Consider the following 57,671-nt stretch of genomic DNA (forward strand, 5'->3'; position numbering starts at 1 on the left):
CGCCGACACGACGGCGCTCCGAGCGCTCGTGGACCGCGCGGCCGCCCTCGATCGCAGCATCTTCAGTGCCGCATCGCTCGCGACGCTGGACGACGGCGTCGAGATCGCGAAGGTCGTGATGGGCGCACTGTCGCCGACCGCCGACGCGGTCGCCGAGGCATCGGAGCTTCTCGACGCCGCGTTCGAGGGCCTGGTCCTCATCGGCGAGCCGCCCGCACCGGTCGTCGCGCCTACCGCGCTCACCGTCCTCGACGGCGAGCCGATCGAGCTCCCGGAGGTCGTCGCGGTGACCCGGTACGACGGGACCACGATCGAGGAAGCCGTTCTCTGGTCCGATGCGGCGCAATGGATTCCCGGCACCGGTGTCTACGACATCGTCGGTACGACCGCGAGCGGACTCCGCGCGACCGCGACGGTGACGGTCACCGAGCGCGACTGGCTCCGCAACGGCGGGTTCGAAGCCGCCGACGTCTCGATGTGGGTCCTGGGCGGCGCCGGCGCCCGCATCGCCGAGAGCGCGGATGCCGCTGAAGGCACCCGCGCCGTCGACTTCTGGTCGGACTCTGCGTACTCCTTCACGGTGTCGCAGGATGTCACGGGCCTTCCCGAGGGCGACTACGTCCTGTCGTCGACCACGCAGGGCGGCGGCTCCGGCGCCGACGACGCGCTCACGCTCTCGGCCCGCTCCGACGCCACCCACGCAGACGCCGCGCTCGAGCTCGCCGGATGGCGGGAGTTCCGCACCGCGCAGACTCCCGCGATCGCGGTCGGCGCGGACGGCGCGCTCACCGTCTCGGCATCGCTCGCGCTCACCGCCGGCGCGTGGGGCACGATCGACGACTTCCGCCTCGTGCGCCACGGCGGGAATGTCGACGGCGCACCGCTGGCCGCCGATCTCGCAGCGGCCGAGGGGATCGACCTCGCGGGGTACATGCCCGACACGGGAGCGGTCCTCCTCGCCGCGATCGAGCGGGCGCGCGTCGTGCTCGCCGCGGATGCTCCCCCGCAATCCGCGGTCGACGGGGCTCGCACCGCTCTGAGCGCGGCCGTCGAAGGGCTGCTCGTGCTCGACGCGGCGCGCACGGCGCCGGGACGCGGCATCCTCTCCCACGACAACGGCTGGGACACGGGCCTGAAGGACGGCGAGTACACCGTTCGGATGAACCTGTGGTGGGGCGAGAACGCAATCAAGCTGCGTGTGTTCGAGAACGATGTGCTCATCGCGACCGTGCCCCTCTCCTACGGGGGTGTCAGCGCGCAGAGCGCCACGATCGCGGTCGCCGGAAAGTCCAACGGCACCTACGTCTACACCGGCGAGCTCATCAACTCGCGAGGCACGACCGCCGTGCAGCCGATCACCGTGAAGGTGACCGACGCCAACCCGGCGATGCCGGTGCTCAGCCATGACAACCACGACGGGGATGGCCGGTACACCGTCACCGCGAACCTGTGGTGGGGCACGAACGCGACCTCGTACCGGTTCTACGAGGACGGCGTCCTCATCGGGGAGGGCGTACTCACCGCGGCGACACCGGCCGCGCAGCGCGCGACGCTCTCGGTGGCGGGTGCCGCCAAGGGCACGCACATCTACCGCGTCGAGTTCTCCAACTCGGCCGGCTCCACCTCGAGTGCGGACCTGCGTGTGGCGGTGCGCAAGTAGTCCGGCGTCCGTCCCGGCAGGACGCGTCCCGGCACGGTCGCTCGGACGAGTGCCGGACTCAGCTCCGAGCGGCGAGCGCGGCCTGGTACAGCTCGCGGCTGGGGTGACCGGTGAGTGCAGCGACCTCGGTCGAGGCGTCTTTCAGGCGGACGCCTGCGCGCACCAGCTCCCCCACCTGGGTCACCGCATCGGGGAAGGCCACCTCGCGGGCGGGAGCGCCCGCGACGACGATGACGAGCTCGCCCCGGACGCCGCCCTCGGCCCAGACCACGAGCTCGGCGAGCGTGCCGCGCGCGACCTCTTCGTGCAGCTTGGTGAGCTCTCGGCAGACTGCCGCGCGTCGGTCGGCGCCGAAGCCCGCGGCCATGTCGGCGAGCGTCGCGGCCACTCGGGACGGGGCGTCGAAGAACACCATCGTGCGCGGTTCGGCCGCCAGGGCGCGAAATGCGGCGGACCGCTCGCCGTGCTTGCGCGCGACGAACCCCTCGAACGTGAAGCGGTCGGTGGGAAGCCCCGACACCGCAAGAGCGGTGACGACCGCGCTCGGGCCGGGGATGGCGGTCACCGTCACGCCCGCTGCCGCCGCGGCGGCCACCACGCCGTACCCCGGGTCGCTGACGGTGGGCATGCCGGCGTCGCTGAGCAGCAGCACATCCTGGTCGCGGGCCAGCTCGACGAGCTCGGGCGCACGGTCCTTCTCGTTGTGGTCGTGAAGTGCGATCAGCCGGGGGCGATTGACGATGCCGAGCGCGCTGAGGAGGCGGATCGTGGTGCGGGTGTCCTCGGAGGCGACGACGGCGGTCTGCTCGAGCGCTTCGACGAGGCGACGGGACGCGTCCCCGAGGTTTCCGATCGGGGTCGCCGCGAGGATGATCACAGCCCCAGCCTAGATACCTCGACGAGCGCGGACACCATCGGCATGCAACCGGGCATCTGATTCGCGCCCAGTAGACTCTGCCGGGTGACGGACGCCCCCCGGCTGCAGGCCGACCCGCCCGCCGCACCGCTCCTCGCCCCCGCACGCCCGAGCCTGTACGACCGGTTCGCAGCGCGGCTGACGGTCGACGAACGGGCGCGGCGTCTGTACGCGTGGCTCGCCCCCACGATCGTCGTCCTCCTGGCCGCCGTGCTGCGGCTGTGGAATCTCGGCGCTGCGCACGACCTCATGAATCAGTTCGACGAGACGTACTACGTCAAGGACGCCTGGTCGATGTCGCGGCTGGGCTACGAGGGCGCGTGGCCCGAGGGGGCGAACGAGCTGTTCCTCTCCGGCGACGTGAACACCTTCCTCACGGATCCTGCCTTCGTCGTTCATCCCCCGCTGGGCAAGTGGATCATCGCGCTCGGGATGATGGTGCTCGGGCCGGAATCCGGCTGGGGGTGGCGCATCACGACAGCCCTGCTGGGCACGGCGGCGGTGCTCCTGCTCATGCTGATCGCGAAGCGCCTGACGCGCTCCACGACCTTCGCCGTCGTCGCGGGTCTACTCATGGCCGTGGACGGCCTGGCGATCTCGATGAGCCGGGTCGCGCTGCTGGACACGCCCCTGACGTTCTTCGTCCTGCTGGCGTTCCTCTTCGTCCTCCTCGACCGTGAACGCACGATGACCAGGATCGCCGAGACGGTCGCCGCCCGGTTCGAGGGCGACGTCCCGCCGTCGTGGGGACCGCTCCTGTGGAACCGTCCGTGGATCGTCGCGGCCGGAGCAGCGCTCGGCGCGGCATCCGCGGTCAAATGGTCGGGCGTGTGGGTGCTGGCAGGCCTCGGGATCTATCTCGTCGTCACCGACGCATTGGCCCGTCGACGGGCGGGCGTGGTGCTCTGGCCCCACGACGCCGTCCGGCAGGGCCTGGCGACATTCGTCCTGCTCGTGCCTGTCGCGTTCGTGGTGTACCTCGCGTCGTGGACGGGATGGCTCGTGACCGAAGGGGGCTACGACCGGCACTCGGCCGACGCGGCACCGGCGACGGGTCTGTGGGAGTGGGTGCCGCTCCCGTTGCAGAGCCTGTGGATCGATCACGTCACGATGTACAACGCTGCGGCGCAGATCACGTCGGGGCACACATACTCGAGCCCCGCGTGGCAGTGGCCACTGCTGCTGCGCCCGACCGGGATGTACTACCACCACGATGCGCTCGGTGTCGATGGCTGTGCCGCTGCGAACGGCTGCTCGCAGGTGGTCTCGAGCATCCCCAATCCGCTCGTCTGGTACGCCGGCGTCGCCGCCGTGCTGTATCTCGTCTACCGTTTCGTCGTGACCCGCGATTGGCGCTTCGCGCTGGTGCTCACCGGAATCGTCATCACCTACGTGCCCTGGCTCTTCTTCCCCGAGCGCACCGTCTTCCAGTTCTATACGGTGCTGATGCTCCCGTTCATGCTGATCGCGCTGACCTTCGCCCTGCAGGCGATCGCCGGGCCGCCGGGTGCGGACGTGTATCGCCGGCATACCGGTCAGCGGCTGGTGATCGTGTTCCTCGCCGTCGCGCTGGCGCTGGCGGCCTTCTGGTACCCGGTGATCTCGGCGATGAGCGTGCCCTTCGAGTTCTGGCAGCTGCACAACTGGATGCAGGGCTGGATCTAGCGACGCGGAGCCCCTCGGAGGTTCACTCCATCGAGGCGCTCAGGGTGAGAGGTCGGCCGGATCCGTCACCGGCAGCAGGCACGCGAAGTCGCGGCAGTCGTAGACGGTCGCCTCGCCGCCGCGCAGCGACTTCTCGGCGAGCAGCGTGAATCCCGCTTCGGTCCACCGCACGGCCTGCTCCGGCGAGGCGATGACGGTGACGTCGGAGCGGATGCCGCGGGCCGCGGCCGCGAGCGGCGTGCGCGTGTCGGTGGTCACGACGACGATCTGACGCGGCGGTCCTGCGAGCAACGCGGCGACCCGCAGCAGCGCCCCATGCGCGAGCGGCTGGGCCAGTGCCGTCGCGGCGTGCGCGGCCACCAGCCGCGCGGCGAGAGCACGGTAGCTCTCGCTCGCCCCGAGGAGCCACAGTGCGGCGGATGCGCCGGCCACGGCCGCGACTCCGGACGGCTCGTCGGCGTCGGAAGCGGCATCCGGTGCTCCGATGCCCTGCGCTGCCAGCACCGGGTCTCCGCCGCTCGGTGCGTCGAGCCCGCCCCCCGGCGAGACGCACGCGTCGACGAGCTCACGCGCACGCACGGCGTACGCCGGATCTCCCGTGGCCACCGCGAGCGAGACGAGTCCGGAGGCGAGCTGGCCGTAATCGGCGAGTCCGGCGACCGCGCGCGAGGGGATCTCGTCCAGCGAGGCGCGCACGAGCGTGCCGTCCGACGAGAGGTTCGTCTCGAGGACCGCGTCGGCGGCCCAGCGCGCCGCCTCGATCCAGCGCGGCTCGTCCCATCGGGCGCCGGCTCGGGCGAGTGCGCCGATCGCGAGGCCGTTCCAGCCGGTCACGACCTTGCCGTCTACGGCGGGAGGATCCAGCCGTGCGCGGGCGACGGCATCCCTCGCGTAGTACCCGCCCTCGCTGCGTGCGTCGTCGATCCAAGACTCGGAGTCCTGTGCGGCTCCGAAGCCGCCCGCGGGCTGCTGCAGCACGTCGAGCAGGAACCCGGCGACGCCGTCGGAGATCGCCCGGTGGTCCGGCCCGGTCTCGAGTGCGTCGTCGAGTGGGATCTCGAAGCTCGAATCGGTTGCGACATCGAGCAACTGCGCGTTGTCGGTCAGCATGCGCTCGTAATGCGGCACCGACCAGTCGGGCCGCGTCGCGTACCGGAAGAATCCGCCTTCGACGGGGTCGCGAAGCGGCGACGCGGCCATCGCGGCGAGCGCGCGGTCGGCGACGACGGATGCTTCCCCCGCCCCCTCGCGCACCCGTCGCGTCTGAAGGAACCGCAGTGCGGTCGCGACGGGAAACTTGGGGGCCCCGGCGCCCGGGTCACCGAACCCGCCGTAGCGCGGATCCTCGCGGGCGGCGAGTTCGCGCGCTGCCGCGAGGATCTGCTCGCCCGTCGGCGGCGTGTCGCCGTGCGTTGCCCGATCGGCGATCGAAGCACCCGAGCGGACCTCTGCGAGGGCGTCGGCGACGGCGTCCGCGGTGCCGTCGATCTGATCGCGGCGTTCGGTCCACGCCTCGCGCACCGCGGCGAGCACCTGGCGGAAAGCGGGAAGCCCTCCGCGCGGAGTCGGCGGAAAGTACGTGCCGGCGTAGAACGGCCTGCCGTCGGGCGTGGCGAAGACGGTGAGCGGCCAGCCGAGGCTCGGCGTGAACGCCGCCGCAGCGGCCATATAGGTCGCGTCGACCTCGGGATGCTCCTCGCGGTCGACCTTGATCGAGACGAAGCCCGCGGCGAGATCCGCCGCGGCCGCCGGATCTTCGAACGACTCCCGCGCCATCACATGACACCAGTGGCACGTCGAGTAGCCGATCGACACCATCACGGGAACGTCCCGCGCGCGGGCCTCGGCGAACGCCTCCTCGCCCCACGGGAACCACGCCACCGGATTGCCCGCGTGGGCTCTCAGGTAGGGGCTCGTCGCTGCCGCGAGGCGAGGATTCATGGCTTCGTCTCCGTCGCCCCGCCGGGCGTCAGTTGACCTCGTCCGGGTGCGCGCTCACGCGACCCGAGCCGTCGCCCGGGTCGATCGCGTCGATGGCCGCGATCTCTTCGGCGGTGAGGTCGAAGTCGAACACGTCGAGGTTCTCTTCGAGACGCTCGCGGCGCACGGACTTCGGGAAGACGACGTAGCCCTTCTGAAGGTGCCAGCGCAGCACCGTCTGCGCGGGGGTCTTGCCGTGCGCGGCTGCGGCGGCGGCGACGGGGGCCGCTCCGAACAGGTCGTACTTGCCCTGCCCGAGCGGACCCCACGACTCGATCTTCACGTCGTGCGATGCTGCCCACTCGGTGATCTCGCGCTGCTGGTACGCGGGGTGCAGCTCGATCTGGTTGACGGCGGGAACGACGCCGGTCGCCTCGACGATGCGCTCCAGGTGCGGCACGAGGTGGTTCGAGACGCCGATGCTGCGGGCAAGACCCGCCGCACGCAGTTCGATGACCTTCTCCCACGCGTGGACGTAGTCGTCCTTCGCGGGCGTCGGCCAGTGCACGAGGTACAGGTCGACCTGCTCGAGACCGAGCTTGCCGAGGCTCTCGCCGATCGCCGCGCGCGGTTCGTCGTCGTGGTGGCGGTCGTTCCAGAGCTTGGTCGTGATGAAGAGCTCATCGCGCGGGATGCCGCTGGCCGCGATCGCCGCGCCGACTCCCTCTTCGTTGCCGTAGATCGCCGCCGTGTCGATGTGGCGGTACCCGACCTCGAACGCTTCGGCGACGGCACGCTCGGTGTCGGTCGGGGGCACCTTGAAGACGCCGTAGCCGAGCTGCGGGATCAGGTGGCCGTCGTTGAGGGTGAGGGTGGGAATGCGTGGGGTGTTCGCCATGCCATCCAGCCTAAGCACGTCAGCGGTATCGGCGGCCCTCGTCTCGGCGGAACAGCACGAGCGAGGCCGCCAGCATCACGACGGTCCACACCACGATGCCGACCCACACCCACCACTCCAGCGTTCCGCCCTGCGTCGCCCAGATCACGAACTCGCGCGCCTGACGGGACGGGGTGAACGTGGAGATCGTGTCGAGCCAGTCCGCGAACAGGATCGGAGGCAGGAACAATCCGCCGAGGAACGCGAGGGCGAACATCACGATCTGGATGACCGCGATGGCGGCCTTGAACGGCAGCGCGTAGCCGATCGCGGTGCCGATGAGCATGAACGGCAGGGCCGAGACGCCGAGGGCGACGACGCCTGCCAGGATCCGCAGCGGCGGTGCTTCGGCAGCGGTGAACAGCCCGCCCACGACGATGACCGGGAGGATCGCGACCAGGCCGAGCATTCCGGTGGAAAGGATCTGGGCGAATACCCGCGAGATGCCCGGTGCCGGCAGGGTCCGCAGGTACGGGTCCCACGGCTTCTCACGACTCTCCGAGATGGTGAGCCCGAAGCTGAAGAGTGCGTTCGACATGACGGCGAACACCGACAGCGAGATCACCGCCTGCGTCGCGAACTCGGGGTTCTCGGCGACCGCGCGCTGCGGGACGACGAAGAACAGCAGCGCGAGCGCGGGAAAGACGATCGTGCCGATGACCGCGATGGGCACGCGCAAGGTCTCGATGAGGCCGTACTTCGCGTGCAGGAGCGTGATCCGCGCGACGGACGGCGCCGGGGTGCTCGACGGTGCGGCGTTCGAGATGGCGTTCACGACGCGGCCTCCTCTCGGACGGATGCGAGCGTCGCCCCCGCGAGCCCGGCGTCGGTCAGCGCGAGGAACGCCTCCTCGAGCGTCGCGCCGCGCACGGTGAGGTCACGGAAGTCCGTGCCCGTGTGCACGAGTTCGCGGACGAACGCGTCGGCGTCCTCGACCGTGAGAACTTCGATCTCGCCCACGCGGTCGTGATGCACGAGACCGGGAAGAGCTCCGAGCCTCACCGGATCGTCGGTCCTGAGGCGCACCTGGCTGACGCCCACCCGGGCGAGCACGCGCGCGACGGTGTCGTCGGCGAGCACGCGACCCCGACCGAGCACGACGACCCGCTCGGCGAGCGCCTCGATCTCTTCGAGATAGTGGCTGGTGACGACGACGGTGGCACCCGAGTCGTGCTGGCGGCGGATGGCGGCCCAGAGGGTCCTGCGCGCGTCGACGTCGAGGCCGGTCGTCGGTTCGTCCAGCAGCACCAGGCGGGGACGCCCGACGAAGGCGAGCGCCACGGCGAGGCGGCGCTTCTGGCCGCCGGAGAGCGATCCGCACTGGCGGCGGAGCATCTCGGTGAGCCCGAACTCGGCAGCGAGGTCGGCGGTGGGGATGCGATCGCCGAAATGCCCTCCGACGTAGTCGATGACTTCGCCGACGCGCAGGGTCTCGGGCAGGGCGGTCTCCTGCGGAGTGGTGCCGAGCGACTGGCGGCGGCGTGCATCGCCGGGGTCGCCCCCGAACAGCGTCACCGTGCCGCTCGTCGGGCGGCGAAGCCCCTGCAGCAGCGACAGCAGCGTGGTCTTGCCGGCCCCGTTGGGACCGAGCAGCCCCACGATGGCCCCTTCGTCGATGTGGAGGGTGACATCGTCGACGGCGACGAGGTCGCCGTAGCGGCGGGTCACGTGATCGAAGTGCGCGAGTGTCATGGACGTTCTCCTAGAACGGATCGCAAGGTCTCGGTGTAGTCCTCGAAGGCGCGTCGTCCCTGCCGAGTCAGGGCGAGGTAGGTCACCGGCGTGCGCCCCCGGTGGGTCTTCTCGACGGCGACGTAACCGGCATCCTCGAGCTTGCGGACATGTGTGGAGAGGTTGCCGGCCGTCATGTCGAGCAATTCCTGCAGCCGCGGGAACGCGATGCTCTCCCCCGTGTCGAGGGTCGCCAGCGCCGCGGTGATGCGCAGCCGCGCGGCGGCATGGATGATCGGGTCGAGTTCGGTCATCGGCGCACCCACAGCCACACGACCAGCGCCCCGACCAGGAACCCTCCGCCGCCGCCGATGGCGAACACCAGGTAGTGCGTGGGATAGCCGAAGTAGGGGGCGACGAGAGCCACCGCGACGATCCAGAGCCCCATCCACAGTGTCGGCCGTGCCTGCCAGATCGCTGCGGCGAGGATGTACATGATGCCGACGAACAGCACCGAACCGGTCGGGTAGAAGATGTTGGCGAGCTCGCGCGGCATGCCGTTGACGATGAGCGCCGTCCCGAACGCCACGAGCGCGAGGAAGCCGATCATCCACGTCAGCCCGAACACCGTTCCGGTGAACGCCGATTCGGGCGATGTCCGGATGCCGCGCTGGCTGCGGGCGCCGAGGACGGCCGACGCGAGGATGGCCGCGATCATGAGCGCGATGAACACGACCACCGCCACGGGCAGCGGGATCGATATCGCGGGCTTCGCTCCATCGATCAGCCACAGCATCCCGAACCCCACCGACCACGCGAGCCCCCACGCCAGCAGGATCCACGGCACGTAGCGCGCCAGACTCCGCGTGACGCGGTCCTGCTGGCTCTGGATCAGTTCGAGCATCTCGGCGGCATCCCGCGGCGCCTCCTCGTCGCCGACTCGGGTCTCAGGGGTCATGGTGCTCCGATCGGGAGGAAGGCCAGCGCGAGCGCCGGCAGTGAGGTGAAGAGGTCGATCGTGCCGTGGGCGGGGCTCCCCCGCCACCTCGCCTGCGCGATCAGTTCATCGGTCACGCGGACTTTGTATCGCAAAGTGCTTTGCATGTCAATGGAGTTTGCCGCGGAGCCGGTCGTCATCGTCGTCACCGGCCGCGCGGTGATCTCGGCCGTCATACGATGGAGGGCTATGTCCGCGCCCGCGCCCGTCCCCGTGATCTCCTACCCGCCCGAGCTGCCCGTCAGCGCCGCGCGGGAAGAGATCGCGCGCGCACTGCGTGATCACCAGGTCGTGATCGTCGCGGGGGCGACGGGTTCCGGCAAGACGACGCAGCTGCCGAAGATCGCGCTCGAGCTCGGCCGCACGCGCATCGCGCACACCCAGCCTCGACGCATCGCCGCCCGCACGATCGCGGAGCGCATCGCCGAAGAGCTCCAGGTTCCCCTCGGCGGGGCGGTCGGCTACAAGGTGCGCTTCACCGACAAGGTCTCGGACGACACCCGCATCGCCCTGATGACCGACGGCATCCTCCTCAACGAGATCCACCGCGATCGGCTGCTGCGCCGCTACGACACGATCATCGTCGACGAGGCGCACGAGCGCTCCCTGAACGTCGACTTCCTGATCGGCTATCTCCGGCGGATCCTCCCGCAGCGACCCGACCTCAAGGTCGTCGTGACCAGCGCGACCATCGACCCCGAGAGCTTCGCGAAGCACTTCGCCGATCAGCAGGGCAACCCCGCTCCGATCATCGAGGTGTCGGGGCGCACCTATCCCGTAGAGGTGCGCTATCGCCCGGCTGCGAGCTCGGGTACCGGTGCGACCGGCGACGAGGGCGCCGAGACCGACGACGTCGACGGCATCACCCGCGCGCTGCGGGAGCTGGACCGGGAGGCCTCCGGCGACGTGCTGGTGTTCCTTCCGGGTGAGGCCGAGATCCGCGATGCGACGGATGCCGTTCGCGGCATGTACGCGAAGGACGCCTCCCCGACCGAGGTCCTCCCGCTGTACGGCCGGCTGAGCGCCGCCGAGCAGCACCGGGTGTTCGAGCGGTCCGCGGTCCCGGGCGTGCGGCGACGCGTGATCCTGGCGACGAACGTCGCCGAGACGAGTCTCACCGTCCCCGGCATCCGCTATGTCGTCGATACGGGTACGGCGCGCATCTCGCGCTACAGCACCCGCAGCAAGATCCAGCGACTGCCCATCGAGCCCGTCTCGCAGGCGTCGGCGCAGCAGCGCTCGGGCCGCGCCGGGCGCACGAGCCCGGGCATCGCGATCAGGCTGTACTCCGAGGAGGACTTCCAGAGCCGGGACGAGTTCACCGAGCCCGAGATCCTCCGCACGAGCCTGGCCGCCGTCATCCTGCAGATGCTGTCGCTCGGGTTCGGCGACATCTCGTCCTTCCCCTTCCTCACCCCGCCCGACTCGCGCGGGGTCAAGGCCGCACTGGAGCTGTTGCTGGAGCTGGGCGCGGTCGTCGCCCCCTCGACGAGTTCGGCGACCGCCAAGGGCGACGGCCAGACGAAGCTCACCGACCTCGGCCGCGAGATCGCCCGGCTGCCGATCGATCCGCGGTTCGCGCGCATGCTCGTCGAGGCTCGCCGCACCGGAGTGCTCCCCGACATGCTGGCGATCGTGTCGGGACTGTCGATCCAGGATGTCCGCGAGCGCCCGTCCGTCGATGCGGGAGCCGGCCGCCGTGAAGAGGCCGAGCGCCTGCACGCCCGCTTCACCGACCCGACGAGCGACTTCCTCAGCCTTCTGAATTTGTGGAACCATCTGCAGGAGAAACAGGCAGAACTGGGCTCGAGCGCGTTCCGGCGCCTGTGCCGCACCGAGCATCTGAATTACGTGCGCGTGCGGGAGTGGTCCGACGTGCACCGGCAGCTGAGCGCGCTCTTGAAAGCGCCGCGCACGGCCGACTCCTCGACGTCGGACCCCGATGTACTGCACAAGGCGATCCTTTCGGGCCTGCTCTCGCACATCGGCATGCTCGATGAGAGAAGTGCCGCGAAAGCTCCGCAGCGGGGTCGGTCCGGGGCGGGTGCGGGCGACCGCGCCGACCAGCGCCGCGCCGCGGAGTACCTCGGTTCCCGCGGCACCCGTTTCGCGGTGTTCCCGGGGTCGGGACTGCGTAAGAAGCGCCCGCAGGCGCTGATGGCGGCCGAGATCGTCGAGACGAGTCGGCTGTTCGCGCGGACGGTGGCGGCGATCGACCCGGCGTGGGCCGAGCCCCTCGCGGGCGACCTCGCCAAGCGCCAGCTCAGCGAGCCGCACTGGTCCAAGGACGCCGGCGCGGCATCCGCATACGAGAAGGTGACCCTCTTCGGTGTCGAGATCGTGCCGCGCCGCCGCGTGCAGCTCTCGCGCTTCGACCGTCCCTTCGCACGCGAGCTGTTTCTGCGCCACGCGCTCGTGGAAGGCGAGTGGGATGCGTCGGTGCTCGACAAGCGCCTCACGGCGTTCGAGCGGCGCAACCTCGAACTGCGTCGCAGGCTGGAGAAGGTCGAGGAGCGTGAGCGGCGCCGCGACATCCTTGTCGGCGACGAGGCGGTATACCGCTTCTACGACGCCCGGATCCCCCGCGACGTCTTCGACGTGCGCTCCTTCGAAGCGTGGTGGCGGGATGCGTCGAACCGCACGCCCCGGCTGCTCGACATGACCGAGGCCGACCTCATCGACGAGGCCTCCCGCGGCGACGAGCGCGACTTCCCCGCGCGATGGACCCAGGGCGATCAGGTGCTCTCGCTCGCCTACCGATTCGAGCCGGGTACCGCGGACGACGGTGTGACGGTGGTCGTACCGCTCGCGCTCCTCGCACAGCTGCGCCCGGACGGCTTCGACTGGCAGGTGCCGGGCATGCGCGACGAACTCATCACCGCCCTCCTGCGCTCGCTTCCCAAGGCGATCCGCCGCCACGTCGTGCCCGCTGCGGACTGGGCGGCGACGTTCTCGGCCGAGATCGCCGGCCAGGGCCCGGAATCGCACGACGGCCTGCCCACGGTCGGCCTGCGCGAGGCCCTGGCCGCACGCATCCAGCGTGTCGCGGGCCAGCCGGTGTCCGCCGCCGATTTCGAGCTGGAGCGCGTACCCGAGCACCTGCGCATGTCCTTCCGCGCCGTCGACGAGCGCGGACGCGCGGTCGGGTCGGACCGCGACCTGACCGCACTGCAGGAGCGACTGGCGGGACGCGCCCGCGAATCCGTCGCCCGCGTCTCGTCTCGGGCCGCGACGGATGCTCCGCGCAGGCCCGGCGAGTCTCGAGGCGAGACGAGGCGGCCCGGCCCGACTCCACCGACGGGAGCCGCGTTCGCGGAGCGCACCGGACTCACCGACTGGACGTTCGGCGACCTCCCCGATGTCGTCGACACGAAGGTCGCGGGCGGCGTGGTGCGGGGATACCCGGCGATCATCGACGAGGGCTCGACGGTCGCCGTGCGCATCGAGGCGACACCCGAGTCCGCGGCGCGTGCGACGCACGCCGGCGTGCGGCGCCTCGTGCTGCTGGCGGTCGCCTCCCCCGCGCCGTACGTGCTCGAGCATCTGACCTCGGCCGAGAAGCTTGCGCTCGCGGCGTCACCGTATCCATCCGCGAAGGCGCTCATCGAGGACTGCCGGGTGGCGGTGGCGGATGCCGTCATCGCACGCACCGCTCCCGCCGATGCTGTGCGCACGCGCGCGCAGTTCGAGACCGTGCGCGACGCCCTGTCGGCGACCGTCGTGGACGAGCTGTTCCAGACGGTGTCGCTCGCCGCACGCATCCTGACGGCCGCACGGGAGGTGGAGCGCGCGATGCGCGATCAGAACTCCCTCACGCTCCTGGGCGCGCTCGCCGACGTCAAGGGCCAGTTGGCCGGACTCGTGTTCCCCGGATTCGCCGCTCGGATCGGCACCACCCGCCTCGCCCACCTGCCTCGCTACCTGCGGGGCGCCCTCGATCGGGTGCGCACCCTCTCCGACAACCCCGGGCGCGACCGCCAGCGCATGACCGAATTCGAGCGTGCCGCAGCGCTCTATGCCGACGCGGGCGGCGTCATCCCGCTCCCGGCCGGCGCGCCGGCGGCGCTGGAACGCACGCGGTGGCTGCTCGAGGAGTATCGCGTCAGCCTGTTCGCACAATCGCTCAGGACGGCGGAGCCGGTGTCGCTGCAGCGGATCCAGAAGTCCTTGCGGGAGTAGCGCGGCACGGTCTTCGTGCTCGACGTACACGGTCGCTGGGCGCGTTGCAGCCGCTCGACCCATGCCAGCCGCTCGACACATTGCGCGACGCGGGAATAGCCCCGCGCGCCTTGTCTGTTGCGCTGGTCATGAGCCTTGCCATCGCGTACACGCAGTTCGGCGGACCCGAGGTCCTCCACGAGATCGAGATCCCCGCACCGGCACCCCGCGCCGGTCAGGTGGCGATCCGGGTGGAGGCCGCCGGCGTCAATCCCATCGACTGGAAGATCCGCAAGGGCGTCCGCCCGTCGGGCGAGATCACCACGCCCCGCCGCGTCGGCTCGGACGGCGCCGGCATCGTGACCGCGCTCGGCGAAGGGGTCGACGGATTCCGCGTCGGCGAGCCCGTGGTCTTCTCGGGCGCGTCGGGGGCGTACGCCAGCGACATCGCCGTCGCCGCCGAGGGAGTCCACCCGCGTCCTGCCGCGGTGAGCGCTGTCGAGGGCGCCGCAATCGGCGTTCCGGTGGGCACGGCGTACCAGACGCTCCGCTCGTTGGCGGTCGGGCCGGGTGACACCCTGCTGGTGCACGGCGGCTCGGGATCGGTGGGCCAGGCTCTCATCCAGTACGCGGTGCTCTGGGGCGCGACGGTGATCGCCACCTCGTCGCCACGCCGATTCGAGCGAGTGCGCGCCCTCGGCGCGATCCCGATCGCCTACGGCGAGGGCCTCGCCAACCGGGTGCGCGACGCGGCACCGGACGGCGTGACCGTCGCGATCGACGCCGCCGGCACCGACGAGGCCTTGCAGACCTCGATCGACCTGGTGCCCGATCTCGCGCGCGTCGCCACTCTCGTGCGCGGACGGGATGCCGCGGCCCTCGGCATCCGCGCGTTCTCCGGCGGCTCGCCCGTGCCGTTGACCGCCCAGCAGCAGGCGTGGCGCGTCGAGGCCGTGCCCGTGACGCTCGCGCTGCTGGCCGCCGGTCGATTCTCCCTCGAACTCGGACCGTCCTTCACGCTGGACGACGCCGCCGACGCACACCGTGTCGTCGAGTCGGGCGTGGACGGCAAGGTCACGCTCGTCCCCTGACCAGGTGAGCCCGTGCCGGTGCGCTCGGTGGTCGCGGGAGTCGGCGGTCGCGGGAAAACTGCGGATGCCGGGGATACCGACTCTCGCCGCCGCGAGATCCGTCGCCGGTCGGGCGCGAGCGTGCCGCCGGAAGGCGGCGTCGTCAGATCATTGCGGTGACGTCGGAGAGCGCGGGCCCCGTCGCGACGGGACGGCCCGGGGTGTTGGACCACTGGCTCCACGATCCGGGGAAGATGCGCAGCTCGAGGCCCGCGAGCTCGGCGGCGAAGACCGCCTGCGCGGCGGTGACGCCCGAGCCGCAGTACGCCGCGGCCTCGGTCCCGGGCACGATCCCCACCCCGGCGAACAGCTCGCGCAGGGTCGCGGCATCCCGGAATCGCTCACCGTCCATGTAGTGCGTCGTGGGCAGGTTGACCGCACCCGGAATGTGTCCCGCCACCGGATCGACCGGGTCGACCTCGCCCCGGTAGCGCTCCGCCGCCCGCACGTCGACGAGCACACCCGATGCGGCCAGGGCATCGGCCTCATCGATTCCGAGGACGGTCTCGGCGAGCGGGTGCAGCGTCACATCGCCCGCGGTCGCGGCGACGTCGCCGCTCTCGAGCGGCAGGCCGGCCGCCACCCAGGCGGAGAGCCCGCCGTCGAGCACCCGCACGTCGGCGACGCCGCTGCGGGTGAGCAGCCACCACGCGCGCGAGGCGCCGAGCGAGCGCGCGTCGTCGTAGACCACGACGGTGTCGCCGTCATTCAGTCCCCAGCTGCGCGCGGCGGCCTGCAGCGCCTCGAGCGACGGGAGCGGATGCCGCCCCTCATCGGCGCGGCCATGACGCGACAGCTCGGACTCCAGGTCGACGTAGACCGCCCCCGGCACATGGCCGTCGAGGTGGTCGGGCCGCCCGTCGGGGCGATCGAGCCGGTACCGCACATCCAGCACGCGGACAGCGCCGGAGGTGGGCGTCGAGCCACCGGAGCGGTCGGCACGCAGCAGGACGTCGAGTTCTACGGGGGTGAGGAGAAGCGCCACCCGACCATTGTCTCGCGGTCGTCGCGCCTCGATCGCTGCAACACTTCGACACACGGGGAATGGCGTGGCGCCCCGCGCCACGACAATGGATCGCATGTCCGAAACTCCTCGTCCGACGGCCCCGCGCTCATTCGCGACGGCGCAGGTGCAGGCGGGTTACGACGCCGGCATCGCCGAGAACACCGCCGTTCCCACCATCCACCAGTCGAACGCCTTCGAGTTCCGCTCGCTGAGCGACGCCCGCGACCTGTTCGCGCTGCGCCGCGACGGCAACATCTACAGCCGTGCCGCCAACCCCACGGTCCTCGTCTTCGAGAAGCGGGTCGCCGAGCTCGAGGGCGGCATCGGCGCCGCAGGCGTCGCATCGGGGCAGGCCGCCGTGGCCGTCGCGCTGCTGGCGCTGGCCAAGCACGGCGAGCACATCGTGGCGGCCCGCCAGCTGTACGGCGGCACCGTCGATCTGCTGCAGGACACCTTCGCCGACTGGGGCATCGAGGTCACCTTCGTCGATCAGGACGATCCGCAGGCGTGGGCCGCCGCTGTCCGGCCCACCACGCGGGCGCTCTTCGCCGAGTCGATCTCGAACCCGATCGCACAGGTGCTCGACCTCGGCGCGGTCGCGGCCGTCGCCCGGCGCGCGGGTGTGCCGCTCGTGATCGACAACACCGTCGCGACGCCCTACCTGCAGCGCGCGAAGGACTTCGGCGCCGACATCGTGGTGCACTCCGCCACCAAGTTCCTCGGTGGCCACGGCACTTCTCTCGGCGGCGTCGTGGTCGACCTCGGCACCTTCGACTTCACGGCCGAGCCCGAGCGCTGGCCCCAGCTCACCCAGACCTACAAGCGCGTTCCCGACGGCAGCCTCGTCGAGCGGTTCGGAGCGAACGGCTCGCCGTACATCGCCCTGGTGAAGACCAAGTACGTGCACGACCTCGGCCCGTCGCTGTCGGCGTTCAACGCGTTCCAGCTGCTGCAGGGCATCGAGACGCTCGACCTGCGCGTGGCGCGTCACACGGCGAACGCCCTCGAGGTGGCCCGCTTCCTCGCCGAGCACCCCGCGGTCGCACGCGTGCACCACCCGGGCCTCGAGACGAGCCCGTGGCACGCCAACGCCCAGCAGTACCTGCCGCTCGGCGTCAGCGCCGTCTTCGCGTTCGACCTGTACCCGACGGGCGATGCCGCAGCGGACTTCGAGCTGGTGGAGTCGTTCATCGCGCGCCTGCAGGTGGTCAAGCTCGTCGCGAACATCGGCGACGCCCGCAGCCTCGTCGCACACCCGGCCTCGATGACGCACAGCCATCTGTCGCCCTCGCAGCTCGCCGAGGCGCACATCAGCTCGACGACGGTGCGTCTGTCGATCGGCCTCGAGGATCCGCGCGATGTGATCGACGACCTCGCACGTGCGCTCGAGCCGGTCCTCGCCCAGCAGTCGCCCGCGCCTGCGGCCGAGCAGGCGGATGAGCCTCAGCTGGCCGACAGCAGCTCGCGATAGAACCCGATCCCCCGCAGCCACACGTCGACGCGGATGCGCTCGTCGTGCGAGTGCAGCGCGTCGCGCTCGGCGCGCGTGAGGTGAAACGGCGTGAAGCGATACACGTGGTCGCTCACGGCGGTGAACCAGCGGCTGTCGCTCGCACCCAGCTGCAGGTAGGGCGTCGTCACGACCTCGTCGCCGAGGGACACCCGCACGGCGTTCGCGATGCGCCGCCACGCCTCGCCGCGCCAGGGCGACACCGGCGACGGGTCGGAGCCGTGCCGCACCTCGATCTCGACCACGGGGTCGGCGATGACGCGGCGCACGCGTTCGGTCGCGCCCTCTACCGTGTCGCCCGTCAGAAGCCGGATGTTGAGGGATGCCCGCGCGGAGGTGGCGAGGACGTTCTCGCCGGGTGCGCCGCTCAGCTGCGTCGCGACGGCGGTGGTGCGCACGATCGCGTTCATCTCGGGGCCGGATCGGGCGAAGACGGCGGCCACGAGCGGGCCGGTCGCGCCGAGGGTGCGCAGCAGCGTCCGCAGCGGCTGCGGCGCGTGGGGGGCGATCGTGGCGAGCATGGCGTGCACCGGCGGGACGAGACGAGTGGGGAACGGATGCCGGTGCACCCGGTCGATCGCCCGTGCCAGGCGCGCCGTGGCGGGGAACGCGGGCGGGGTCGACGCGTGGCCACCGGTCTCGCGCGCGGTGAGCAACAGCGTCATCACACCGCGCTCCGCCACGCCCACCATCGCGGTGCGCACCGTCACCCCGGGGATCACTCCTTCGACGACCGCGCCGCCTTCGTCCAGGACGAGAGCCGGGCGGATGCCGCGCGCCTGCAGTACCTCGACCATCGCACGCGCCCCGCCGCCGGCCGTCTCCTCGTTGTGGCCGAACGCCAGGTACACGTCATGGGCGGGCGTGAATCCGCCGGCGACGAGACCTTCCACCGCCTCGAGGATCGCGACGAGCGAGCCCTTGTCGTCGATGGCGCCGCGCGCGTGGATCGCGGCATCCGCGCCCTCTCCGACGATCTCGGCGCCGAACGGATCGGAGTGCCATTCCTCATCGACAACCGGGACCACATCGATGTGCGCCATGAGCAGGAGCGGGTCGGAGCCGTCGGCTCCCCGCCACCGGTACAGCAGCGAGTGGCCGTCCACGACTTCGCGCGCGAGGGCGCCGTGGAGGGCGGGATAGAGCCGCTGAACGGCCTCATGGAATGCGTCGAAGGCCGCCCAGTCGATCAGCGATTCCTCGGCGTGGGACACGGTCGGCAGGCGCAGCAGCTCGCGGAAGCGCTCGACGGGTGAGGTCACCCGTCGAGCTTACGCAGGCGCATGGGCAGTAACCTCGGTGTCATGACCACTCCGCCCGTCCCCGGTCTGCGCTGGGGCATCCTCGGTCCCGGCGGCATCGCCCGTGCCTTCACCAGCGACCTGCGTACCGCCGGCCTCGATGTCGCCGCCGTCGGATCCCGTCGCCAGGCCGCCGCCGCCGCATTCGCGGAAGACTTCGCCATCCCCCGTGCCCACGGCTCGTACGAGGAACTCGTGGCCGACCCCGGGGTCGACATCGTCTACATCGCCACTCCGCACCCGTTCCACGCCGCGCAGGCGATCCTCGCGCTCGAGCACGGCAAGCATGTGCTCATCGAGAAGCCGTTCACACTCAACGCCGTCGAGGCCGCAGCCGTCCGCGACGTCGCCGCCGAGAGGGGCCTGCTCGCCATGGAGGCGATGTGGACGCGCTACCTCCCGCACATGATCCGCATCCGGGAGATCGTCGCCGCCGGCGTGCTGGGCGACGTTCGCGCCGTGACGGCGGATCACACGCAGATGATCACGAGCGATCCGGCGCACCGTCTCAACGCTCTCGAGCTCGGCGGCGGCGCGCTGCTGGACCTCGGAATCTATCCCGTCTCGTTCGCATGGGACATGCTGGGTGAGCCCCTGTCGATCGCCGCATCGGCGCGCCTGGGCGACACCGGCGCCGACACCGAGGTGGCCACGATCATGGCGCACGCCTCGGGAGCCCTGTCGACCACGCTCTCGGCGTCGCGTTCCGCCGGCCCCAACACGGCGTCGGTGATCGGCACCGACGCCCGCATCGACATCGACCGGGTCTGGTACACGCCCACGTCGTTCCGCGTCGTGGGTCCCGACGGCACGGTCCACGAGGATTTCGTGTCGGATGTCGCGGGCCGCGGCATGCAGTACCAGGCGCTCGCAGCGGAGCGGTTCCTCGCCGAGGGCAGGACCGACTCCGACGTGCTGCCGATCGACGAGACGGTCGCGATCATGGCGACGCTCGACGAAGTGCGCGAACTCGTCGGCGTCATCTATCCCGGAGAGCACGGAGAGGCCTGACATGCCCGATCTGCAGGACTCCCGCGTCGCGGTCTACCTCGACTTCGACAACATCGTGATGAGCTGGTACGACCGTGTCCACGGCAAGAACTCGTATCAGCGCGACCGGCAGAAGATCTCGGCGAACGCAAGCGACCCCGAGATCGCGGAGCGTCTCACCGCGGCGACGATCGACGTCGGCGCGATCATCGACTTCGCGGCATCCTTCGGCACTCTGGTGCTGACCCGCGCGTACGCCGACTGGTCGTCTCCCGTCAACGCGATCTATCGTTCGCAGCTGGTCGCCCGCGCGGTGGATCTGGTGCAGCTCTTCCCCGCCGCGGCCTACGCGAAGAACGGCGCGGACATCCGCCTTGCGGTGGACGCCGTCGAGGACATGTTCCGGCTGCCCGACCTCACACACGTCGTGATCGTCGCCGGCGACTCGGACTACGTCCCGCTCGCTCAGCGCTGCAAACGGCTCGGCCGCTACGTGGTCGGTGTCGGCGTGGCCGGATCGACGGCCAAGTCGCTGGCCGCCGCGTGCGACGAGTTCGAGGCGTACGACTCGCTGCCGGGGGTTCCCCGCGTTTCCGGTGCGGCCAAGGCGCCCGACCGGGCACCGCAGAAGGCGGAAGAGAAGGCGCCCTCGAAGGCCGCCTCGTCGGCTCGTTCGACGAAGGCGACCGCAACCGCGGGCGGCGAGGGTGCCAGCGGCTCTGCTTCGCGATCGGGTAGCCGTCGCGGCTCAGCGAAGTCCGCGGCGACACCGGATGCTGCCGTCGGCGACGCAGCGGACGGCTCGGTCGAGATCGCTGAACCTCGTTCCACTGCCGAGGTCGAAGCCGCGCTCAACGACGCGCTCGAGACGACGGCGGCGCCGAAGCGCACGAATCGCCGCGCAACGTCGAAGACCGTGACGGCGGCCACCGATGCTCCCCCTCCCGAGGCGCTGCCGCCGGTCGAAGAGCCTGTCGAGGATCCACAGGACACCGCGAGCCGCCTCTTGGAGCGGGCGCTGCGACTCGGCCACGACAAGAACGACGACTCCGAATGGCTCCACAGCTCGGCGGTCAAGACGCACATGCGGCGCATGGACCCGTCGTTCAGCGAGAAGGCGCTGGGGTACCGCTCGTTCAATGATTTCGTGAAGGCCCGCGAGTCGATCGCCGAGCTCGAAGAGACCGGGCACGAGCGACTGGTGCGCCTGCGCGAGTAGTGGCGCGAACCCTCAGCCGATCTGGGAAAACGGCAGTCCGGTACAGTGTCACTGTGGCACGCCGAAATGCCCCGCCGGGCTCCCAGACCTCGCTGCGCGAGGCCAATCGCGCGCGCGTCGTCGAGACGCTGAAGCGGCACGGCCGGCTCACGCAGATCGAGCTCGCCGGCAGCACCGGCCTGTCGCCGGCCACGGTGTCGAACATCGTCAAAGAGCTGACGGCATCCGGCCTGCTGCATACGTCGTTCACCTCTCGGAGCGGCCGCCGCGCCACGCTCGTCTCGCTCGCTCGCCAGCTCGGCCTCGTGGCCGGTGTGCACTACAGCTCGCGCCATCTCCACATCGCGATCGCCGATACCGCGCGCACGATCGTGACCCAGACTTCGCTCCCGCTCCCCCTCGACCACCGGCTCGACGCCGAACTGGACCGCCTCTCGCTGCTGCTGGGCGACATGATGGAGACGCTCGGCGGATCCCTGTCCGACCTCGTCGCCGTGGGCATGGCGCTGCCGGCCCCCATCGACCCGCGCACCGGCATGGTCTCGACCCCGGGCCTCTTGCGCGGATGGGAGGGCGTCGACGTCGCCGAGAGCCTCTCGGCCCGTATCGGACGCCAGGTCCATGTCGACAGCGAGGCGAACCTCGGCGGCCTCGCCGAGGCGCGCGAGGGCAACGGCCGGACAGCCTCGTCGTCCGTGTTCATCCGCGTCGGGCACACCATCAGCGCAGGTCTCATCGTCGGCGGCGATCTGTTCCGCGGCGTCAACGGCAAGGCCGGCCAGATCGGTCATGTGACGCTCGACGAGAACGGCCCGATCTGCCGGTGCAGCAATCGCGGCTGCCTCGAGACCTACGCCGGCGGGCCGGCGCTGCTGTCGCTGTTCCCGCCGAGCGAGGGGATGCACCGACTCGGCGACCTGCTGCACGCCGCCGAAGCGGGTGACGGGAGCGCGCGCCGCGTCATCGCCGATGCCGGCCGCCACATCGGCATCGCCGCGGCGAGCCTGTGCAACCTCTTCGACCCCGAGCTCATCATCGTGGGCGGCGAGCTCGGCCAGGCGGGCGAGATCCTCATGGCACCGATGCGCCACTCGCTCGAGCGCACCGCGCTGCCGTCCGGGGCGGGCCTTCCCGAGATCGTGGGCGCCTCGTTCGGAGAATGGGCCGAGACCCGCGGGGCGATCGCGATCGCCCTCGATCATGTGACGGTCGACGCCCAGACCTTGCCCACCACCACGTCGATCGCCACGACACCGCCGCTCCCGTACTCGGCATAGGCTCCTCCGATGCCGACAACGGGAAGAGGGCTTCCGAGCCTCCGCCGCGCGGTGGCGGCTCTCGCTGTGCGGCGGCGCCCTTCGGCCATCCCTCCGGTGCGCCGTGCGGGAGCTGCGGTCTCGGTCATCGCGCTCGCCGCCCTGTCGCTCGCCGCGTGCACCGGTGCTCCCGACACCGGCTCCGCCACCGGCGCGGCGGGCAAGATCGCCCTGCTCCTGCCTGACGCCAAGACGGCGCGGTACGAGACGTTCGACCGACCCCTGTTCGAAGCGAAGGTGGCCGAGCTGGGCGAGTACGACGTGCTCTATTCCAACGCCGATCAAGATGCCGCCAAGCAGCAGCAGCAGGCCGAGTCCGCGCTCGCGGCCGGCACCGGAGTGCTCGTGCTCGATCCCGTCGACGCGAACGCGGCGGTCAGCATCGTCGCCTCGGCGAATGCGAAGGGCGTGCCCGTCATCTCGTACGACCGGCTCGTGGCCGGCGGCGACCTCGCGTACTACATCTCGTTCGACAATCAGAAGGTCGGCCAGCTGCAGGCGGCGGCGTTCGTCGATGGCGTCCTCGAAGACGGCGGCGCGTCGAGCGACGGCATCCTGATGGTGAACGGCTCGCCCACCGACAGCAATGCGGCGCTCTTCAAGCGCGGCGCGCACGACATCATCGACGAGAGCGGACTGCGCGTACTCGCCGAGTACGACACGCCCGGATGGAGCCCCGAGAAGGCGCAGGAGTGGGTGGCGGGTCAGATCGCCCAGCACGGCGACGCCATCGTCGGCGTCTACGCCGCGAACGATGCCACCGCCGGCGGCGCGATCGCCGCCCTGCGCGTCGCCAACATCGACCCCCTGCCGATCGTCACCGGCCAGGATGCCGAGCTCTCAGCCATCCAGCGCATCATCACGGGCGACCAGTACATGACGGTCTACAAGGCGATCAAGCCACAGGCGGAGCTCGCGGCGCAGGTCGCGGTCGCTCTGCTGAACGGCGAAGAGGTCACGGCCCCCATGGAGATCGATGGCACGCCGACGACACTTCTGGACCCCGTGGCGGTACGGATCGACGACATCATGGACACGGTCGTCGCAGACGGCTTCTGGAGCGTCGAAGACATCTGCACGCCCGTATACGCCGATGCATGCGAAGCCGCCGGCATCGGGTAGGGTCCTGAGCCTGATGGGCGATGGGGATCGCGTTCGGGAGGCTCCGATGAGGATCGACGATAGATATATCGCATGAAGGCAGGACGAAGATGTCGATGACGCACCCGCGGACGGCCCGTCCGCGCGAACGCGTGCTCACGATGCGCGGAATCGGCAAGCGGTTCGGGGCCGTCAAAGCCCTCACTGACGTGGATTTCTGGGTGAGCGAAGGCGAGGTGGTCGCCCTCGTCGGCGACAACGGCGCCGGCAAGTCGACACTGGTGAAGGTGCTGGCGGGGGTGCACGCTCCCGATGCGGGCACGATCGAATTCGACGGCGACGACGTCCACATCGACTCGCCCGCCGACGCGCAGGAACTCGGAATCGAGACGATCTTCCAGGACCTCGCGCTGTGCGACAACCTCGACGTGGTGGCCAACCTCTGGCTCGGCCGAGAGCTGGTCGACGGTGCGACTCTCGACGAGGTCGACATGGAGCAGCGCACGTGGGCGCTGCTGCGCGAGCTGTCGGCGAAGATCCCATCGGTGCGCGTGCCCGTCGCCTCCCTCTCGGGCGGCCAGCGACAGACCGTCGCGATCGCCCGGTCGCTCATCGGCGACCCTCGCATCGTGATCCTGGACGAGCCGACGGCGGCGCTCGGCGTCGCTCAGACCGCCGAAGTGCTGAATCTCATCGAGCGGCTGCGCGAACGCGGGCACGGCGTCATCCTGATCAGCCACAACATGGCCGATGTGATGGCGGTGGCCGACCGCGTCGTGGTGCTGCGGCTGGGCCGCAACAACGGCGTCTACAACGTCGCCGAAGTCACCAGCGAGACCCTGATCGCCGCCATCACCGGTGCGGCCGACAACTCGGTGACGCGCCGTGCCGTCGGTCGACCGGTCTTGCCCCCGCCCCGCGAAGAACCCGAGCCGCCGGGACCGTCCGCCGACCACGGCGCCGACCCCGACGACGAGCTGCCCGAGACCACGCAGGGCGGAACGGTGATCAGGATGCCTCCGGCCGGCTCACGACGCTCCCCCGACGCGCGCGGGGGCGGGCGCCGATGAGCGTGGGCGGCGAGGAACGCACCATCCGTGATGCCGGCGACGACAGCCTGCTGAGCCGGGCCGGCATCGGCGACAGGTTCTCGATGTTCCTCGCGCGCATCCGCGGCGGCGATCTGGGCGCCGTGCCGGTCGTGCTCGGCATCGTGGTGATCTGGACCGTCTTCCAGATCCTCAACCCCGTGTTCCTCTCGAGCGAGAATCTCGTGAACCTCACGATGCAGTGCGCGGCCATCGGCACAATCGCGCTCGGCGTGGTGCTGGTGCTGCTCCTCGGCGAGATCGATCTGTCGGTCGGCTCGGTCTCGGGGCTTGCCGCAGCGGTGCTCGCGGTCACGTTCGTGCAGATGCAGTGGCACCTCGCGATCGCCCTGGTGGCGGCCATCGCGATCGGATGCCTGGTGGGGCTGCTCTACGGATTCCTGTTCACGAGGTTCGGACTGCCGAGCTTCGTGATCACTCTCGCGGGGCTTCTCGGGTTCGCCGGGCTGCAGCTGTGGGTGCTGGGTGAGACCGGATCGATCGCGATCCCGTTCGACTCGTGGATCGTGGAGTTCGCCCAGCAGATGTTCCTGCCGGCATGGGCGTCGTACGTCGTCGCCGTGCTCTCCGTCGGCGCATATGCCTGGTCGCTCGTACGTCGCGCCCGCCGCCGCGCCGCCGCGGCCCTGGACAGTCAGAGCTACCTCCAGATCGCCCTGCGCAGCGCCGCGCTTCTCGCCTTCCTCCTCGTCGCGACCTGGTATCTCAACCTCTATCGCGGGGTGGGCGTGATGTTCCTGTTCTTCCTCGCGCTGGTCGTGATGATGAACACGGTCCTCACGCGCACGCGCTGGGGCCGCGCGGTGTACGCCGTGGGCGGGTCGGTAGAGGCCGCCCGCCGTGCGGGGATCCGGGTGAACCGGATCTACCTCTCGGTCTTCGCGCTGTGCTCGACCTTCGCGGCCGTCGGCGGGATCCTCGCCGCGGCCAGGCTCGCTTCTGCGAATCAGAGTTCGGGCACCGGCGACGTCAACCTGAACGCCATCGCGGCGGCCGTGATCGGCGGCACCAGCCTGTTCGGCGGTCGTGGATCGGCCTTCTCCGCGCTGATCGGGATCGTCGTCATCCAATCGATCTCGTCGGGGCTGACGCTTCTCAATCTGGACTCGTCGGTGCAGTTCATGGTGACCGGCGTCGTGCTCGTGCTCGCGGTGATCGTCGATTCGATCTCGCGGCGCACACGCGCGGCGTCCGGACGAGCGTGAGTCTCACTGACTTCACTTGACGAACGCTCCACCCGCGCTCGCCGAGAACGATCGATACCGGGGTGCGCACTTTGCGCCCTAGATGAACCATTTCAGGGCATTGTGCACGGAAAGCGCTTGCTCACTCCGTCACCGCCCGGACGATCACGTCGATGTGCCCGGCCGTTGCCAAAGCGTTACGTTCAAGTCTTGACGCCAAGAACGGTTGCCGAAAGGATCTCATCAGCGACGTGCACAGGAACGAATGATCCTGGCGCCCGCACCCTTCAACGACGAAAGGCAAGAGATGAAGAAGTCTTCCCTCGCCGCAGTGGTGGCCCTCACCGGCGCCGCAGCGGTAATGCTCGCCGGCTGTGCCGGCGGCTCCACGCCGAGCGACACCGGCGATGGCGGCGGCGACGCTGCCGGACGCGCGTGCGTGATCCTTCCCGACGCGGCGTCCTCGCCGCGCTGGGAGAACTTCGACCGCACGTACCTCCAGGAGGGTCTGGAGGCCGCAGGGTTCGAGGTCGACATCCAGAACGCACAGGGTGATGTCGCGAAGTTCGCGACGATCGCCGACCAGCAGCTCACCCAGGGCTGCGGCGTCATGCTGCTCGTGGACTACCAGGGCGCCGCCGAAGCCGTGGCCGCCAAGGCCAAGGCCGAGGGCATCCCGGTCATCGCGTACGACCGTCCCTTCACGGGCGCCGACTACTACGTGTCGTTCGACAACGTCGAGGTCGGTCGCCTGCAGGGCCAGACGGTGCTGAACGGTCTCGAGGCCGCCGGTGTCGCGCCGGCCGACGCGACGGTCGTCTACATCGGTGGAGACCCCACCGATGGCAACGCCGCGATGTTCCACGACGGTGCCGACGAGGTCCTCTCCGAAGCGGGCGTCGTTCCGGCGGCAGAGCCGCCGGGGGCCTGGGACCAGGCCAAGTCGCAGACCAACTTCGAGCAGGCCCTCACCAGCCTGAGCGGCGCGGTCGACGGCGTGTGGGCTGCCAACGACACCAACGCCGCGGGCGTCATCAAGGTGCTGCAGGACAACAACCTGCAGGGTGTCGCGGTCTCCGGTCAGGACGCCAACGTCGCCGGCCTGCAGAACATCCTGCTCGGATGGCAGACGGCCACCGTCTACAAGCCCGTCGCCGACGAGGCTGCCGCAGCCGTCGAGGTCGCCATCGCGCTCCTCAGCGGTGAGACCGTCGACGCCGACGCCGAGCTGGACGACGGCACGCCGTACATCCAGGTCACGCCGGTCCTCGTGGGCCCGAACGAGGTCAAGGACGTGATCGCCGCGGGCGACGCCTCGTTCGACGATGTCTGCACCCCGGACGTCGAAGCCGCCTGTGCCGAGTTCGGAGTCACCGAGTAGATCTCGGTCCACCGCCGCGAGGGCGTCGCGTCGTCGAAAGGCGCGGCGCCCTCACGGCGCCCTTGCATCCCGAACGGGGATGCATCCGGCACCGACATCGCAGGGAAGCGAGCATGTCAGACACGATCATTGCAACCGAGCCGATCATCCAGCTGATCGGCGTGAAGAAGTCCTTCGGCCCGGTCAGCGTCCTCAAGGGCGTCGACCTCAAAGTCCACCCCGGCAAGGTGACCGCCCTCGTCGGCGACAACGGCGCCGGAAAGTCCACACTCATCAAGGGCCTCGCGGGCGTTCAGCCCTACGACGAAGGCGAAGTCCTCATCGACGGCGTGCACCGCGACCTGCACGCGCCGCGGGACTCCTCGAGCCTGGGCATCGAAGTGGTGTACCAGGACCTCGCCCTGTGCGACAACCTCGACATCGTCCAGAACATGTTCCTCGGCCGCGAAGAGATCTCGTTCGGCACGTTCGACGAGGGTCGCATGGAGAAGGACGCGTCCGACACGCTGCGCTCGCTGTCGGTGCGCACCGTGAAGTCGGTGCGCCAGAAGGTCTCGAGCCTGTCGGGCGGACAGCGCCAGACCGTCGCGATCGCCCGCGCCGTGCTGAAGAAGGCACGCGTGGTGATCCTCGACGAGCCGACCGCCGCGCTGGGCGTCGCCCAGACCGAGCAGGTGCTCAATCTCGTCCAGCGGCTCTCCGAGCAGGGCGTCGCCGTCGTGCTCATCAGCCACAACCTGGTCGACGTCTTCCAGGTCGCCGACGACATCGCCGTGCTCTACCTCGGCCAGATGGTCGCGCAGATCCCGACCAGCGAGACCACCCGCGACGACGTCGTGGGCTACATCACCGGCACCAAGACCCTCGGCGGCGTCCAGATCGTCAACACCGAGACGATCCGCACTGAAGGAGGCACCGAATGAGCAGCAACGCGACCCGGACCCAAGCCGCGCCCGACCCCGTCGCCAGCGACCTCATCGGCAGTGGTGTCGAAGGCGGACTCGGCGACCAGGTGCGAGCCTGGTGGCAGCGTGTCCGTGGCGGCGACATGGGAGCCCTGCCGGCCGTCGGCGGCCTCGTCGTTCTCGGCATCCTGTTCTCGACCCTCAGCCCGTTCTTCCTCACCGAGCGCAACTTCGCCAATCTGCTCAATCAGGCCGCCACCCTCGTCGTTCTCGGGATGGCGCTGGTGTTCGTGCTGCTGCTCGGCGAGATCGACCTGTCCGCCGGCGTCACCGGCGGCGTCGGCATGGCGCTGTTCGTCGTGATGGCGTCGCAGGGCGTCCCATGGCCGCTCGCGCTGCTGATCGGCTTCGGGTTCGGATTCCTCATCGGCGCCCTCATAGGCTTCTTCGTCGCGAGGGTCGGCATCCCCTCGTTCGTCGTGACACTGGGTCTGTTCCTCGGCCTGCAGGGACTCGCCCTCGTGGTCATCGGACCCGGCGGCCTGTTCCGCATCGAGGTTCCTGAGCTCATCGCACTGCAGAACGGCAACCTGCCCGTGTGGGCCGGGTGGGCGATGCTCGTGATCATGCTCGCGATCTCGGCCGGAACGGCGTTCTTCGACCGCGCCCGGCGCACCCGTGCGGGCGTGCCCAACCGGGCGATCTCGCTGGTGTTCATCAAACTCGCCGCGATCGCCGTCATCGGGGGGATCGTCGTGTTCGTCCTCAACCAGAACCGCGGCCAGTCCGTGGTCGAGGTCGCGGGTGTCCCGAACGTCGTGCCGATCGTGCTGGTGATCCTCTGGATCGGCACGTTCGTGCTGGACCGCACCAAGTTCGGCCGCTACCTCTATGCGATCGGCGGCAACGCCGAGGCCGCGCGTCGCTCCGGCGTGAAGGTGCGCTGGATCAAGTGGTGGGCGTTCGTGATCTGCTCGAGCCTCGCGGTCTTCGCCGCGCTGCTCAGCGTCTCGCGTGTCGGCTCGGTCGACGCCACCGTGGGCCGTGACATCGTCCTGTCGGGCGTCGCGGCAGCCGTGGTCGGCGGTGTCAGCCTCTTCGGCGGACGCGGCCGGCTCGTCCACGCCGCGATCGGCGCCCTGGTGATCGCGGTGATCACCAACGGCCTCGGACTGCTCAACCTGCCGGCGGGCGTCAACCTGCTCGTGACCGGCGGCGTGCTGATCCTCGCCGCGACCGTCGACGCGCTCTCGCGTCTGCGCTCGGGTGGCGGCAGAACGTAACACGATCGATGAATGCGACAGCGCCGGGTGGACTTATCCACCCGGCGCTGTCGCGTTCGGTGGTGAGCACGCACGTGCTCAGCGCGTCGAGAGGCCTCGCAGGATCTCATCGACCCACGCGGGCACGAGGTCGCTCGCGCGTCCCGCGCGCGCGTCGTCGAACGGCACCACGGCGTCGCTCGGCTCGAGATTGAGTTCGACGGTGCGGGCGCCGAACGCGGCGGCGAGAGCGACGTACCCCGCCGCGGGGTACACCGCGCCGGATGTTCCGATCGAGACGAACACATCGCACGCCACGATCGCCTGCTCGATGCGGTCCAGCTCGTAGGGCATCTCGCCGAACCACACGACGTCGGGGCGCAGCATCCGCTCGCCGCACTCATGGCATGCCGGCCGGTCGAGGAGGTCTCGATCCTCGCGCGGTCGCGCACCGCACGAGGTGCACAGCGCCCGGCGCAGTTCGCCGTGCATGTGCGCGAGCCTGCGACTGCCTGCCCGCTCGTGCAGATCGTCGACGTTCTGGGTGACCACGAGCAGGTCGGATCCGATCGCCCCCTCCAGCCGGGCGAGCGCCCGGTGAGCAGGATTGGGGATGACCGAGGCCACCGCGCGACGTCGGGCGTCGTAGAACCGCAGCACCGTGTCGGGGTCGCGCTCGAAGCCCTCGGGGGTGGCGACGTCTTCGACACGGTGCCCCTCCCAGAGCCCGCCCGCATCGCGGAAGGTGGGCACTCCGCTCTCGGCCGAGATGCCGGCGCCGGTCAGCACGACGATGCGCATGCGACCAGTCTGTCGCATGCGCATCGCGGCGCTCCGGCCGGCGGGCGCCGGCGGGCCGTGCGGCTAGGCCATGAACGGGATGGCGCCCACCAGGACTCCGACGGCGAGCATCGAGAGCGAGACGACGCCGGCGCGCCAGAGCACCTTCTTGTGGTGATCGCCGAGGTTCACGCTCGCCAGCGACACGAGCAGCAGAATGGCGGGCACGAGCGGACTCTGCAGATGCACCGGCTGGCCGGTGATCGAGGCGCGAGCCATTTCGACCGGTTCGATCCCGAAGTGCGCTGCGCTCTGGGCGAGCACCGGCAGGATGCCGTAGTAGAACGCGTCGTTCGACATGAAGAACGTGAACGGGATCGACAGGATGCCGGTGATCACGGCCAGGAACGGCCCGAGCGACGCCGGGATCACGGTGGTGATCCAGCCGGCCATCGCATCGACCATGCCGGTGCCGTTGAGCACCCCCACGAGCACGCCGGCGGCGAGGACCATCGAGACCACGCCGACGATGCTGGGAGCGTGCGCGACGATCTCGTCGGCCTGGCCCTTCAGCTTCGGGAAGTTGACGAGCAGCGCGACGCCGGCTCCGACCATGAAGACGTAGGCGAGCGGGAACAGGTCCAGCACCAGGAGCACCATGACCGCGGCAGTGAGGACGAGGTTGAACCAGATGAGCTTGGGCCGCAGCGTCGCCCTGTTCGGGTCGAGGATCGTGTCGGCCATCGCGGTGTCTTCGCGGTCGATCAGGGCCGTGGCGGCCGGAGCACCGCCGTGGCCGCCGGCGACCGTCACGATGTTTCCGGTGCGCAGCGTCGCACGGGCGCCCGGCTTGGCGCCTGCGTCGCGGAAGATCTTCGCAGCGCCCGGCCCTCCCCCGCCGTCGAGGCGTGTCGAGTCGATCTGGCCGATGCGCTTGCGTTCGCCGAGTCCCAGGAACCATGCGAACGTCAGCGCGATCACGACGCCGGCGGCCAGCGACGGGAGCATCGGGACGAACACGTCGGTGGGCTGCAGTCCGAGCGCGGTCGCGGCGCGCACCGTCGGACCACCCCACGGCACGATGTTGAGCGTGCCGTTCATGAGCCCGGCGACGCAGGTGAGCACGACCGGGCTCATGCCCAGGCGCAGATAGATCGGCAGCATGGCCGACGTCGTGATGATGAACGTCGTCGAACCGTCGCCGTCGAGCGAGACTGCTCCGGCGAGGAGCGCCGTGCCGAGGACGACCTTGGCGGGGTCGTCGCCGAGCAGCCGCGTGATGAAGCGGATGAGCGGGTCGAACAGACCGACGTCGATCATGATTCCGAAGTACATGATCGCGAACATCAGCAGCGCGGCCGTAGGCGCCATCGTGCCGATCGCGTCGATGATCATCTCGCCGAGTCCGAGTCCGGCACCCGCGAAGAGCCCGAAGACGGTCGGCACCAGGATCAGCGCCACCATCGGCGTGAGGCGCCGCGTCATGATGAGTGCCATGAACACCAGCACCATGGTGAAGCCGAGCGCCACGAGCACCCCGTCGGGGGGAAGGAACGCCGTATCGTAGGCCTCGGCCTCGGCGGCCATGATCGTCAGGGGCGCTGCGATGTTCATTTCGACTCCTTCGTCGTGTGCGGCATCGGGTGCTGCGTCTCGTGCTGCGTCGCGCGTCGCACCGGAAGGTGCGCTCCCGCGACAGTAGGCGCCGATGCGCGCGCGGTGCGCGCTATCTCGCATTGCCGCGCGTTGTGCGCGTAGCGTGTGTTCTGCGCATTCTGCTCGGGTGCGCCCGATCGACGCGGGAGGTGACGTGCGCTTCGCGACCCGCCTGCTGCTCGTGCAGCTGGCGACGGTCACCGCCGTCGTCGTGGTCTGCACGGTCGTGTTCGGCTGGCTCGCGGTGCGCCAGCTGCGCGCCGAATCCGAGGCATCCGCCCTCAACATCGCCCGCACCGTCGCCGAGGATCCCGACGTGAAAACGCTGGTCTCCGCGTTCTCGGCCGACCCGGGCACTCCGGATGCCGCGGATCTGCGCGGTGGCACGCTGCAGCTCCTCGCGACCGACGTGGCCGAACGCACCGACGCACTGTTCGTCGTGATCACCGATGATCACGGCATCCGTCTCGCCCACCCGAACGAGGATCTTCTCGGGCAGGTCGTCTCGACGCCATTCGAAGAGGTGCTCGAGGGCAACGAGATCGTCGACTGGGAGGTGGGAACCCTCGGCGAGTCCGCGCGCGCGAAGGTCCCGGTCCTTCCGGACGACGGCGGCGCCCCGGTGGGCGAGGTGAGTGTGGGGTTCGAGCGTGCGAGCGTGTTCGACGACCTGCCGGCGCTCGCCCTGTCGATCGCCGTCGTCGCCGTCGGCGCCCTCGCTCTCGCGACCCTGACCACCCTGCTGCTGCGCCGCAGGTTCGAGCGCCTGACGCTCGGGGTGCAGCCCGAGGAACTCGTCGCGCTCGTGCAGAATCAAACGGCGGTGCTCGACGGCGTCGGCGACGGGGTGATAGCGCTCGACGTCGACGGCACGGTCCGCGTGTGCAACACCGCAGCCGAGCGGATGCTGGGCCTCGACGACCCGATCGGGCGCTCGTTCCATGATCTCGCGCTCGCGCCCGATGCCGTCGACGACATCCGTTCCGGGCGGGCGCGGGGCGGGGTCGTCATCGGCGACAGGGTGCTCTACGTGGACTCCCGCCCCGTCACGCGGGGTGCGCAGTCGCTCGGCGACGTCATCGTGGTGCGCGACCGCACCGATGTCGAGGCGCTCGCGACCCGGCTCGAGTCGGTGCGCGCCATGACCGAGGCGCTGCGCGTGCAGCGCCACGAGTTCGCCAATCGGCTGCATGTCGCGGCGGGGCTCCTCGACGCCGAGCGGGTTCCCGACGCCCGCGCGTTCCTCGGCGATCTGCTCGCCCGCGGATCCGTCGACTTCGCGGTGCCGGGCATCGAGCGGGTGCCCGACCCGTTCCTGCAGTCGCTGCTCGGCGCGAAGGCGCTCACCGCCCGGGAGCGCGGGGTGAGCGTGCGCGTGTCGGAGGACACCCTGCTGCTCGGAACGCTCGATGCGGTCGAGGACGTCGCCGCGATCCTCGGCAATCTGCTCGACAATGCCCTCGCGGCGTCGGTCCGCGCGGCCGTCGGCCGGGTGGACGGGACCCGTGCCGGGGTTCCCGCTCCCGCCGCCGGCGACTCATCCGCGTGGGTCGAGGTCGCACTGCTGGGCGACCGGGAAGAGCTCGTGCTCACCGTCGCGGACTCCGGCGACGGCATCCCGCCCGGCATCGACCCGTTCGTGCGCCGCACCGACGATCGTGCGCGTGCACAGGCGAGGCCCGCACCCGAGCACCGCGATCCGGATGCCGTCCACGGGCGCGGCTTCGGCCTTCCGCTGTCGCGCGACCTGGCCCGGCGGCTGGGCGGCGAGGTCTGGGTGATCGACCCGGGCGGCGAGGGGCGTGGAGCCGTCTTCGGCGCGCGCATTCCGGGCGTGCTGCGCCCCACCGACGAGGAGAGCTCATGACCGACCCCATCCGCGTGCTCGTGGTCGATGACGACTTCCGTGTCGCGGGCCTGCACCGCGACGTCGTGGCTGCGAGGCCGGGCTTCTCTGCCCTCGACCCCGTGCACTCTCTCGGCGCCGCGCGTCAGGCGGTGCGGGGTCAGAGGCCCGATCTGCTTCTCGTCGACGCGTTCCTCCCCGACGGCGACGGCATCGAGTTCGTGGCCGGCGCCGACGTCGACGCGTTCGTGCTGTCGGCCGCGACGGATGCCGCCACCGTCCGCCGAGCCCTGCGCGCCGGGGCGTTCGCCTACCTGGCGAAGCCGTTCGAGGCACGGGTGCTCGCGGACCGTCTCGACCGCTACGCGCGTATGCGCAATCTTCTGCAGTCCGATCGTCCGCTCGAACAGGACCAGCTCGACCGTGCGATGTCGATCCTGCACGGCGGCGCAGAGCCTGCGAGCGTCTCGCGTTCGGCCACCGAGCAGCTGATCCTCGAAGGCCTCGGCGACGAGGAGGCCTCGGCGGCCGAGATCGCCGACCGCGTCGGCATCTCGCGGGCGACCGCACAGCGCCACCTCGCCGCGCTCGCGACCCGCGGCCAGGTCGAGGTGCGATTGCGGTACGGCTCGACCGGGCGTCCGGAGCACCGGTACGGCGTCGCCCGACCGTGAGGAGCAGGATTCCCCCGCGCCCGCGCGGAGGAGATTCAGCCGCGAAGCAGTGCCCGCAGCGTCTGGATCGTGTCGGCCTCGTCGGGCCGTTTGTCGGGGCGATACCCCTTGACCCGCGCGAACCGCAGGGCGACGCCGCCCGGATAGCGCGTCGAGCGCTGCACACCGTCGATCGCGATCTCGACGACGGTCTCGGGCCGCACGTGCACGGCGTACGACGAGCGGTGCGTCTCGATGGTCGGAAAGTGCGCAGTCTGCCAGCGCAGCAGCTCATCGGTGAGGCCTTTGAAGGTCTTGCCGACCATGACGAAGCCGCCGGGTTCGCCGAACTCGCCCTCGGGATCGATCGCGCCCAGATGCAGATTCGACAGCAGCCCGGTGCGGCGGCCGGAGCCCCACTCCACGGCGAGCACCACCAGGTCGTACGTGAGTACGGGCTTCACCTTGACCCAGCTCTTGCCGCGGCGCCCCGCCGCGTAAGGCGAGTCGACGGCCTTGATCATGACGCCCTCGTGCCCGGCTTCGAGGGCCTCGCGCGAGAACTCCTCGGCTCGTGCGGAGTCGGCCGTCACGATTCCGGGGATTCGCGCAGGTCCCGCGATCCGCTCGAGCAGGTCCAGCCGCGTCGCCAGCGGCTCGTCGATGAGGTCGCGCCCGTCCAGATGCAGGATGTCGAAGAACCATGGCCGAAGCAGGGTCGCCGCGGCGCCGTCCGTTCCGAACCGCGCCATCGTGTCCTGGAACGGCCGCGGCCCGCCGTCCTCATCGAGTGAGAGGGTCTCGCCGTCGAGGATCACACGCCGGGCGGGCAGCGCCTGCACAGCCGCGACGATCTCGGGGACCCGGTGGGTGATGTCGGCGAGGTTGCGTGTGTAGACGCGGATGTCGTCGCCGTCGCGGTGCACCTGGATGCGCGCACCGTCGAGCTTGTACTCGACGGATGCCTCTCCTCCGACGACGTCGAGAGCCTCGCTCACCGTCGCCGCCGTCGAGGCCAGCATCGGCTGCACGGGGCGCCCGACCTCGAGGCCGACCGCGGCGAGGTCGTCGGCGCTGCCGGTGAGTGCCAGGCGCGCGGTCTCGCCGAGATCGCCCGAGAGCATCGCCGCGCGGCGCACGGTCGCCGCCTCCCGCCCTGCCGCCTTCGCGATCGCGTCCAGCAGCACGCCCTCCAGTGCGCCGGTGCGCAGCTCTCCGCGGATGACCCGCGAGACGAAGTCCCACTCGTCGGCGGTGGCCCTCCCGGCGAGGACGTCGAGCTCTCCCTTTCGCGCGGCGACGGATCCCGGTCCGTCCGAACGGGCGAGCCGCTCGAGGGCCGTGTCGACGTCGAGCACGGTCAGCGAGGGCTCGGCCGCGTGTGCGACGTCGAGGTTGGCGAGGCCCCGCCACCCGACTCCGATGCGCCCCTGTCGGGGTCGGGCGACGAGGAAGCCGATCGCCGGAGCGATCTCGTCGGCATCGAGGTCGCTCAGCGCTCCGGCGAGGGCGGCGATCTTGGCCCGTCGCGATGACGTCGAGGCCACGGCATCCGTCGCGCTCACCAGCTCGTGCAGCAGCATTCCCGCATTGTCGCACCGGGCGGCGACACTCGTCACGTCGCGGCGCGCAGGAGAAGGGTTACGAGATCAGGCAGACTCTGCCCGCGGGTGCACCACGGCGCGCAGAGCCCCGTCGAGGTCGGAGTGTGCGAAGCCGTATCCGGCAGAGGTCAGCACGCCGGGCAGCACCCAGCGACTCTTGACGATCAGCTCGGGCTCGGTGCGCAGCACCCACATCGCCGGCTCGAGCATGAACCGCCAGGCGGGAAGGCCGACCGGTGCGCCGACGATCCGGCGCAGCGTGGCCATCAGGGTGCGGTTGTCGCTCGCCATCGGGGCGGCGAGGTTCACGGGACCGGTGATCGCGGGTCGATCGCGGATGAAGCGAACGGCACCCACGACATCGTCGATGTGGATCCAGCTGAATCGCTGCCGGCCGCGAGAGCGATGCCACGGCGGCCGTTCTCCACCGGTCGGGTGCGCGCCGATGCCCCGGTACCGTCGATGCGGGAACCACCAGCCGTCGTACTGCGTGCCGCCGAGCCCCAGGCGTGCGAGGCGCACCAGGGTCTCGGTCGCCGGTCCGTCGCCGAGCACGATCGCCATCCGCAATGCGACCCGGCGCGTCTCTGGCAGCTCCCCCGCGAAGAGCTCGTCTTCCCAGGCGCGGGCGACGTCGACCGAGAAGCCCTCGCCGAACTCACCTTCGGCCTCGGTCTGCGGACGGTCCAGGGCGTAACGGTAGATCGTGGCGGTGCTGGCGTTGAGCCACAGCGCGGGCGGGGCCGCCGCATCCGCGATCGCATCCCGCAGCAGCCGCGTCGTCTCGACACGCGAGCGCAGGATCTCGTCTCGGTTCGGGTCGGTGTAACGGCAGTTCACCGATTTGCCCGCCAGGTTGACGACGAGATCGGCACCGTCCACGACACGACGGATGCCGTCGCCATCGTCCCAGCGGACGTCGGCCCGCGCGCGGCCGATCGTCCGCACCTCGTACCCGTCGTCGGCGAGGGCCCGCGTCAGCGCTGTGCCGACGAAGCCCGAGGCGCCGGCGATAACCGCGATCGGGGGACTCACCGCGCGGAGCCTCGGCCGCCGCGGCCTTCACGAGTGCTCCACAGCGCCCAGAGCACGAGGACCGGCTGCAGCAGCAGGCGCACGAAGCGGGCGCGATCGGTGCGCAGCATCGGAGCAGGACGTCCCGTGCGCCACTGATGGACGTTTCCGGGGAACACGGCTACGAAGAACGCCGCGACGATCCATCCGATGCGCGTGCGATCCGCGGGAAGCACGACGAGGGCGCCGGCGAGCGCGACCTCTACGGCACCCGAGGCGACCACGATCATGTCCTTGTCGGTGCGCAGCAGCCGTGTCGCCCAGTCGGGGACGACGATGCGATACCCGCGCCGTCCCCACGTGAGGTGCGAGAGGCCGGCGACGAGCAGCAGTACTCCGAGCACCCAGCGAGCGACATCTCGTGTGACCCGGACGGCGGAGGTCGACGCAGAGCGGCGGGCGGCGCGTGATCGGCTCATTGCGCCCCTTCCACGAGACGCGCGACCTCTCCCGTCGCAGCGTAGAACTCGATCAGGTCGACGCGCGAGGAAGGAAGCAGGACGACCTCATCGACGCCGGCGTCGAAGAACGCCCGCGCGCCCGCCGCGACCTGCGCCGGATCTCCCCAGAGCGCGCGTTCGGCCGGATCCGGGCGGTCGCCCACGTCTGCGATCGCTCGCGCCTCGGCATCCTTTCCGAAGGCCGTCACCACGTATGCCACGTGATCGTGCGCGCCGGAGCGACCCGCCGCAGACCGCCCCTCCGCGATCTGCGCCACCGCAGCGGCGTACTCGGCCGCCGTATGTCCGCTGTCGAGCACGGTGCCGTCGGCGACCTCGCCGCTGAGCACCAGGGTCTTGGGGCCTTCGGCGGCGGCGTACACGCGCGGCGGCGTCGCCGGCGGATAGTCGAGCCGTACGCCGTCGAGGGTGACGTAGCGGCCGGCGACGTCGAGCTGGTCGCCTGCCAGCAGACCGCGCAGCGCGGGGACGTATTCGCGCATCAGAGTGAGCGGCGACGCGACGCGCGCGCCGACCTGCGCCATCCACGGCAGCACGCCGTGCCCGACTCCGGGCAGCAGTCGTCCCGGGAACAGCCGCTCGATCGTCGCGATCTCCATCGCGGTGGCCGCGACGTTGCGCAACGGCATCGGCGAGATCCCGACCCCGATCCTCAGGCGCTCGGTCCACGCGAGCGCGGCGCCGACCGTGGCGAACGCCGACTGCCGGAAGCAGTCCTCCCACACCCACAGCTCCGGCACGCCGGCCTCTTCGGCAGCGAGCACGGCTGCGCGGAACTCATCAGGGGAATGGGTGTACGGATTGAAGATCGCGCCGATGCGGGTCATACGTCCACTGTGCCAGGGATGGTCCCCTCGACCGAACAGCGGCTCGGACCGTCCGTGACGGGGGCGGTCCGGGCGCGAACGGGTCCCGGCCATGGGCGCCGGAGCCTCGAGCCCGGCGGGCTCAGGCGGCGGGCAGGCGCGGCACCGCCGACAGCAGTCGCGTCGTATAGGGATGCTCGGGGTGCGCGAGCACGCGCGGGGTCGGCCCCTGCTCGACGATGCGTCCGCCCTCCAGCACCGCCATCCGCGCGCACAGCGCCGACACGATCGTGAGATCGTGCGAGACCAGCACCATCGCGATGCCGCGCTCGCGGGCGAGGCGCTGGAAGAGCTCGATCACCGTCATCCTCACCGAGGTGTCGAGGGCGCTCACCGGCTCGTCGGCCAGCAGCACGCGCGGTTCGGGGGCGAGGGCACGCGCGATCGCGATGCGCTGGCGCTGCCCGCCCGAGAAGGCATCGGGAAAGCGGGATGCCGCATCCGTCGGCAGATCGACCGACCGCAGCAGCTCGGCGACCCGCGCGGACCGCTCGTCGCGAGTGAGCCCCAGCCCGAGCGAGCGGATCGGCTCGGCGATCGAGTCGCCGACACGCACGCGCGGATCCAGCGACGAGAACGGGTCCTGGTACACCGGCTGCACCGCTCGGCGGAACGCACGCATCCCCGTGCGATCGCGTCGGTCCAGCGGCTCTGCGTCGAAGAGCACGCGACCGGCGGTCGGTGCGGCGAGGCCGAGCAGGATCCGCAGCAGGGTGGTCTTTCCCGCGCCGGACTCGCCCACCAGCCCCAGGCTCTCCCCCGGTGCCACCTCGAGCGAGACGCCGTGAAGCACGGGCGCGTCGTCCCGATAGCGGAATTCCACGCGGTCGGCGCGGAGCACCGCGGCGCGTGGCTGGGCCGGGGTCCAGGCATCCGTCATGATGCTCCTTCGATCGTCGGCAGGAACGCATCCAGCTGACGGGATGCCGCCACCAGCGTCTGCGTGTACGTCGCTGCCGGCGCAGTGAGCAGGGTCGTGGTGTCGGCCAGCTCGATCTGCCGCCCACCCCGCAGCACCAGTACGCGATCGGTGATCCCGGCGACCACGGGCAGGTCGTGGCTCACGAAGATCAGCGTCATGCCGCGCTCCTCGACCTCGCGCTGCAGCAGTTCGAGGACGCCGGCCTGCACGGTGACGTCGAGAGCGGTCGTGGGCTCGTCGGCGATGAGCAGGCGCGGCTCTGCCGCCAGCGCGAGCGCGATGGCCACGCGCTGGCGCTGGCCGCCCGAGATCTCGTGGATGTACGAGCGGGCGATGCGCTCGGGGTTCGTCAACTGCACGTCCACGAGCGCGTCGAGCACCGCGCGGCGCAGCGCGTCGCCGCGCAGCCCACGATGGTGCGAGAGCGGCCACGCCAGCTGCTTGCCGATCCGCATGAGCGGATCGAGTGAGGCCAGGGGCTCCTGGAAGACGGCGCTGACCACCGAACCGCGCACGCCGTCGAGGCGGCGCTGCGACGCGGTGACGACGTCGACCTCGCCGCTCGGAGTGGTCAGCAGAGCGTGTCCGTGCGCCACGAGCGGGTGCGCCAGCAGGCCGAGGATCGCAAGGGCGGTCAGCGACTTGCCCGATCCGGACTCGCCGATGATCCCCAGCCGCTCGCCCGGCTGCAGGGCGAATGAGACCGACTCGACGAGGTCGCTGTGCGCGGCGCCATCCGCGCTCTGGAAGCGCACACCGAGGTGGTCGAGTGTCAGCAGCGCGGTCATCGGATGCTCCTCGAAGCGGGGTCGGCGACATCGCGCAGGCCGTCGGCGAGCAGGTTCATGCCGATGATCGTCGCGACGAGCAGGATGCCGGGAAGGATCGCGGCGGTCGGCGCCACGAGCACCGTGCCCTGGGCTTCTTGGAGCATCCGTCCCCACGACGCGTTGGGTGGCGGCGAGCCGAGCCCCAGATACGACAGGGATGCCTCGGCCACGACCGCGCCGCCGAACTGCAGTGCGAGCGGCACCACGAGCGTCGGCCAGACGTTCGGGAGCACGTGGAGCCCGATCAGGCGCCAGGGTCCCGTGCCGGAGGTGCGGGAGGCGGTGATGAAGTCCTGCGCGAGCACGCGCGTCGTGGTGACGCGCGTGAGACGCGCGATGATCGCCGCTCCGGCGAACCCGATCGCGAGGATGGCCGACTCGGTCGACGCCCCGCGCCACGCGACGATCAGCATCGCGAGCAGGAGGGTCGGGAACGCGATCGCGATGTCGAGGAGGCTCGAGATGGCATCGTCCAGCCAGCGGTTGGCGACGGCCGCGACAAGACCCAGGGTGATCCCGACGACGGCCGCTATGAGGACCGAGCCGAAGCCGACGACCAGCGCGAGCCGGGCGCCGACCATCAGCTGCGAGAACAGATCGTGCCCGAGACGGTCGGTGCCCGCCCAGTACTCCGGCGACGGCGCGACGAGGCGTCCGCCGGTCGTGTCGTCGAGCGCGTAGGGGGTCCAGAACAGCGACACCACGGCGATCACGACGATCACGCCGAACAGGATGCCGCCCACGGCGAGGTTGACCGACCGGCGCGTGCGCGACCGGCCCCGCGGTGATGCGGGTGCCGCCGCCGGATCCGGCGGCGGACCCGCCACGGACTCGGTGGGGATGGTGACAGTCATGCGGACGCCCCCGTGGACGGCGCCGGCGCCGGGCTCGCCGGCACCGTCGCGGCGGGAGCCGGAGCCGTGCGACGGTTGCCGGATAGCGAGTCGCGCAGGCGCGGGTCGATGAGCCGCTGGATGATGTCGGCCGCGAACCCGAGGAGCAGCACGAGAGCGGTCGAGAACAGCAGCACGCCCTGCACGCTCGGGAAGTCCTGCTCCTTGATCCCGACCAGGAGCATGTCGCCGAGGCCGGGCAGGGCGTACACCCGTTCGATCACGACCGCGCCGACGAATGTCGTCGACAGCATGATCGCCAGGATCGAGATCACCGGGACGACGGCGTTGCGCACGCCGTGGCGGCGCAGCGCCGTGCCGAAGCTCTGTCCGGTGGCGCGCGCGGCACGCATGTACTGCTGCCCCAGGATGTCGAGCGTGGCGCTGCGGACATACCGTGCCAGGTCGCTGCCCGCGACCAGCGCGATGGTGACGACGGGGAGCACGAGCGAATACAGCGCGGCGCCCGGGTCCGCCCAGTCCGTGCGCGGGAATCCACCGGCCGGGAACACCCGCCAGCCCAGCGAGAGCACGGCCACGAGCAGGATGCCGACCCAGAAGACCGGCACCGCTCCCCCGACCTGCGACAGGGTGGAGAAGGTCGCGCCGTACCAGGTGCGCGACTTCCACGCCGCGAAGAATCCGACCGGCACGGCGATCAGCACGGCGAGCAGGAAGGACAGCAGAGTGAGTGGAAGGGTCACGTTCAGGCGACGCATGATCTCGTCGCCGACCGACAGGCGGTTGGTGAAGGACTGCCCGAGGTCGAGGGTGACGAGCTGGCGGAGATACTCGAAGTACTGCTCCCAGATCGGCCGGTCCACGCCCAGACGGGCCGCTGCGGCCGCGATGTCGGCATCCGTCGCCCCGACCGAGATGAGGGCGAACACCGGATTGCCGAGCACGCGCAGCACGACGAACAGGATCGTCGCCGCCAGCGCGAACGCCAGCAGCAGCAATCCTGTTCGTCGGAGCAGGTATCGGCCTATGATGCCGCCTTCTCGATGTCGTACACGTAGAACAGGGAGTTCAGGCCATTCTGCGGCACCCCGCTGATGCCCTCGGCCGCGATGCGCAGCTGCGGGTTGAGGTAGAGCCAGACGCTCGCGGCGTCATCCGAGATCTGCTGGTTCGCCTTCTTCACGAGCTCGGTCTGCTCGTCGGCGGATGCCGCGGCCTCCGAGTCCGCCAGCCACGTCTGCACGTCGGCGTTGTCGTAGCCCCAGTAGAAGTCGGGGTTGCCGTAGAAGTTGATGTCGCGGTCGTTGACGTGGCCCTGCAGGGTCGCCTCGAACGACTTATCGGTGTACACCTTCTGGTACCACTCGTCGTCGGTGATGACGTTGATCTCGACCGTGACGCCGATCTTCGCCAGCTCGGACTTCACGAACTCGGCCACCGTCGAGTGCACGCCCGAGTCGGGGGTGTCGAGCGTGAAGGTGAAGCCGTCGGCGTAGCCCGCGTCGGTGAGCAGCTCCTCGGCGAGGTCGACGTCGTACGGGTTGTTGTCGGCGAGGTCGATGTACCACGGCTCCGAGGGCGGGACCATCGAGCCGATGAGCTGGCCGCGGCCGTCCCAGATCGCGTCGAGCAGCTTCTCACGGTCGATCGCGGAGTAGATGGCCTTGCGCACCTCGACGTTGCTGAACGGCTCGACGCGGTCGTTGAACGCGAGGAGCTCCTTCGTGGTGGACGTGCCCTCGATGATCTCGAAGCCGGCCGACTCGAACTCGGCGAGGCTGTCGGGGTTCGACTGGCTCGTGACGAGGTCGACCGCTCCGGTGAGCAGCGCATTGTTCAGCGCGGTCGGGTCGGCGTAGTACTGGTAGACGACGGCGCCGTTGGCGGGCGCCTCGCCCCAGTAGCCCTCGGCCAGCTCGAGCGAGATCGAGTCGCCCTTGCGGTAGTCCGCGAGCTGGTACGGGCCGCTGCCGTCCTCGCTCGCGGTGAGGTCTCCGGCAACGGGGTTGACGATCCACACGTAGCCGAGGTTGTAGGTGAAGCTGATCGACGGCTGCTTCAGCGTCACCGCGACCGTCTGCTCGTCGACGACGTCGACATGGTCGATGACGCTCAGCTGGCGCTTGCGCGCCGCGATCGACTCTTCGCTCACGAAGCGCTCGAGGCTGTATTTCACAGCCTCGGCATCGACGGGGTCACCCGAGTGGAAGGTCGCGCCGTCCTGCAGCGTGAAGGTGTAGACGAGGCCGTCCTCCGACACCTCGGTCTCGGCCGCGAGGAGCGGCTCGACCGACGCGTCGTCGGTGATCTTGAACAGGCCTTCGTAGACGTTGCCGGTGAACACCTCGGTGACGCCCGAGCTGCCGCCGAAGATCTGGTCGAGGTTGGTCGGCTCGTTCTGCGAGCCCACCACGATCTCGGCGGTGGGGTCGGCGGCGGCGGAAGCCGACGACTCGGCAGTCGTGCCCGAGGCGCATCCGGCGAGGACGAGGAGTCCGGCGGCTGCGGCGGCGATGGCCACGGGAATGCGGCGGCGATGGCGTGCGATCACGTCAGGGTCCTTCACTGTGGGGAGAGAACGGGTGGTGCGTGCGGGTCGTGCGGGATGCTGGTGCGTGCGGGATGCTGGTGCGTGCGGGTCGTGCGGGATGCAAGTGCGTGCGGGCCGTCCAGGTCGTACTGGTTCGGGCGCCGTGCCCGCGACCTCAGAGACGGAAGCCGTCGGCGAACCGCACGCGCTTCTCACCGGCGCGAAGCGGGAACGGAAGTCGGTTCTGCAGCGGCGGCAGCGGGCAGTTCATCTGGTTCGAGAACCCGCACGGCGGCACCGTCGCACGGTTGAAGTCGATCGTGATCGGGATGCTGTCACCCGGCGCGAGCTCCCGGTCCGTGCCGGGGGCATCGAAAGCGGGGTGGTCCAGGAACAGGAAGCGCCCGGCCCCGTAGCTCTCCACGCCGTTGGTGCGGTCGCCGAAGACGAGCTGCAGCTTCGAGCTGCCGCCGTAGTTCGTGTCGAATGCGTTGAGCCGGTACTCGGTGCCCTCGACCTCGAACACCAGGTCGCCCGACACGGGCAAGCCGCGGGTGGCGCCGTCGTCCTTGATGTGCTCGAACGGCACGACGCGCTCATCGTCGACCAGCTCGAACCGACCGGGGAGAACCCAGGCCGGGTCGTGATCGTAGTACTCGATCTCGTGGAAGGCCTGCTGCGCGGGAGAGTCCTGCCGCCAGATGCGATACCCCTCCTGCGTGGCGCCCGTCTCGATATCGGCCCGCTGCAGGCGGGTGAGTACGGCGTCGGCCGGCTGGCCTTCTCGCGCGGTCACGTCGTCGACGGGCGGGTCGCCCGCGGGCGACCAGTGCGTCAGAACCAGCGAGAGGGCACCGTCGAGGGCGGTCACCTTCTTGCGGCGCGCGTCGATCCAGAGGTCGTGCTCGGCCAATGCTGTAGAACTCACCATCACAGGAGAACAAATCGCAAGCACTGTTCGGAAATTCCGTTTCAGAGTGTTTCGCTCCGCCCGGGCGTGTCGCCCAATCTGCGCATAGGCGGGAACGCGCAACGAGAGGCCGGGCCTTGATGGACCCGGCCTCTCGTTCTTGTTCCCGCTCGCCTCGACCCGTCCGGCGACGAGCCGGTGAAGCATCCCTCGACTGCCTTGCCGGCCGGCACGTGACTTACGAGCCCGCCCCGCCCGCCGAAGCGGATGAACGGCGCCGTGACCCCCGCTATGCGGCGACGGTGAGCGAGGACGCCGAGTGCACCGTCAGCGCGTCGCCCGCGGCATCCACCGTCACTGCACCGCCGCCGTCGAGCGCGCCCGTGACGAACGCGTCGGCGATGCGGTCATCGACCTCGCGCTGGATCAGCCGGCGAAGCGGCCGGGCGCCGTACTCGGGCTCGTACCCGTGCTCGGCGATCCAGTCGATCGCGGCATCCGTGACCACGAGCGAGACCTCGCGCTTGGCCAGCCGCGCCTTGGACGACCCGAGCAGCAGGCGCACGATGCTCCGCAGCTGGGGCTTCTCGAGCTTGCGGAAGAGCACGATCTCGTCGATGCGGTTGAGGAACTCGGGCCGCATCGCCTCGCGGAGCTTGCCGAAGACCCGATCGCGCAGGTCCTTCTCCGAGCCGAAGCCCGTCGTCCCGCCGCCATCGGCGAGGAACCCGATGCCGCCGCCGCGCGATGCCAGGAACTCCGAGCCGAGGTTGGAGGTCATCACGACCACGGTGTTGCGGAAGTCCACCGTGCGCCCTTGACCGTCGGTCAGGCGCCCGTCGTCGAGCACCTGCAGCAGCAGGTTGAACACATCGGGGTGGGCCTTCTCGATCTCGTCGAACAGCACGATCGAATAGGGGTTGCGCCGTACGCGCTCGGTCAGCTGCCCGGCTTCGTCGTATCCGACGTATCCCGGAGGGGCGCCGACCAGACGCGACACCGTGTGCCGCTCGCCGAACTCGCTCATATCGAAGCGGATCACCGCGGTGTCGTCGTCGAAGAGCGACCCCGCGAGCGCCTTGGCGAGTTCCGTCTTGCCGACACCCGTCGGCCCGAGGAACAGGAACGAGCCCACCGGCCGGTGCGCGTCGCCCATGCCCGTGCGGTTGCGACGCACGGCCTTGGCGACGGCGGCGACCGCGTCGTCCTGACCGATCACGCGGTCGTGCAGCTCGCTCTCGAGGGTCGCCAGACGCTCGCGCTCGGTCTCGGTGAGGCGGTTGACCGGGATGCCGGTGGCCCGGCTGATCACGGCGGCGATCTCGGGCTCGCCCACGACACGGGACTCGCCGAACATCGCGTCACCGTTCTCGCGCCGAGACCGGGGATCTGCGTCGAAACCTGGGGCGTCGCCCCCGGTCTGAACGGAATTCCCCTGGTTCGGGCGCATCGCCACGTCGATCTTCGCCTGGACCGCGGCGATCCGGTCGCGGATGCGAGACGCCTCTTCGTAGTGCTCGGCCGAGACGGCGGCGTTCTTGTCGGCCTCCAGCATCGCGAGCTGCTCGAGGAGCCCGCTCACGTCGATCTGCGCGCCGAGGCGCAGCCTCAGCCGCGCACCCGCCTGGTCGATCAGGTCGATCGCCTTGTCGGGCAGCACCCGCTCGGTCAGGTACCGGTCGCTCAGCTCGACGGCGGCGCGGATCGCGTCGTCGGTGTAGACGATGCCATGGTGCTCCTCGTACGCGGGCTTCAGGCCGTGCAGGATCAGCACGGCGTCCTCCACGGACGGCTCGCCGACCTTGACCGGCTGGAACCGGCGCTCGAGCGCGGGGTCCTTCTCGATGACGCGGTACTCCTTGAGCGTCGTCGCGCCCACCAGGTGCAGGTCACCGCGCGCGAGACGAGGCTTCAGGATGTTGCCCGCGTCCATACCGCCGTCTCCCGCGCCGCCGGCGCCGACCACGGTGTGCACCTCATCGATGAAGACGATCAGCTCGCCCTTGTGGGCTGAGATCTCGTCCATCGTCTTGGTGAGGCGCTCCTCGAAGTCGCCGCGATAACGCGTTCCCGCGAGCATCGCCGGAAGATCGAGAGCGACCACCCGCCTGCCGAGCAGCTGCTCGGGCACCGCCCCATCGACGATCGCCTGGGCGAGCCCCTCCACGATCGCGGTCTTGCCGACACCGGCTTCGCCGACGAGCACCGGGTTGTTCTTGGTGCGCCGGCTGAGGATCTCGATCGTCTGCTCGATCTCGTCCTCGCGACCGATGACCGGATCCAGCTCTCCGGCCGCTGCGCGGTCCGTCAGGTCGGTGCCGAAGGTGTCGAGCATCGGGGTGTCGGATGCCGCGGCATCCGACTGCGAGTCCGTCGCGGTGACGCCCGCACCGCCGGGACCGCCTGTCTCGCGCAAGGCCTCCGTCAACGCCTCGGCGGTGACGCCGGCACGGGCCAGCACCTGGCCGGCCGGGGTGTCCTGCGCGAGCACGAGGGCGAAGAAGAGGTGCTCGGGGTCGACGTAGGTCGAGCCCGACGAACGCGCCACTTGGAACGCGTGGAACAGCGCGCGCTGCACGGACGGCGTGATGACGGCGCCGTCGATGTCGGCGGCCGACGAGGCGGCGGGCAGGCGCTCCTCGGTGGCGCGGACGATCGCGCGCGGGTCGGCGCCGACGCGCTCGATCGCTTCTGAGGCCGGAGCCTCGTCGGCGAGCACGCGCAGGACGTGCAGTGCGTCGAGCTCGCGCTGACCACGCCCGAGGGCGTACGCCCCGGCTCGCTGCAGCAGCTCCTGCGTGCGCGCTCCGAGGAAGCGGCTCAGGTCGATCGACCGCTCCGCGCGGGCGCGCTCGCCGGCCAGATAACGCGCGAGGAACTCGTCGAACGAGCTGCCGGCGTCGTCGGATCCGGTCGAGGAAGTGAAGTCTTCGGGCATTCCGTCTCTCCTGATACGTGAGGGAAAGAGTGTCAAGTTCGCAAACTTGAGCACAGTCGTATCAAGTTAAACGGGGAGGTATCGTCGGTATTCCCGGATCGCGTGAAACGGTCTCCGTCAGTCGCGGCCACCGGGCGGACCTGCGATCAGCAGTACCGCGAACAGCACGATCACTGCGAGCGCGATCAGCAGACCCAGCACCCACGGCCGCCCGAGGAACCATCTCATCAGCCGGTCGTGCCAGGCCGCGTCGCGCGGATCGTCGGTCGGGTGCAGACGCCACCCTCCGGCGAGACGGCCGGTGCGGTGCAGCCACACCTCGGTCGGGATCGTCGCATACGGGACGATCGCGCTGCCGATGGCGACGATCGTCGGCCATGCGCCCCATCGTTGGTTCTTCGCGACGAGGATCGCCGTGGCGCCGTAGGCGAGGAACACGAAACCATGGATGCCGCCGCCGATCGTCACCGCGATCGCGAGGTCTGCCGTAGCCCGCAGGAGCAGTCCCCCGATCAGCAGCGTCCATGAGATCGCCTCCGCGATCGCCAGGGTGCGGAACAGATTCAATGGCGCGCGGAACACAGATCTCCTCGGGTGAGCGGTTCTTCGAGCCTAGGTTCGATCCACCGCCGGTCCGAGCCGGCATGCGCCGATCCGGGTCGAGCGCGGAGGCGAGGGCGACTAGCGTGGAGCAGTGACGTTCGACCTCGAGGTGCTGCGCCGCTGGCCCGATGTCGAGGGTCCGGGTCTGGTGGCGATGGATGCCGCGGACCGGCTGATCCTCGACGAGTCGGATGCCGCGCGACGCGGCGCCGCCGACGGTGAAGTCGCGGTGATCGGCGACACGCACGGTGCACTGGCCCTGGGCGCAGCGGCGGACGGTGCACGCCGCATCCGCGTGCATCAGGATGCCCTCACCGGCGAGCGAGCACTCGCGGCGAACGCACGCCGATTCGATGACGAAGAGCTCGCGACCGCCTTCACCTCGTTGCCGCTCACGGCCGACGTGGTGCGCGGGGCGCGTGTGGTGCTGCTGCGGCTCCCCCGGGCACTCGACGCACTCCGCGATGTCGCCGGGCTCATCGCTGCGCACGCGGCCGCCGACGTGGTGGTGTTCGCCGGTGGACGCATCAAACACATGTCGCTGACGATGACGGACGTGCTGCGCACGCACTTCGACCGGGTGGACGTCACTCATGCGCGGCAGAAATCGCGGGTGCTCGTGGCACGCGGCCCGCACGACGGCCGGAATCTCGAACCGCGCCGCGAGATGCACGACGGTCTCATCGTCTGCGCTTTCGGCGGCGCCTTCGCCGGGACGTCCATCGACATCGGCACCCGGCTGCTGCTGCAGCATCTTCCGGACGTGATCCCCGGCGTCGGAACCGATGCCGCGATCGACCTCGCGTGCGGCACCGGTGTCGTCGCGGCGACGCTGGCGCTGCGGCATCCCGTCCTGCGCGTGTACGCGTGCGACGAGTCGGCCGCCGCGGTCGCATCGGCGCGCGCGACGGCCCAGGCGAACGGCGTTGCGACGCGCGTCGAGGTCGTCCAGGACGACATGCTGTCGATGCGGACCGACGCGAGCGCCTCATTCATCGCGTTGAATCCGCCGTTTCATTCGGGCAGCGCCGTGAACGAGGGTCTCGCACCGCGCATGTTCGCCGACGCTGCGCGCGTGCTCCGCCCCGGCGGCGAGCTGTGGACGGTGTGGAATTCCGCCGCTCAGTACCGGCCGGCCCTCGAACGGCTGGTCGGGCCGACACGGCAGGTCGCCCGCAACGCCAAGTTCACCGTCGCCGCGTCGACGAGGCGCTGAAGCTCCGAGGCGCTCCGGCGCGCAAGCCCAGGTGCTCAAGCCCTGAGGCCCTGAGCCGCCCCGGCTCCTCAGCCCCCGGCACCTTCAGCCGCCCCACACCGTCAGCCTCGAGGCGGCCGCGTCGCCCAGAGGGCCCACGCCACGAGCAGCGGCTGGAAGAACAGCCGCGTCAGCCGCTTCGCGTCGGTGTCGAGCCCGAAGCCGTCGCGTCGTTTGACGTACTGCTCGATGTTGCCGGGGAAGACCGCGACGAAGAAGGCCGCCAGGACGGCTCCGAGGGTTCGGCGGGATCCGGGCAGAACGACCAGCGATGCCCCCAACATGATCTCCGCGACCCCCGACGCCACGACCACCGCGTCCTTGTCCATGACCTTCGCCGCGACATCCGGAACCTGCGCCTGGAACTCCCTGCGCGCCCAGAATAGGTGGCTGAGACCGGCGAACACCATGGCGCCGGAGAGCAGCCACCGCGCCGCCGCCCTCACGCCGCACTCCGTGCCGACGCGTGCGATTCGTCGTGCATCCGCGATACCGGCAACCGCGCGCCGGACTCGTTCATCGTCGTCTGGGTCATTGCTCCTCGTCGGGGTCTGGGAACCCTCCACGGTGGCACAGGGGTGCCTGCGCGTCCAAGGGTTGACAGTCGGCGCATCGTGGATGCGAGGACTGCCGATCCCGCCACCCGTCACGCCCGCGCGACTCCCGGAGCCCTCTCATACCGGTCGGGGACGATTTCGAGCGCAGCCTGTCCGCCGGTGAGGGAGCGCAGATCGAGCACATAGCGGGCGAGTTCCGCATCGGGCACGACGGCGCTGATGCGCGCGCTCCCGTCATCGCCGGTCTCGGTCGCCCCCACTCGTCCGCGCCGACCCGAGAGGTCGGTGAGCACCGGACCCTGCATCGCGGCAGGCACGGTGACGGTGACGTTCGACACCGGTTCGAGAAGGACCGTGCCCGCCTGCGCGAGCGCGGCCTTGACACCGAGGGACGCTGCCGTGCGGAACGCCATCTCCGACGAGTCGACCGAGTGCGCCTTGCCGTCGTATAGCTCCACCCGCACGTCGACGACAGGATGCCCCTGCGGCCCGCCCGTGGCGAGAGCGTCGCGGGCGCCCTTCTCGACGGCGGCGATGTACGAGCGCGGCACGGCGCCGCCCACCACCGAATCGACGAACTCGAACCCGCCGCCGGCCCCCAGTGGCGACACGCGCAGCTGGACGACCGCGAACTGCCCGTGACCGCCGGACTGCTTCTTGAGCTTGCCTTCGGCCGCGGCGCGGCCGGCGATCGTCTCCCGGTACGCCACCGGGGCGGGCGACGTCTCGACGTGCACGCCCAGGACTCGGGCGAGCCGTTCCACGGCCACGGCGATGTGCGCGTCACCGAGCCCGCGAAGAACCGTGTGGCCGCCCGCGCGGTCCACCACGAGCGTCTCGTCGTCGGCGACGAGCCGTGCGAGCGCCGTCGACAGCTTGACGTCGTCGGACTGCGACACGGGTGCGAGGCTCACGGCATAGACGGCGTGCCGCTCCGGGAGGGCGACCGGGCGCGCACCGGTGGCGGGTCTCGTCCACAGCAGCGATCCCGATGGCGTTCCGACGAGCTTCGCGACGGCGCCGATGTCGCCTGCGCGCAGAGCGTCGGCGGGCAGATGCTCCGATCCGCGCAGCCGGAACAGGGCAGGCATCCGCTCTTCGACGCCGGTCGTGGCGTTGCGCAGGCGGTCGCCCGGGCGGAGGACTCCCGACAGCACCTTGAGCATGGCGATCTGACCGACGAACGGATCGGCGAGAGTGCGGAAGACGTGAACGAGCGTCTCTCCGGTGGGGTCGATGGAGACGGAGTGCTCGGTGCCGCCGCTCCCGCTGTGCGCGCGGTCTGCGCCGTCGTCCACGTGTACGCCGATCCGGATGATGCCGTCACGGCTTCCCGGCGCCGGCGCCAGTTCGCAGACGAGGTCTGCCACCCGGTCCACCCCGGTGCCCGTCGCCGCGGAGCACAGCAGCACCGGGATCGCCTCGCCCTCGGCGACCTCCTTCGCGAGGGTGCGCTCCAGCTCTCGCGGAGTCGGCTCGACCCCGTCGAGGTAGGCCTCCAGCTGGGCGTCGTCGTGCGAGACGATCTCCTCCGTCGCATCCTGGTGGAGGCGGTGCTCCTCGTCCGCGAGGTCCGCGGGCACGGGCTCCTCGTGGTGCCGGCCGTCGGCGTCGTAGATGAGTGCGTGCTCGCCGATCACGTCCGCGATTCCGCGGAAGTCGTGCTCCTCCCCCATGGGCAGCTCGAGGGGCAGGAGCTTCGGGCCGAACGCCGCGCGCAGATCCGCCAGCACACGGCGAAAATCGGCCCGTGCGCGATCTTCCTGTGTCACCACGATGAGGCACGGCACCCCGGCGGCGGCTGTGGCGGCCCAGGCGGCCTTCGTGCCCGCGGTCACGCCGTCGACCGCGCTCACCACGAGGAGAGCGACATCTGCGACGGAGAGCGCCGTGTCGAGCGACCCGATGAAGTCCGGGTGGCCCGGGGTGTCGACCAGGGTCACTGCGCTCGTCGTGCCGTCGCTCTGGTTCCACGTGAGGTAGGCGAGTGACAGCCCTAGCGAGATGCCTCGCGCGATCTCCTCCGGCTCGTCGTCGCACACCGTGGTGCCCTGCTCGACGCTGCCCATCCGGGGGATCGCGCCGGCTCGATGCAGCAGCGCCTCGACGAGGGTGGTCTTTCCCGCGCCACTGCTTCCGACGAGCGCGACGGTGCGATGTGTGACGGGCGTTGAAGCATCCACGCAGACCTCCCGCGACGGTGCGGATTCCTAGCTCCATCGTGTCGGGGATGCCGCGATTGCACCAGTGCGAACATCCGGCGGAGTGAATGCCCGCCGGGGTGAATGCCCGACGGGGTGAATGCCCGACGGGGTGAATGCCCGACGGGGTGAATGCCCGGCCGGGCGGCTGCGCGCGCCTGCGCTCAGCCCTCGGCGGTCGGCTCCGGCTCCGGCTCCGGCTCCACCGGGCCGAAGAGCACCCAGGCACCGGCATCGCACTCGAAGAACGCGAGCTGATCGGTGTCGATGTACACGTCGCCGTCGGTCGTGCAGGTGTCGTCAACGGGCGCGCCGATACCGAGCGACAACTGAGTGCCGGGGGCACCGGGAGCGCCGCTCGGCCCTTGCGCGCCCTCGCCGCCCTGTGCTCCCTGCTCGCCCTGGGCGCCGGTCTCGCCGCTCGCGCCCGTCTCGCCCGTGAGATTCTCAGCGGCCGACTCGCGGATGTTGCCCACGAGCGTCCAGTCGTCCTGGAAGAGGTACACGTCGGCCGTGAGGATGTCGATGTAGACGTCGCCTTCGTATCCCTTGCCGGATTCGGGAACGCCGGATCCTGCACGAACGGCGGATCCTGCCGGCAGGATCTCCTCGATCGCCGCGGCGTAGTCCGGGCTGATCGATGCGACCGGTGTGGGAGAAGACGCCGGCGGCGCGGCGGTGTCGACGGAGCGCGCGAGCCACGACCCGAGGAACGCCGCGAAGAACGACAGCAGCACGAAGCCGAGTCCGAACCAGACGAGGGTCGATCGTGTGACCGCCGCAGCGGCGGGGGCTGCGGCTGCCGGCGACGGGGAGGGGGGTGCGGGCACCCCGTTCTCGGTGGAGCGATCGGCCACGGCCCGTCCCCTTTCTAGCGCGTGCGTCATCGCGCACGACCCCCACAGCCGTGCCACGTGTGACAACTGTAGGGAGCCGGCGCCTCCGTGTCACCATCGGCGGCCGAATTCGTAGGCGGAAGCGCACGGGACTTCGCTTCCGTCACCCGACTCCGCTCGAGACGTCACTCGATGCCCGCTCGGTATGGGGATTCCGCCAATTAGATGAGAGGGCTCTCATTCTGCTAGCTTGTCCCCCAATTGGGGGACGCTGGGGGCGCGAGGTAGCGCAACGTCCCTCCCGCCTGGGGGCGACATGACCGACCTTGCGTCGACCGATATCGGTCTGCCGAGCCTTGCGCCGAGCATCGATGGCCAGAGCCCGATCTGTGAGGAGTGCGAACATCCCTCGATCATCCAACCCCGCCGCCCCTCACGCCTGCGGGCGGCGCTTGGCATCAAGCCTCGTCCCGCTGAATGCCAGGTTCGGGTCGAGGATGTCTCGGGGCTGGGCACACTGCCATGCGGATGCCGCGCCGCGTCGCACGGATCGTAGCGGCGGTCCCCGTCGAGTCGCTGGCGGCTGTTCACGTTGGCGGAGCCGGTGACCAATGGTTTCGAGGCAGTTACGTTGAAGAAACCTGTTCGCTCTAGCCTGGGGTGATGCCTGCCGGTCCAGTGAAGAGTGTCCATGGCACGTTCTCGATCCCGTCTCTGGACGGAATACGCTGCCTCGCGGTGCTGGCTGTTTTCGTCGGTCACTCTCAGTTCGGAGTCGGTCTGCCGTACTGGCCGGGGTTCGTGGGCGTGACCGTGTTCTTCTTCCTCAGCGGGTATCTCATCACGACTCTGCTGCGCAGGGAGCACGAGACGACCGGTCAGATCTCACTCGGCCGGTTCTACCTGCGCCGTGCGCTGCGCATCCTGCCGCCTGCGTGGCTGGCTATCGCAGCGGCGGTCATCGTCGGCGCATTGGGGTGGGTCGCCTCCGACACGACGGTCTGGGGTGTGCTCGCCGAAACGCTGAACTATACGAACTACTACATCGTCTTCCACGGTCGCGAAGGATTGCCCCCGGATACGACACAGTTCTGGTCGCTCGCCGTCGAGGAGCACTACTACCTCGTGATTCCGGTCGCGCTGCTGATTCTCTGGAAGCTCCGGGCGAGCCGCAAAGCAATCGGCTGGACGATGTTCGCGATCGCGATGCTCGTCCCGCTGTGGCGGATCTACCTCGGCATGAACGGCGCGAGTTTCGACCGGCTGTACGTGTCGACCGATACTCGATTCGACGCGATGCTGCTCGGCACCGCCCTCGCGCTGCTGGCCAATCCGGCGCTGGGCGACGCACTCCCGCGGTGGGTGTCCAAACATCTCGGTCTCATCGCGTCGATCGGTCTCGTCGTGTTCGTCGCGTGCGCAGCGACGCCGGTACTCGCGTTCCGATTGAGCATCGCCGACACGATCGAGTGCCTCGCTCTCGTCCCCATCTTCTGGTTCATAACCACGCGGCCGAGCGGCGCCGTCGGCCGGTTCCTGAATTCGAGAGTGGTGGTGCGCCTGGGCGTGCTGTCGTTCTCGATCTATCTCTTCCATCGACTGGCGCTTTCCCTCGGCGCGAATCTTTTCGGGGATTCGATTCTCGCCGATGTGATCGGCCTGGTCCTGACTCTCGCCGTCGCCGAAGCGGTGTACCTGCTCGTTGAAAAGCCCTGTGGGCGGCTCCGACGACGGCTCGAGACCGCAGCGAAGAACCGTGAGAGCGTGAAGATCGGAGCGTGAAGATCGGAGCGTGATGACCGCCGATCGAGCGATTCCGTTGCGGGCGACGTCGCGTCCGTGACGACGTGGAGCTCGGCGCGGGGGTTCCTGGCACTGCTGGCGACTCCGCGGTGCCGATGACATGCCGAAGGGCGCCGACCTTGAGAAGAGGGTCGCGGTTGTCCCGTACGCCCGCGGGAGCGCGCCGTGAGCCACGCGGAGATCAGCGTAGCCTTGCGAGCATGGAGCGTGCGGACATCTACACCGCCCAGTTCGACGACGTGAGCGTCGGCGGCCGCCAACGGGTCACCGTCGGCGTGGAGGGACGCGACCGGGAATCCGACGGCTCGATCCCTCCGCGCGCGTGGTTTCGGAGCGAGGAGTACACGCTCGACGTGGAAAACGACGGAGGGATCGCGATCTACGTGAGGCGGCGGTGATGGATCTGGCTCACGGGCTTGCGGACGCCCGGCCTTCCGCCGGCCAAGTCGACGACGAGCTCGGCAAGACCGCCGTCGCGAAGGCGATGCATCGCCAGCCGCCCCGTCCCGAGGAAGCGCAGGCAAGTACACATCGGCAAGGCCCCCGGGTCGAGCACCCGTGAGGGTGATCGGCCGGGGGCCTTGTCCTTGCGTCGACCCCACGAAAACCGCGGAATCACGTGGGATTCAGAAGTCCCAGTTCTCACCGGCTGACCATTCCAGGCCTGAAACTCGCGGGTTCTGGGCCACTGCCGTTGACTCGTGCCCTCTGCGTGCCACTCGGCGCGGCAACTGCTTCAAGCCCTTCCGCCGCCGCGGTTCGAGTGGCAAGTGCAACAAGGTTAATCGACGCGAGCTCTGGATCCTAGGTGCTCGGTGAGACCAGACTCGAACTAAGAGATGACGTCCCACCGGTTGGTGAAGTTTGTCGACACACCGGGCGGGTCAGCTGTTCTGATTATGCCGCGGTCAGTTCGGGGCTGCTCACCTCCTCCGCCTTAGCGAGCCGCAGCGCCATGGAGTGCTCGCTGAAGTAGCGGCGGTCAGCGCCGTCTCACTCGTCGTGTTGTCCGATGCGGACGTGCCCTGCCAGGCGCAGCAGCGCAGCCGGGTTCGGGAAGGTGCCCACGTAGGTGCGGCGCTCGATCTCCTTGTTCACTCGCTCCAGCGGGTGCGTGGACCAGATCTGACGCCAATGCTGGAACGGGAACTGACAGAACGCGAGAAGGTCGTCTTTGGCGTCTTCGAGCATGTCAGCGACCTCCGGGTGCGACCGGCCGAGCATCCGGGTGACCTCGTGGAACTGGGTGAACACGTGCTCCGTGTCGGGTTGGACGAAGATCGTGCGGATGATCGACGCGACCATCGGGCCAGCCCCCTTGGGGACGGTGGTGAGCACGTTGCGCATGAAATGCACCCGACTCCGTTGACAAAGCCGGCCGGCGATCAAGGTCCTATCCAGTTGGTGTGTCCGGCCATGCACATGGCTCTTGGGTGAACTCGCCGTCACCGGTGACCCATGTTCCCTCCGGGAGTGACTGAAGGTCGACGTCATTGAAGGCGGATCGGAAATTTGGGCCCGGACCATCGTTTGACAGTGTCCCGACGTAGATGCTCGATCCGTCCGCAATCGGAATCGTTCCCCGAGCCGAGTATTCTGGCCCATCCGGAGGCGATTCGGCGGTGAACGTCTGACCGCGTGATAGCCGATACTCACCAACCCCCTCCGTCGTCACGGAGGAAAAGTCGCGATCTTGCCGGTTCTCGATCCAGAATGAGTCGAACTGTGCATCATCTCCGCACCACATGAAGGTCACGGTGCTGTCCTGGACGGTGAGAACCATCACCTTCGGATCAGGGCGCTGCCCCTGGAGTACGTCGCAGCCCGTCGTGCTGGCAATTGCGGCCAAGCCGATCGCGACAGCCGCGATCACTCGACGTCTAGTTGAGGCAGCCACCATAGCCTCCACCCACCAATCCCGCGTCCCACTCATAAAAGTTCGCGCATCCGTAGGTGCCGGTGACAAGTTGAGAGTAGCCCGAACTCATTCCGTACCCGGCGGCCATCGGAATCGCTCCCTGGGCAGCCCATTGTCTTGAGTGCGCCGTTTCATGCTTCATCAATTGCTCGTCCTCGATAGTCTTCCTCAGGTCTCCCGCAGTGATGAAGGTGCTCCCGTACGTTGTGCCCCCGCCGTAGTTCCATTGCTTGACTTGACACACGAGCATCATGCTTGGCCCCACTCCGCAACGGCCGCCGTTAGCCAGCGCGTATGCACCAGCTACAGCGCTGACCGGCGCATTTGCAATCGTTCGGTACCAGTCCAGTTTCGCGAGTTCGTCAGTGATAACGGTGTACGGCAGGATAGCGTTCGTGAGCTTTCGCCCGATCGCCACCACCCATGACTGGTCGGTGTCCGGCTTGGCAGGGGAACTCTTCGGCTTTGCCGCCGGAGTTGTGGGGCTCGACGCCGCCGCTACAGGATTCTTCGCTTGGTTGGCTGCGCGCCACCTCTTGGTTTCGGAGTCGTCCTTCGCCACGCCCTTCCCGCCCGCACAATTTGTTGACAATGTCAACGAGTCCGTCTTGTAGTTGTAGCAATCGCCGCTGGGGTCCGAGAAGGTCGTCGGATTGTTGCCAGAGTACCCGTAGCCGATGTTCTGCTGCGGATTATCGGAGGCCACCACGGCATCGACACTGGTGAACTTGCCGAGGATGGGGTCGTAGGTACGAGCGCCGATTGACGTGAGCCCGGTGCTGGTCGTGACAGGCTTGCTCAGGAACCCGGACCCATCGGGCCACGCGCCGGTGGCACCACCGATTGGCACGCCGAAGGGATCGCGATACTGCCGGGTCGTCACCCCAGAGGATGCGACGGTGCGGGTATCGACAGTGCCGTGCAGATCCGTGAACAACCAAGACACTGTGCTCCCGGAGGTCCCGGTCTTCGCGGTGCGCTGGGCGACCGGAATACCCTCAGCCCCGGCGTATGTCCGCGCTCCCGACACCGTACTCGAGCCAGCCGCCTGGGTGAGCACCGTGTCGCCGAGGAACAATGACGCCCCCTCAATCGAGTTCACGCGTAGCAACAGCATCGCCGAGGCGTCGTACACGTTTGACTGCGTCGCCGCGCCCGCCGTGATGGTCGCTACCTTGCCGATCTCGTTGTACGTCACTGTCTGACCTGGGCGGGACGTCATGTTTCCTGCCGAGT

The 57,671-nt window shown here is 69.8% G+C and carries 46 protein-coding genes and 1 pseudogene (2 of these 47 cut by a window edge); 19 read left to right on the forward strand and 28 right to left on the reverse strand.

Annotated elements, in window-relative coordinates:
• Positions 1–1,660: the 3' end of a glycosyl hydrolase 53 family protein gene (locus tag KEC57_RS01095; RefSeq protein ID WP_229382672.1), read on the forward strand. The gene continues 1,937 nt to the left of window position 1, outside the view; the window shows 1,660 of its 3,597 coding nt (coding positions 1,938–3,597); its start codon lies off the left edge, out of view; the stop codon is at positions 1,658–1,660.
• Between the two features lie 58 nt (positions 1,661–1,718).
• On the opposite strand, the gene rsmI is transcribed toward KEC57_RS01095, so the two are convergent.
• Positions 1,719–2,537, reverse strand: coding sequence for a 16S rRNA (cytidine(1402)-2'-O)-methyltransferase (gene rsmI / locus KEC57_RS01100; protein WP_229382673.1), 819 nt, complete (start codon positions 2,535–2,537; stop codon positions 1,719–1,721).
• 84 nt (positions 2,538–2,621) lie between these two features.
• Here rsmI and KEC57_RS01105 point away from each other — a divergent pair, with 84 nt between their 5' ends.
• On the forward strand, positions 2,622–4,241 hold the full coding sequence (locus tag KEC57_RS01105) for a dolichyl-phosphate-mannose--protein mannosyltransferase (RefSeq protein ID WP_229382674.1): 1,620 nt from the start codon (positions 2,622–2,624) through the stop codon (positions 4,239–4,241).
• A 39-nt stretch (positions 4,242–4,280) separates the two neighbouring features.
• On the opposite strand, the gene KEC57_RS01110 is transcribed toward KEC57_RS01105, so the two are convergent.
• The 6 genes from KEC57_RS01110 to KEC57_RS01135 are packed head-to-tail and all read right to left on the reverse strand — an operon-like array spanning position 4,281 to position 9,727.
• Positions 4,281–6,182 carry a thioredoxin domain-containing protein gene (locus tag KEC57_RS01110; protein WP_229382675.1) on the reverse strand — a complete coding sequence of 634 codons (1,902 nt, stop codon included), beginning with the start codon at positions 6,180–6,182 and terminating at the stop codon, positions 4,281–4,283.
• A 28-nt stretch (positions 6,183–6,210) separates the two neighbouring features.
• On the reverse strand, positions 6,211–7,059 hold the full coding sequence (locus KEC57_RS01115; RefSeq protein ID WP_229382676.1) for an aldo/keto reductase: 849 nt from the start codon (positions 7,057–7,059) through the stop codon (positions 6,211–6,213).
• A 19-nt stretch (positions 7,060–7,078) separates the two neighbouring features.
• Entirely contained in the window at positions 7,079–7,873 is a 795-nt protein-coding gene (locus KEC57_RS01120; protein ID WP_229382677.1) for an ABC transporter permease, read from the reverse strand.
• Positions 7,870–8,790: an ABC transporter ATP-binding protein gene (locus tag KEC57_RS01125; RefSeq protein WP_229382678.1), complete on the reverse strand. Its 921-nt coding sequence runs from the start codon at positions 8,788–8,790 to the stop codon at positions 7,870–7,872. Before KEC57_RS01125 ends, KEC57_RS01120 begins: the two co-directional genes overlap by 4 nt.
• Complete coding sequence (locus KEC57_RS01130; RefSeq protein ID WP_229382679.1) at positions 8,787–9,083, reverse strand: transcriptional regulator; 297 nt, start codon at positions 9,081–9,083, stop codon at positions 8,787–8,789. Before KEC57_RS01130 ends, KEC57_RS01125 begins: the two co-directional genes overlap by 4 nt.
• Positions 9,080–9,727, reverse strand: a complete 648-nt coding sequence (locus tag KEC57_RS01135; RefSeq protein ID WP_229382680.1) for a hypothetical protein — start codon at positions 9,725–9,727, stop codon at positions 9,080–9,082. Before KEC57_RS01135 ends, KEC57_RS01130 begins: the two co-directional genes overlap by 4 nt.
• 228 nt (positions 9,728–9,955) lie before the next feature.
• On the opposite strand from KEC57_RS01135, the gene hrpA reads away from it, so the two are divergent.
• Both hrpA and KEC57_RS01145 read left to right on the forward strand, forming a co-directional pair.
• The gene (hrpA, locus tag KEC57_RS01140; RefSeq protein WP_229383657.1) at positions 9,956–13,945 is read left to right on the forward strand and encodes an ATP-dependent RNA helicase HrpA; all 3,990 of its coding nucleotides are present in this window, start codon (positions 9,956–9,958) and stop codon (positions 13,943–13,945) included.
• Positions 13,946–14,073: 128 nt separating this feature from the next.
• Positions 14,074–15,015, forward strand: coding sequence for a quinone oxidoreductase family protein (locus KEC57_RS01145; RefSeq protein WP_229382681.1), 942 nt, complete (start codon positions 14,074–14,076; stop codon positions 15,013–15,015).
• Positions 15,016–15,157: 142 nt separating this feature from the next.
• On the opposite strand, the gene KEC57_RS01150 is transcribed toward KEC57_RS01145, so the two are convergent.
• Entirely contained in the window at positions 15,158–16,039 is an 882-nt protein-coding gene (locus tag KEC57_RS01150) for a sulfurtransferase (protein WP_229382682.1), read from the reverse strand.
• Positions 16,040–16,124: 85 nt separating this feature from the next.
• Between KEC57_RS01150 and KEC57_RS01155 the strand changes: the two genes are divergently transcribed.
• A complete protein-coding gene (locus KEC57_RS01155; RefSeq protein ID WP_372456929.1) occupies positions 16,125–17,531 on the forward strand; it encodes an O-acetylhomoserine aminocarboxypropyltransferase/cysteine synthase family protein in 1,407 nt (468 codons plus the stop codon).
• Here KEC57_RS01155 and KEC57_RS01160 read toward each other — a convergent pair.
• On the reverse strand, positions 17,504–18,832 hold the full coding sequence (locus KEC57_RS01160; protein ID WP_229382684.1) for a M20/M25/M40 family metallo-hydrolase: 1,329 nt from the start codon (positions 18,830–18,832) through the stop codon (positions 17,504–17,506). The two genes, KEC57_RS01155 and KEC57_RS01160, sit on opposite strands and share 28 nt — an antisense overlap.
• A gap of 42 nt (positions 18,833–18,874) precedes the next feature.
• Here KEC57_RS01160 and KEC57_RS01165 point away from each other — a divergent pair, with 42 nt between their 5' ends.
• From KEC57_RS01165 to KEC57_RS01205, 9 genes are all read left to right on the forward strand, one after another.
• Positions 18,875–19,882: a Gfo/Idh/MocA family protein gene (locus tag KEC57_RS01165; RefSeq protein WP_229382685.1), complete on the forward strand. Its 1,008-nt coding sequence runs from the start codon at positions 18,875–18,877 to the stop codon at positions 19,880–19,882.
• Position 19,883: 1 nt separating this feature from the next.
• Positions 19,884–21,080, forward strand: a complete 1,197-nt coding sequence (locus KEC57_RS01170) for an NYN domain-containing protein (protein ID WP_229382686.1) — start codon at positions 19,884–19,886, stop codon at positions 21,078–21,080.
• A 53-nt stretch (positions 21,081–21,133) separates the two neighbouring features.
• On the forward strand, positions 21,134–22,357 hold the full coding sequence (locus KEC57_RS01175; RefSeq protein ID WP_229382687.1) for an ROK family transcriptional regulator: 1,224 nt from the start codon (positions 21,134–21,136) through the stop codon (positions 22,355–22,357).
• A gap of 9 nt (positions 22,358–22,366) precedes the next feature.
• Positions 22,367–23,518: a substrate-binding domain-containing protein gene (locus KEC57_RS01180; RefSeq protein WP_229382688.1), complete on the forward strand. Its 1,152-nt coding sequence runs from the start codon at positions 22,367–22,369 to the stop codon at positions 23,516–23,518.
• Positions 23,519–23,607: 89 nt separating this feature from the next.
• Positions 23,608–24,567, forward strand: a complete 960-nt coding sequence (locus KEC57_RS01185) for an ATP-binding cassette domain-containing protein (RefSeq protein WP_372456930.1) — start codon at positions 23,608–23,610, stop codon at positions 24,565–24,567.
• Positions 24,564–25,811: a sugar ABC transporter permease gene (locus KEC57_RS01190; protein WP_229382689.1), complete on the forward strand. Its 1,248-nt coding sequence runs from the start codon at positions 24,564–24,566 to the stop codon at positions 25,809–25,811. Before KEC57_RS01185 ends, KEC57_RS01190 begins: the two co-directional genes overlap by 4 nt.
• A gap of 286 nt (positions 25,812–26,097) precedes the next feature.
• Positions 26,098–27,171, forward strand: coding sequence for a sugar ABC transporter substrate-binding protein (locus tag KEC57_RS01195; protein WP_229382690.1), 1,074 nt, complete (start codon positions 26,098–26,100; stop codon positions 27,169–27,171).
• A gap of 113 nt (positions 27,172–27,284) precedes the next feature.
• Positions 27,285–28,094, forward strand: coding sequence for an ATP-binding cassette domain-containing protein (locus tag KEC57_RS01200; protein ID WP_229382691.1), 810 nt, complete (start codon positions 27,285–27,287; stop codon positions 28,092–28,094).
• The gene (locus tag KEC57_RS01205) at positions 28,091–29,359 is read left to right on the forward strand and encodes a sugar ABC transporter permease (RefSeq protein ID WP_229382692.1); all 1,269 of its coding nucleotides are present in this window, start codon (positions 28,091–28,093) and stop codon (positions 29,357–29,359) included. The genes KEC57_RS01200 and KEC57_RS01205 overlap by 4 nt, the downstream gene beginning before the upstream one ends.
• A 78-nt stretch (positions 29,360–29,437) precedes the next feature.
• Here KEC57_RS01205 and KEC57_RS01210 read toward each other — a convergent pair whose 3' ends face one another.
• A complete protein-coding gene (locus tag KEC57_RS01210) occupies positions 29,438–30,139 on the reverse strand; it encodes an NAD-dependent deacylase (protein ID WP_229382693.1) in 702 nt (233 codons plus the stop codon).
• Between the two features lie 63 nt (positions 30,140–30,202).
• On the reverse strand, positions 30,203–31,705 hold the full coding sequence (citH, locus tag KEC57_RS01215; protein WP_372456949.1) for a citrate transporter CitH: 1,503 nt from the start codon (positions 31,703–31,705) through the stop codon (positions 30,203–30,205).
• 196 nt (positions 31,706–31,901) lie between these two features.
• Here citH and KEC57_RS01220 point away from each other — a divergent pair, with 196 nt between their 5' ends.
• Complete coding sequence (locus tag KEC57_RS01220; RefSeq protein WP_229382695.1) at positions 31,902–33,641, forward strand: sensor histidine kinase; 1,740 nt, start codon at positions 31,902–31,904, stop codon at positions 33,639–33,641.
• Positions 33,638–34,294: a response regulator gene (locus tag KEC57_RS01225; RefSeq protein ID WP_229382696.1), complete on the forward strand. Its 657-nt coding sequence runs from the start codon at positions 33,638–33,640 to the stop codon at positions 34,292–34,294. The genes KEC57_RS01220 and KEC57_RS01225 overlap by 4 nt, the downstream gene beginning before the upstream one ends.
• A gap of 35 nt (positions 34,295–34,329) precedes the next feature.
• Here KEC57_RS01225 and KEC57_RS01230 read toward each other — a convergent pair whose 3' ends face one another.
• The 12 genes from KEC57_RS01230 to KEC57_RS01285 all read right to left on the reverse strand — a co-directional run bounded on the left by KEC57_RS01230 (position 34,330) and on the right by KEC57_RS01285 (position 47,844).
• A complete protein-coding gene (locus KEC57_RS01230) occupies positions 34,330–35,856 on the reverse strand; it encodes an ATP-dependent DNA ligase (protein WP_229382697.1) in 1,527 nt (508 codons plus the stop codon).
• A gap of 66 nt (positions 35,857–35,922) precedes the next feature.
• Positions 35,923–36,912: an epimerase gene (locus tag KEC57_RS01235; RefSeq protein ID WP_229382698.1), complete on the reverse strand. Its 990-nt coding sequence runs from the start codon at positions 36,910–36,912 to the stop codon at positions 35,923–35,925.
• Positions 36,909–37,370 (reverse strand): DoxX family protein, encoded by a 462-nt coding sequence (locus KEC57_RS01240; protein ID WP_229382699.1) that lies wholly within the window; start codon positions 37,368–37,370, stop codon positions 36,909–36,911. Before KEC57_RS01240 ends, KEC57_RS01235 begins: the two co-directional genes overlap by 4 nt.
• The gene (locus KEC57_RS01245; RefSeq protein ID WP_229382700.1) at positions 37,367–38,239 is read right to left on the reverse strand and encodes an LLM class flavin-dependent oxidoreductase; all 873 of its coding nucleotides are present in this window, start codon (positions 38,237–38,239) and stop codon (positions 37,367–37,369) included. Before KEC57_RS01245 ends, KEC57_RS01240 begins: the two co-directional genes overlap by 4 nt.
• A gap of 121 nt (positions 38,240–38,360) precedes the next feature.
• Positions 38,361–39,158 carry an ABC transporter ATP-binding protein gene (locus KEC57_RS01250; protein WP_229382701.1) on the reverse strand — a complete coding sequence of 266 codons (798 nt, stop codon included), beginning with the start codon at positions 39,156–39,158 and terminating at the stop codon, positions 38,361–38,363.
• A complete protein-coding gene (locus tag KEC57_RS01255) occupies positions 39,155–39,988 on the reverse strand; it encodes an ABC transporter ATP-binding protein (protein WP_229382702.1) in 834 nt (277 codons plus the stop codon). The genes KEC57_RS01250 and KEC57_RS01255 overlap by 4 nt, the downstream gene beginning before the upstream one ends.
• On the reverse strand, positions 39,985–40,884 hold the full coding sequence (locus KEC57_RS01260) for an ABC transporter permease (protein WP_229382703.1): 900 nt from the start codon (positions 40,882–40,884) through the stop codon (positions 39,985–39,987). Before KEC57_RS01260 ends, KEC57_RS01255 begins: the two co-directional genes overlap by 4 nt.
• Positions 40,881–41,915: an ABC transporter permease gene (locus KEC57_RS01265; protein WP_308187577.1), complete on the reverse strand. Its 1,035-nt coding sequence runs from the start codon at positions 41,913–41,915 to the stop codon at positions 40,881–40,883. Before KEC57_RS01265 ends, KEC57_RS01260 begins: the two co-directional genes overlap by 4 nt.
• On the reverse strand, positions 41,909–43,435 hold the full coding sequence (locus KEC57_RS01270; protein ID WP_229382705.1) for an ABC transporter substrate-binding protein: 1,527 nt from the start codon (positions 43,433–43,435) through the stop codon (positions 41,909–41,911). The genes KEC57_RS01265 and KEC57_RS01270 overlap by 7 nt, the downstream gene beginning before the upstream one ends.
• A gap of 154 nt (positions 43,436–43,589) precedes the next feature.
• Entirely contained in the window at positions 43,590–44,345 is a 756-nt protein-coding gene (locus tag KEC57_RS01275; RefSeq protein ID WP_229382706.1) for a DUF1684 domain-containing protein, read from the reverse strand.
• A 268-nt stretch (positions 44,346–44,613) separates the two neighbouring features.
• Positions 44,614–47,262: an ATP-dependent Clp protease ATP-binding subunit gene (locus KEC57_RS01280; protein WP_229382707.1), complete on the reverse strand. Its 2,649-nt coding sequence runs from the start codon at positions 47,260–47,262 to the stop codon at positions 44,614–44,616.
• Positions 47,263–47,379: 117 nt separating this feature from the next.
• Positions 47,380–47,844, reverse strand: a complete 465-nt coding sequence (locus KEC57_RS01285) for a DUF3817 domain-containing protein (RefSeq protein ID WP_229382708.1) — start codon at positions 47,842–47,844, stop codon at positions 47,380–47,382.
• 112 nt (positions 47,845–47,956) lie between these two features.
• On the opposite strand from KEC57_RS01285, the gene KEC57_RS01290 reads away from it, so the two are divergent.
• A complete protein-coding gene (locus KEC57_RS01290; protein WP_229382709.1) occupies positions 47,957–49,081 on the forward strand; it encodes a class I SAM-dependent methyltransferase in 1,125 nt (374 codons plus the stop codon).
• A gap of 101 nt (positions 49,082–49,182) precedes the next feature.
• Here the strand turns inward: KEC57_RS01290 and KEC57_RS01295 are convergent, their stop codons facing one another.
• The 3 genes from KEC57_RS01295 to KEC57_RS01305 form a co-directional block, all read right to left on the reverse strand.
• Positions 49,183–49,566 (reverse strand): DoxX family protein, encoded by a 384-nt coding sequence (locus tag KEC57_RS01295; protein WP_229382710.1) that lies wholly within the window; start codon positions 49,564–49,566, stop codon positions 49,183–49,185.
• 200 nt (positions 49,567–49,766) lie between these two features.
• Positions 49,767–51,860 (reverse strand): elongation factor G, encoded by a 2,094-nt coding sequence (locus KEC57_RS01300; protein ID WP_229382711.1) that lies wholly within the window; start codon positions 51,858–51,860, stop codon positions 49,767–49,769.
• Between the two features lie 182 nt (positions 51,861–52,042).
• Positions 52,043–52,735: a hypothetical protein gene (locus KEC57_RS01305; RefSeq protein ID WP_229382712.1), complete on the reverse strand. Its 693-nt coding sequence runs from the start codon at positions 52,733–52,735 to the stop codon at positions 52,043–52,045.
• 642 nt (positions 52,736–53,377) lie between these two features.
• Here KEC57_RS01305 and KEC57_RS01310 point away from each other — a divergent pair.
• Entirely contained in the window at positions 53,378–54,496 is a 1,119-nt protein-coding gene (locus KEC57_RS01310) for an acyltransferase family protein (protein WP_229382713.1), read from the forward strand.
• A gap of 221 nt (positions 54,497–54,717) precedes the next feature.
• The gene (locus KEC57_RS01315; protein ID WP_229382714.1) at positions 54,718–54,915 is read left to right on the forward strand and encodes a hypothetical protein; all 198 of its coding nucleotides are present in this window, start codon (positions 54,718–54,720) and stop codon (positions 54,913–54,915) included.
• 499 nt (positions 54,916–55,414) lie between these two features.
• Here the strand turns inward: KEC57_RS01315 and KEC57_RS01320 are convergent.
• Both KEC57_RS01320 and KEC57_RS01325 read right to left on the reverse strand, forming a co-directional pair.
• Positions 55,415–55,891 (reverse strand): annotated as a pseudogene (locus tag KEC57_RS01320) (transposase); the annotation flags it as partial.
• 506 nt (positions 55,892–56,397) lie between these two features.
• A protein-coding gene (locus tag KEC57_RS01325) for an RHS repeat-associated core domain-containing protein (RefSeq protein ID WP_229382715.1) crosses the window boundary here: on the reverse strand, positions 56,398–57,671 show its 3' portion. 835 nt of this gene lie beyond the right edge of the window; only the last 1,274 of its 2,109 coding nucleotides appear in the window; its start codon lies beyond the right edge, outside the window — the gene reads right to left on this strand; it ends in the stop codon at positions 56,398–56,400.

This window comes from Microbacterium allomyrinae (assembly GCF_020682705.1).
GTDB lineage: Bacteria > Actinomycetota > Actinomycetes > Actinomycetales > Microbacteriaceae > Microbacterium > Microbacterium allomyrinae.

Bases quoted from the DNA above. Each gene is read 5' to 3' on its own strand.
- KEC57_RS01110 (WP_229382675.1), bottom strand. From the start codon at position 6,182: ATGAATCCTCGCCTCGCGGCAGCGACGAGCCCCTACCTGAGAGCCCAC.
- KEC57_RS01115 (WP_229382676.1), bottom strand. From the start codon at position 7,059: ATGGCGAACACCCCACGCATTCCCACCCTCACCCTCAACGACGGCCAC.
- KEC57_RS01125 (WP_229382678.1), bottom strand. From the start codon at position 8,790: ATGACACTCGCGCACTTCGATCACGTGACCCGCCGCTACGGCGACCTC.
- KEC57_RS01130 (WP_229382679.1), bottom strand. From the start codon at position 9,083: ATGACCGAACTCGACCCGATCATCCATGCCGCCGCGCGGCTGCGCATC.
- KEC57_RS01135 (WP_229382680.1), bottom strand. From the start codon at position 9,727: ATGACCCCTGAGACCCGAGTCGGCGACGAGGAGGCGCCGCGGGATGCC.
- hrpA (WP_229383657.1), top strand. From the start codon at position 9,956: ATGTCCGCGCCCGCGCCCGTCCCCGTGATCTCCTACCCGCCCGAGCTG.
- KEC57_RS01145 (WP_229382681.1), top strand. From the start codon at position 14,074: ATGAGCCTTGCCATCGCGTACACGCAGTTCGGCGGACCCGAGGTCCTC.
- KEC57_RS01155 (WP_372456929.1), top strand. From the start codon at position 16,125: ATGGATCGCATGTCCGAAACTCCTCGTCCGACGGCCCCGCGCTCATTC.
- KEC57_RS01165 (WP_229382685.1), top strand. From the start codon at position 18,875: ATGACCACTCCGCCCGTCCCCGGTCTGCGCTGGGGCATCCTCGGTCCC.
- KEC57_RS01170 (WP_229382686.1), top strand. From the start codon at position 19,884: ATGCCCGATCTGCAGGACTCCCGCGTCGCGGTCTACCTCGACTTCGAC.
- KEC57_RS01180 (WP_229382688.1), top strand. From the start codon at position 22,367: ATGCCGACAACGGGAAGAGGGCTTCCGAGCCTCCGCCGCGCGGTGGCG.
- KEC57_RS01185 (WP_372456930.1), top strand. From the start codon at position 23,608: ATGTCGATGACGCACCCGCGGACGGCCCGTCCGCGCGAACGCGTGCTC.
- KEC57_RS01190 (WP_229382689.1), top strand. From the start codon at position 24,564: ATGAGCGTGGGCGGCGAGGAACGCACCATCCGTGATGCCGGCGACGAC.
- KEC57_RS01195 (WP_229382690.1), top strand. From the start codon at position 26,098: ATGAAGAAGTCTTCCCTCGCCGCAGTGGTGGCCCTCACCGGCGCCGCA.
- KEC57_RS01200 (WP_229382691.1), top strand. From the start codon at position 27,285: ATGTCAGACACGATCATTGCAACCGAGCCGATCATCCAGCTGATCGGC.
- KEC57_RS01205 (WP_229382692.1), top strand. From the start codon at position 28,091: ATGAGCAGCAACGCGACCCGGACCCAAGCCGCGCCCGACCCCGTCGCC.
- KEC57_RS01210 (WP_229382693.1), bottom strand. From the start codon at position 30,139: ATGCGCATCGTCGTGCTGACCGGCGCCGGCATCTCGGCCGAGAGCGGA.
- citH (WP_372456949.1), bottom strand. From the start codon at position 31,705: ATGGCCGCCGAGGCCGAGGCCTACGATACGGCGTTCCTTCCCCCCGAC.
- KEC57_RS01225 (WP_229382696.1), top strand. From the start codon at position 33,638: ATGACCGACCCCATCCGCGTGCTCGTGGTCGATGACGACTTCCGTGTC.
- KEC57_RS01230 (WP_229382697.1), bottom strand. From the start codon at position 35,856: ATGCTGCTGCACGAGCTGGTGAGCGCGACGGATGCCGTGGCCTCGACG.
- KEC57_RS01240 (WP_229382699.1), bottom strand. From the start codon at position 37,370: ATGAGCCGATCACGCGCCGCCCGCCGCTCTGCGTCGACCTCCGCCGTC.
- KEC57_RS01245 (WP_229382700.1), bottom strand. From the start codon at position 38,239: ATGACCCGCATCGGCGCGATCTTCAATCCGTACACCCATTCCCCTGAT.
- KEC57_RS01250 (WP_229382701.1), bottom strand. From the start codon at position 39,158: ATGACGGATGCCTGGACCCCGGCCCAGCCACGCGCCGCGGTGCTCCGC.
- KEC57_RS01255 (WP_229382702.1), bottom strand. From the start codon at position 39,988: ATGACCGCGCTGCTGACACTCGACCACCTCGGTGTGCGCTTCCAGAGC.
- KEC57_RS01260 (WP_229382703.1), bottom strand. From the start codon at position 40,884: ATGACTGTCACCATCCCCACCGAGTCCGTGGCGGGTCCGCCGCCGGAT.
- KEC57_RS01275 (WP_229382706.1), bottom strand. From the start codon at position 44,345: ATGGTGAGTTCTACAGCATTGGCCGAGCACGACCTCTGGATCGACGCG.
- KEC57_RS01280 (WP_229382707.1), bottom strand. From the start codon at position 47,262: ATGCCCGAAGACTTCACTTCCTCGACCGGATCCGACGACGCCGGCAGC.
- KEC57_RS01310 (WP_229382713.1), top strand. From the start codon at position 53,378: ATGCCTGCCGGTCCAGTGAAGAGTGTCCATGGCACGTTCTCGATCCCG.
- KEC57_RS01315 (WP_229382714.1), top strand. From the start codon at position 54,718: ATGGAGCGTGCGGACATCTACACCGCCCAGTTCGACGACGTGAGCGTC.